Below are 55113 nucleotides of genomic sequence, written 5' to 3' on the forward strand. Positions count from 1 at the left end.
CCTGCATGAAGGCATGAAAGTGAACCCGGCGTTTGGCAGGGATATCCAAACTGTCCACGAAAAGGTCCATTAACATGGATTTGCCACGCCCCACACCACCCCACAGATAAAGCCCCTGCGGCACTTCTTCAGGTTTGGCATGAAACAGGCCGCCCAATATCCCACGCTTGCGAACAGGCGCGGTATCCAAATGAGCACGGATGTCTTCCAGCGCGGGCAAACAAGCCTGTTGCGCCGGGTCGCGGGTGATATCGCCCTTCTGGGCTAAGTTTTCGTAGATCTCGATCAGGTTTGCCATGGCCGAGGAATAAATCGCTTCCACACATAAAGAAAGGTGAAGTGGCAGATCAGAAACGAAGAATTGACCCATCGGTCGAATTCACGGAACGTACGTGAATGAGTGAGACACGCGCGCCTCTTGTCACACCTGTCCTTGTGGCCGGTTGTTTGATCATCCTTGTCAGCTTCGCGATCCGCGCGAGCTTTGGCGTGTTTCAAATTCCAATTGCGACTGAGTTCAACTGGCCACGCGCCGAGTTTTCGCTGGCCATTGCCATCCAAAACCTGGCGTGGGGGATCGGGCAGCCCATTTTTGGGGCCATCGCCGAAAAAATCGGTGATCGCAAGGCAATCATCATGGGCGCATTGATCTATGCGGTGGGGCTTGTAGCGTCCTCAAATGCCGTGACGCCTGGCGCGCACCAACTTCTAGAAATCGCTGTCGGCTTCGGTATCGCTGGAACTGGGTTTGGCGTTATTCTTGCGGTCGTGGGGCGCGCAGCCAGCGATGAAAACCGATCTATGTCGCTGGCCATAACAACGGCTGCCGGATCGGCAGGTCAGGTGTTCGGCGCACCACTTGCGGAATACCTGCTGGGCTTCATGTCGTGGCAAAACGTGTTCATCGTGTTTGCCGCTGCGATCCTTGCGACGCTGGCACTGTTGCCGCTTATGAAGACAGAAGCCGTCGCTACCCGGTCCGAGCTTGAGGACAGCATGGGCCAGATCCTGACCAAAGCGATGCGTGATCCGAGCTTCGCGCTGATCTTTCTGGGCTTCTTTTCATGTGGCTATCAGTTGGCCTTCATCACGGCACACTTTCCCGCGTTCGTGACCGAGATGTGCGGCGCGATTGACCCCTCAGGCACATTGGCAACCATCGGTGTTTCAACCACCTCGGCGCTTGGAGCGATCTCGATATCTTTGATCGGTTTGGCCAACATCGCGGGCACGCTTTTGGCTGGCTATCTTGGTAAGACCTATTCCAAGAAATACCTGCTGGCAGGCATCTATGCCGCACGGACCATAGTGGCCGCACTGTTCATCCTGATGCCCATCACACCCACATCGGTTATCATTTTCTCTATCGCGATGGGGTCTCTGTGGCTCGCCACAGTGCCGCTGACCTCGGGACTCGTCGCGCACATCTATGGGCTTCGCTACATGGGCACCCTTTACGGGATTGTCTTCTTCTCGCACCAATTGGGCAGCTTTCTGGGGGTCTGGCTGGGTGGGCGGATGTATGATGCGTTTGGCGACTACACAATGGTTTGGTGGATCGGCGTCGGTGTCGGTGCCTTTTCGGCTATTGTCCACCTGCCGGTGAAAGAACAACCGCTGGCCGCACGCGCCGCCTAAACGGGCAGCGCTGTGGTTTTGAAGACAGTCCGCAGCGCGAACGAGCTTTGCATCCCCTGCACGCCCGGCAAGCGCGACAGATGTTGGCGGTGGATGCGGGCAAAATCCTCGGTATCGGCGGCGACGACCTTCAAGATGTAATCTGCCGTTCCCGCCATCAAGTGGCATTCCAAGACATCGGGAATCAGTGCCACCTCACGCTCGAACGCGTCCAACAGTTCGTCGGCTTGGCCGGACAATGTGATCTCGACAAATATTGTTGAAGGGCAGCCCATCTTGCGCGCGTCCAGAAGGGCAACATAATCGCGGATGTAACCTTCAGCCTCCAGTCGTTGCACCCTGCGATGACAGGCGGAGGGTGACAGATTGATCTTCTCGGACAGGTCCGAATTGGACATGCGCCCGGTGCGCTGCAACACCCCAAGAATACGACGGTCTATGCTGTCCAGTTCCATAATCTCACAAGTTTCTTGCGCACTTGGCGCATTCATTGATAATTTCTTCGATACTCTCTAGCAGTAGCAACACTTATTTTCAAAGCAATTGCACGATAAGAGGCGCAAACTTCCCCCCTGAAAGATCGAATTAACCGACGACAGGGAATGAGGAGGACACCCCATGCTGATCGGATGCCCGAAAGAAATCAAACCGCAGGAGTTTCGCGTTGGTCTGACGCCCGCTGCTGCAGGCGAAGCGATTGCACGCGGTCACAGCGTCATCGTCGAGACCAACGCTGGCGTCGGCGCCGGGTTCATGGACGACGACTATGTCGCGGTTGGCGCCACCGTTCTGGATACCGCGAAAGAAGTGTTCGCCAAGGCCGACATGATCGTGAAGGTGAAGGAACCGCAAGCCGTTGAGCGCAAGATGCTGCGCGAAGGGCAGCTTCTGTTCACCTATCTGCACCTGGCCCCGGACCCCGAACAGACCAAAGACCTGCTGGACAGCGGGTGCACCGCGATTGCCTATGAAACCGTGACGGACCGCAGTGGCGGCCTGCCCCTGCTGGCCCCGATGTCCGAGGTTGCCGGTCGCCTGGCGCCGCAAAGCGGGTCTTGGGCGCTGCAAAAGGCCAATGGCGGCAGCGGCGTGCTGATGGGTGGCGTGCCCGGCGTGCGCCCGGCCAACGTGGCCATCATCGGCGGCGGCGTGGTGGGCGCAGCTGCAGCACGTGTCGCTGTCGGCATGGGCGCGAATGTCACGGTTCTGGATCGTTCGGTGCCGCGTCTGTCATATCTGGATGATGTGTTCATGGGGCGGCTGACCACGCAGTATTCGGACATGGCGGCGGTGGCCGAGTTGCTGCCGCGCGTTGATATGGTGGTAGGTGCCGTATTGATCCCCGGCGCAGCAGCGCCCAAGCTGATCAGCCGCGAGCAATTGTCGCTGATGAAACCCGGCTCGGTTCTGGTGGACGTTGCCATCGACCAAGGCGGGTGCTTTGAAACGTCAAAAGCCACCACCCATGCCGAACCGATCTACGACGTGGACGGCATTGTGCATTACTGCGTGGCCAACATGCCGGGTGCGGTTGCCCGCACCTCGACCATCGCGCTTGGCAACGCCACGATGCCCTTCATGTTGGCACTGGCTGGCAAAGGCTGGAAACAAGCTTGCAAGGATGACGAACACCTGCTGAACGGCTTGAACGTGCATGCAGGCAAGCTGACCTATGCCGCTGTTGGCGAAGCGCTTGGGCTTGATTACATCTCGGCAGAAGACGCCTTGAAAATCTAATCGGCCCACACGAAACGGTAAAAGTCCTGCCATCTGGCGGGGCTTTTTCTTTGACAGCGGCGTCTGTGCACAGCACGCTACCACCATGCCTGACACGTCACCTCCCTTCCCGAATACAGCCGTTGCCGACGTGTTTGCCAGCTTTCCAGAAGATGCGCATTCAGGCCTTCTGACTTTTCGCAATCTGATCTTCGCCACCGCAAATGAAACCTCCGGTGTTGGTCGCATTGAAGAAACTTTGAAATGGGGTCAGCCAGCTTATCTGACGCCCGACAGCAAGTCTGGCACAACAATCCGGCTTGGCGTGCCCAAATCCGGTGGTTTTGCGGTTTATGTCCACTGCCAAACCACCCTGATATCCGAGTTTCGCAGCCTCTTCCCCGATGACTTTGCGTATGATGGAAATCGTGCGATCTTGTTTGAGGAGGGGCAGGCTTTGCCAGTCGACCCTCTGCGGTTATTTATCAAAAACGCCCTAACCTATCATCTGAAATAAACCAGAAACGAAAGAAGCCCCACACATGGCAGGGCTTTTCTTCATGGTCATTCGTGACCGTTTGGATGTGGTAGCGTGGGGCGGACTTGAACCGCCGACCCCAGCATTATGAGTGCTGTGCTCTAACCAGCTGAGCTACCACGCCATCTCACATCGGAGGTCCAGATATTCCGGCCCGCCCCCGGTGTCAAACGAAAAACATAGAAATTTCGCGCCCGAGTTGGAAAAAGGCCAAAGAAAAAGGGTGCCCGCTTTGGGGCACCCTTCAAACCTTGTCGCTGGCGCGTTTACTTCTTCAACGCGTCGCGGATCTCGACCAGCAGATCGACTTCGGACGGCCCTGCGGGTTCTTCCGCTGCTGCTTCCTCTTCTTTTGCGGCCGCATCTTTGGCTTTATTGACAAAACGCACCAGCATGAACACCACAAACGCAATGATCAGGAAGTTGATAATCGCCATGATGAACGAACCATAGGCGAAGACCGCTGCGCCGCTCTCACGAGCAGCTTCGAGCGATGCACCTTCCGGCACGGTGCCGGACAGGGTTGCATACATGTTGGTGAAATCAATCCCACCCATGAACAAGCCGATAATCGGATTGATAAGATCAGCCACCAACGAGCTGACAATGGCGGTGAACGCTGCACCGATGATGATACCAACAGCCATGTCCATGACATTGCCCTTGGCGATGAAATCCTTAAATTCTTGAAGCATACTGTCCTCACTACACGCTTGTGCTGATGTGTTCCCACCAGCCTGAACAAAGCGTAGCGCAAAAAATTCACATTTGCATATTGTTTCGTGGGGAAAAACAGTCGCAAAATACCCGTAGATTGTTCACTTGAGACTAGCGGCTGAGGCTGCCTGTCAGGACATAGCGCAGGATCTCGACCACCTGATGAGGTTCGCGCGCGACGGCAAGGGCTGCAGCGTCGACCTCTTTCAGCGGATGGTCGTGTTCTGGCTGTTGCAACACGATCAGCGACTTGCCTTTTGCAGCAGCATAGCCTGCATCGAACGCCGCGTTCCACTGGCGATATTTCTCGCCGAAGCGCACGACAACCACATCGGCGTCCTCAATGGCCTTGCGGGTGCGGATGGCGTTCACCATCGCGCCTTTGTGGTCGTGCCAATACTTGTTATCCTCGGCGCCCAGAATGGCAACGCCGCAATCGTCCGAGGCATCGTGATCGGTGACGGGCGATGAAAACGTGACATCCAGCCCCTTCGCGCCGTCGATGATCTGTTCGCGCCAATCGGTATGGATTTCGCCGGACAGGTATACATTCAGGGTCATGTCATTCCTCCAGTTTGGGCGCGGCCTCTAAAGGCCGCGCGTATCGGATCAGCCGCGCAATGTGCCGCCAGTGGCCTTGCCCACCTTCTCGACGATCTTGGCGCTGACCGCTTCGATGTCCTTGTCAGTCAGGGTCGCGTCACGCGGTTGCAGGCGCACGGTGATGGCGAGCGATTTCTTGCCCTCACCCAAGCTGCCGCCGATGAATTCGTCAAACACATTCACATCGACGATCAACGCCTTGTCCGCCCCGGCGGCTGCGTTCACCAAGTTGATCGCTTCCACGTCGGCATCCACCACGAAGGCTAAGTCGCGCTCGACGGGTTGCAAATCACTGGCCCCCAGCGCGCCGCGCCCTGTGCCTTTGGCTTTCGGGAACGGCACCTTCGCCAGATGCACGGCGAAGGCCACAACGGGGCCTTTTACGTCCATGTCGGCGATGGCTTTCGGATGCAATTCGCCAAATGCGCCAAGGATGTTCTTCGGCCCCAGCCCCAGCTTGGCAGAGCGTCCGGGGTGCCACCACGCATTCATGTCGCGCACATAGGTCAGCTTGGTAGGTGCGCCGATGGCATTCAGAACCGCCTCGACATCCGCTTTGGCGTCATAGGCATCGACCGGGCGGCGGGCGCCGAAGCGGTCGCGCGGGCCGGTATGGCCGACCAGAATGCCGGTGACCATTTGCTCGTATTCCTCCGGCTCACCACCATGGAAGACGGGGCCAACCTCGAACAGCGCCAGATCCATGAAACCGCGCGCCTGGTTGCGGGCGGCGGCTTGCAGCAGACCGGGCAGCAGGGATGGGCGCATATGGCTCATCTCGGACGAGATCGGGTTTTGCAGGCGCGTCACATTTGCCCCACCACCGAACCGCTTGGCGCTGCCCTCATCAATGAAGCTGTAGGTCACGCATTCGTTGTATCCCAGCGCCGCCACGGTGCGCCGCGCCATGCCTTCGCGCTTCTGCATCGGGGTCAGGATCGCCTTGGGCACACCCACATGGGCACGCGCCATCGGTTTACCGACCAGCTTGGTCAGGGACGCCACCCGCGCGACCTCCTCGACCAGATCGGCCGAACCTTGCACGTCCGGGCGCCAGCTTGGCACATGGGCCATGCCGTCCTTGATTGTGAAGCCCAGCGCGGTCAGGGTCTTGCGCTGTTCATCCGCCGGAATGTCCATGCCGACCAGCGACTGCACCCGGTCGGTGTCCAGCTTGTAGGCCCGGCGTGTATCCGGCACCTCACCGGCCACGACGACGTCCGACGGCTCGCCGCCGCACAGATCGAGGATCATCTGTGTCGCGGCTTCAATTGCTTGCGCGTTGTATTCCGGATCAATGCCGCGTTCGTTGCGATAACGCGCGTCGGAGTTGATTTTCAGCGCGCGGCCCGTGCGGGCGATCTGGGTGGTTTCCCAGAACGCAGCCTCAAGGAAGACATTGGTGGTCGCTTCCGTGCAGCCGGTGGGCAGGCCGCCCATGATGCCGCCGATGGACTCGATGCCTTCATCATCGGAAATCACAACCATGCCGGGGGCGAAGGTGTATTCCTTCTCGTCCAGCCCCATCAGGGTCTCGCCACCCTTGGCGCGATGCACGCGCAGATCGCCCTTGACCTTGTCGGCGTCAAACACGTGCAGCGGGCGGTTCATGTCATAGGTGAAGAAGTTGGTGATATCGACAAGGGCCGAGATCGGGCGCAGCCCAATCGCACGCAGGCGCGCTTGCAGCCACGCGGGGGAAGGTCCGTTTTTCACGCCCTTGATCAGACGGCCCATGAACAGCGGGTTTGCGTCTTTGGTGCCGTCGTCAATGGTCACATTGATCGGGCTGGGGCCGTTGCCGGGCACCTTGTGTTCCTTGAGCGGCTTCAATGTTCCCAAACCACGGGCGGCCAAGTCACGCGCAACACCTCGCACGCCCAGTGCATCGGGGCGGTTGGGGGTGATCGCAATCTCGATCACCGGGTCGACCTTGGTCGGGTCATTGGCGGCCAGCCAGTCGACGAATTTCTCGCCCACCTCGCCCGAGGGCAGCTCGATGATGCCGTCATGTTCTTCCGACAGCTCCAGCTCACGCTCGGACGCCATCATGCCGTGGCTTTCGACGCCGCGGATTTTGCCAACCGACAGGGTCACGTCGATGCCGGGCACGTAGTCGCCGGGCTTGGCAAGGACCACGGTGATGCCTTCGCGCGCATTGGGTGCGCCGCAGACGATGGTCTTGTCACCTTCGTTGGTTTCCACCGTGCAGACGCGCAGACGGTCGGCGTCTGGGTGTTTTTCGGCAGACTTGACCTTGGCGAGCGTGAACGCGCCCAGACGGTCGAGAGGGTTGAAGATCCCCTCAACCTCCAGCCCCAGATCGGTGCAGGCCTCGGCAATTTCATCGACGCTCGCGTCGGTGTCGAGGTGGTCTTTCAGCCAGGAGATGGTGAATTTCATTGCATATTCTCCCGATCAATCGAGCGACCGTATGGGGTCACAATGATCAATTCTTGATTTGTTAGTTTAGATTTGCCGATGTTCTCAGCTCTAACTTCGCGCATAAACTCTGCCAGAGTTCCATCAAACACATCATGCGGGACAGGTTTTCCACTTGTAATGCGCTTATCGAACTCTACAAAACGGCGCATTGCTCCATCCGAAGCCACAATTGCAAACTTCATTTTCGCAGTCGCATAGTTTGATAGTGCGTCCTCTTTGCCGATACCATCGCGATTGTGGGCATTCGCAAGTTCACAAATCGCTTCTACCATTTCGACATAGGCCGAATAGTTTCGTGACCTCACCAACTCACGACGATCAAACAGCTTTTGCACTGCATAGGTTATGATAGCCACACCTAGACCAATTATCGCAGTGGCTAGAAGGTCCTGCGTCACCTACTCAACCCCCCACGCATGGTCGGCACATCCAGAGCCGCAAACCCGTAATGCCGCAGCCAGCGCAGGTCTGAATCAAAGAAGGCGCGCAAATCCGGGATGCCGTATTTCAGCATGGCCAGACGGTCGATGCCCATGCCGAAGGCGAAGCCTTGCCATTCGTCGGGGTCTACGCCTGCCGATTTCAGCACATGCGGGTGCACCATGCCGGAACCCAGGATTTCCATCCAGTCGTCGCCCTCGCCCAGCCTCAAAGTGCCGCCTTCCCACGAACAGCGGATGTCAACCTCGGCCGACGGTTCGGTGAAGGGGAAGTGCGAGGCGCGGAAGCGCAGTTCGATGCCGTCGATTTCAAAGAAGGCGCGGCAGAACTCCTCCAGCACCCATTTCAGGTTCGCCATCGAGATGTCTTTGTCGATCGCCAGCCCTTCGACCTGATGGAACATCGGGGTGTGGGTCTGGTCGTAATCGGCGCGGTACACGCGGCCCGGCGCGATCACGCGAATGGGGGCGCCCTGATCCATCATCGCGCGGATTTGCACGGGGCTGGTATGGGTGCGCAGCACATGCGGCGGGCGGTTGTCGCCCTCTGGCATGGTCATATAGAACGTGTCCATCTCGGTCCGGGTCGGGTGCTCGGCGGGGATGTTCAGCGCGTCGAAATTATACCAGTCGCTTTCGACCTGCGGCCCTTCGGAGACGGCAAAGCCCATGTCGCCGAAAATCGCGGAAATCTCTTCCGTGACCTGTGAAATCGGGTGAATGCTGCCTTGGCGCTGGGGTCGGCCCGGCAGGGACACGTCCAGCCATTCGGTGCGCAGGCGTTCGTCCAACGCGGCATCGGCCAGCGCAGATTTCTTGGCGGAAATGGCCGAATTGATCTCGTCCTTCAGTGCGTTCAGCTTGGGGCCAGCGACTTGGCGTTCTTCCGGCGTCATCTTGCCCAGCTCGCGCATTTTCAAGGCCACTTCGCCCTTCTTGCCGACGGCTTGCACGCGGATATCTTCCAGTGTCGCTTCGTCCGCAGCACCGCCGATTGCATCAAGGTATTTTGTTCTAAGGTCGTCCATGTCAGCCCCTTTGCGTCGCACCGCTTCCAGCTAGCGAATGCAGGGCAAAATGGCAAGCGGGCGCGGGTGCTCAGGGGGCGGTCAAGGCGCGAAGGCGGTTTGAAAGAAACGCTTTGTCTTCCGGCGCGACGGCAAGGGATATCGCGGTGCGGTAGCTTGCAGCGGCGTCCTGCCTGCGCCCCAGCCGCGCCAGAAGATCGGCGCGACAGGCGTGATAGGGTTGATACCCGTTCAGTTTGTCATCGACGCACAGCGTGTCCAGCAGGCTTAACCCAGCCTGTGGCCCCTTGGCATAAGACAGGGCAGCGGCCTGATTGATCCGCACAATCGGGTTGGGTTGGCGTTGGGCCAGCACCTCATAAAGTGCCACGATCTGTGGCCAATCGGTGGCGGTGAAGCTGGCAGCATTGGCGTGAAGTGCGCTGATTGCCGCCTGTATCGCATAGGGGCCAGCCGGTCCCATAGACAGCGCCGTTTCGACCAGCGCGCCGCCTTCGCGGATCTTGGCGCGATCCCAACGGGCGCGGTTCTGCGCCTCTAGCGGCAAGAAGGCACCATCGTCGCCCTTGCGTGCCAGGCGGCGGCTGTCACCCAGCAGCATCAGGGCCAGCAGCCCCTTTGCCTCGGCATGGTCCGGCAATAGCCCGGTCAGGATACGGCCCAGCCGGATCGCCTCGTTCACCAGATCGGTGCGCGACATTTGCCCGTCCGAAGACCAATGGCCTTCGGTAAAGATCAGGTAAATCACCCGCAGCACCGCATCCGTGCGGTCATGCAAGTCCTCTGGTTCGGGTAGTTTGAAGGCGATACCTGCCGCGCGCAGCTTTTTCTTGGCCCGCGTCAGGCGGGCCGCCATGGTTTCGGTTTTGTCCAGAAATGCCCCGGCAATCTCGGCGGTGGTCAGCCCGCCAAGCGCGCGCAGGGTCAGGGCGACACGCGACTTTTCTTCAAGCGCTGGGTGGCAGCATGTGTAAATCATCTCTAGCCGGTGGTCGGGGATCATCATTGGACGGTCCTCGGGATCATTGCGGTGCTGTTCAAGCCAAAGGGTCAGTTCGCCCGACTTGCGCATGGCCGTCTGGTTTCGCCTGATCCGGTCCAGCGCTTTACGGCGCGCCACAGTGATCATCCATGCATCCGGGTGACGGGGCACGCCCTTGCGCGGCCATTCTTCCAACGCCGACACAACCGCATCCTGCAAGCTGTCTTCTGCCAGCCCATAATCCCCGATCGAGGAGACGAGCGACGACAGAATGCGCCCCCAGTCTTCGCGGATCAATCGCGTGACAAGCGTGGGAACCTCAACCGGGGGCAGCATGTGGAATCAGTCCCAGATAACCACAGGGCGCACCTCAACACGGCCAAACGCGGCTGACGGGATCTGCTCGGCACATTTCAACGCATCATCAAGATCTTCGCAGTCCAACAGGTAATAGCCGCCAAGTTGCTCCTTGGTTTCGGCAAACGGGCCGTCCACGGTTTCCGCCTTGCCACCACGCACAGACACCGTAGTCGAGGTTGCGGTGGGTTGCAGCGCATCGCCTGAAACGAGTTTACCAGACTCTTTCATACGTTGGGTGAAATCCATGTAGCCCTGCATGAAGGGGCCGAATTCATCAGTGCCAGGTTGCGGTTCTTTTCCTTCTTGGGCGTAAATCAAACACATATATTGCATGGTCTTTCCTTTCATCTGTTGGGAAAGGCTTCAGGCCTTTCTGTGTACCAGACGATTGAAGATCGGCAAAATCGACATACGGGGCGAAAGTTATTAGATAGACAGGTTTGAGCCCAACCCGTACCTTGGATTTTTTCGCTGCATGCGCTCGCAGCACGGATATTTCTGCGCACGCGCAAAATCAGATGCTACCACGCAGCGGAAAAACCGGCCATTCGCGCAGAGCGCAGCGAGAGCTATGGGTCGAATTCAGAGCCCAAAGCGTATAGGGTTACTATTGGCGAGGGTGTCTGCCTAAGATGGCTTTTGCCATTTCGGTGCGCGGCCTACGTGTTCGATCAGGAAGTCTATGAGTGCGCGAACCTTGGCGGACACCACGTTGCTTTTGGGATAGATCAGCCAAAGCGCAGGGCTTTCCTCCATCCGGAAATTCGGCAGTACACGCTGAAGGGTGCTGTCACGCAAGGCATCATGGACCAACCATAGTGAATTAACCGAAATCCCTCCCCCATCAAGCGTCAGCTTCTTTTGGGTCGAGCCGTCGTTTAGGAGAAGACGATATTCGGCCTTTCGTGGATCAAATATGTCGATGGTCCCGTCCGTCGCAACAATGCTACGTGGCTCAAGATCACGAAAGGCAATCAACCGATGGGAATGTAGATCGGCGGGCTCGACCGGAGTGCCATACTTCTCCAGATAGTCCGGTGAAGCGCAAAGGATGCGAATGTCGTCCGCTAGTTTTCGCGCGGTTAAACTGCTGTCTTCAAGAACGGAATTGCGCAGGGCAAGGTCGTAGCTGCCCTCGATCAGATCAAACTGAGCGTCCGAGAGGTGCAGATCCAAGATCAGGTCCGGATATTTGTCCATGAACTTCGGTAACAGTGGCGCGATATATAGCTGCGCAAATGTGCTGGGGGCCGCAAAGCGCAGCGTTCCGCTGATCTTGGTCTGTCCTTTGCCAAGGGCTGCGAGCGCGGCCTCCTCTTGGGCGATCATCTCTTTGGCGTAGGGCAAAAAGTCTTGACCCTCCTGCGAGAGGGACAGTTTGCGGGTCGAGCGGTGCATTAGGTCCGCCCCGACAAAACGCTCCAACTTCGCGATCCGCGCGCTGGCGACGGCTGGCGCCATACCAAGTGCGCGCCCCGCCGCACTGATGTTGTGCGTCTCGCAGGTCAGGACAAATAGGCGAAGGCTTTGGGCGTCCACATTATATCCATTTTCAAAAAACTGAAATCACTTCCGTCTCCTTTTTATATTTTTTGAGAGTGATAAGTCAAATGCACAGACGCAAACGGAGGCTCTTATGACCCAACTCGCCACAGTAAATTACCACGTGCACAAACCAGAGCGGCAGGCATTTGAACTGGACGCAGGCGGTATCGTTGGGAACCTTATATCACCAGAGCTGGCCCCGACTGAGGTGCAGGTCTTTGACGAACGCGCCGTGGGCGTCTCCACCACCTTTGAAAAGGCCTCTGTCGGGTTCGCGACCGTCCCGACGCAGGTGAGGTCTTACGACAACGACAATGGTTGGCAACCGACCTATGATGCTGAGCTAACCAAACTTCTGGCAGATGAAATCGACGTCAAAGAAGTCATCATTTTCGATCACACGGTTCGCATTGATGATCCAGATGCGGCGCGAAAGCCCGCCCGCAACGTCCATAGCGACTACAGCAAACATGGTGCGGAGCAGCGGCTAATCGACATTCTGGGCGTAGAAAAAGCCGCGGAATGGGCCAAAGGCCACTACGCTTTCATCAACGTCTGGCGCCCAGTTGCCGCGCCAATCAACTCCGCCCCTTTGGGCTTTATCCTTCCCGAAAGCGTCGCCGACGAAGACTGGATCCTGCTCGACCTGATATATCCGGATCGCAAGGGCCAGATCATGGGCTTGGCCGCGAACGCGGATCACGAATGGGTCTATATGTCCAAAATGACACCAGACGACGTCGCATATTTTAACATCTTCGACAATAAGGGCCGCGCGTCCATCGGACACAGCGCGCTTGATATGATCGAGGATCCGAACATTCACACAGTGCGCCAAAGCATCGAGAGCCGAACGCTCGTGCGGTACTGACCCCCTGAACACGCTGAAACACATCGAAAGAATATCACATGACCAAGACAATTCTCATCACAGGTTCCACTGACGGCATCGGCCTTTTGACTGCAGAAAAGCTGGCCGCCGAAGGGCACACAATTTTGCTGCATGGCCGCAGCGAAGCCAAGCTAGACGCCGCTGCAAAGCAGGTCAGCGGCAAGACAGAAACCTACATCGCCGATCTGACAAAGATGGCCGATGTTCACGCCATGGCCGCCGAAATCCGCAAGAACCACACGCAGCTTGATGCCGTGATCAATAACGCGGGCATCCTCAAAGCTCCGAAGACGGTCACTGCCGACGGATATGACATCCGTTTCATGGTCAACACCTTCGCCCCCTATGTGCTGACCCGCGAGTTGCTGTCGGTCATCGCCAAGGACGGGCGCATCGTGAACCTGTCGTCGGCTGCGCAGGCGCCAATCGATCTGAAAGCGCTGAACGGAAACATGCCGCTTGATGACATGAGCGCCTATGCCCAAAGCAAGCTAGCCATCACGATCTGGTCGAAGGAAATGGCGCGCGAATTGCCGGAAGGCCCCGCCGTCATCGCGGTGAACCCCGGGTCTTTGCTGGCCTCCAAGATGGTCAAAGAAGGCTTTGGCGTTTCGGGCAACGATCTGAGCATCGGCGCCGACATCCTGATCGAGGCCGCCCTCGGAGAGACCTTTGCCAACGCGTCGGGCAAATACTTCGATAATGACAGCCGCCGCTTCGCCCAACCCCAAGCCGCCGCCCAAGACGCGGGCCACGTTGCAGCCGTGATGCAAGGCATCACCGATGCCGTCGCCAAGCTGGGCTAACACCTTCGCGCCAATTTGTACCACACACTGAAAAGAGAGATACATCATGCAAACCACATCATTAGACCGCGCCCGCGCGGTTGAACGCCCCACGCGTGACGAAATGCTTCAGCGGACCTATTCCGTGCAACAGTTCTGGGATCAAAACCGGGACTTGTTCAAGGACGCTTGGAAAAACTGGGAAGGCGACAACAGCAATGCGCCTGCTCTGGACAGCAGCCTTTACGATCCCAAATTGCGCGCAGCCGTCGAGCAGGCTTGGGAAGATCCAACCAAGGAGACCGCGGTGAAAGACCTTTGGGAAGAAGTGTTCCCGGGTGTGTACAAAACACAGTTCTTCGACCCCGAGCGCCTGTCTGTTTTGCGCGACTACATGGAAAACGTCGCGGATGCGGAAATCCCGCTGCGCCCGCCATACGGGATCTCGCTCAACCGTGGCGGGGCGATGCTTGACGAACGCTCCGAAGGCTTTCTCGCGGCACCGAATTTCCAGACGTTCTATCGCAGCTTGATGGACGCCTACATGCGCCCGATCTCGCGTCTGTTGTTCCCCGATATCGTGGGTTTTGACACCCAGACATTCGGGTTCTCGATCCAGTGGCAGGCGGATGCCGATACGTCTTTGCGCGCTCATACGGACGCCTCTTCGGTCACGTTGAACATCAACCTGAACCTTCCCGGTGAAGAGTTCTCTGGCTCTGGCGTTCGGTTCTTTGATCCAAAAACACGTCAGGTGGAAGAACTGACATTCGCACCGGGCACAGCCCTGATCCACCACGGCAGCGTACCGCACGAATCCATGCCAATCACCGAAGGCGAGCGTTCAAACTTCGTGCTTTGGCTTTACGGCGATCACGGTCAGGTGCCACGTTTTGGCGTCGCCGAGAAGAACCTCAACCCACGTGAGCGCTGGAGCGTGCCGACGGCCCAAAGCGACGGCTTTGCGCCCTTCTAAGGGGTAAAGAACCTCAACCGATAACAAACGTAAGGGCGGGGAATCCTGCCCTTACGCTTGGCCTCAAAGGTCCCAACATCATCCAGCGAGACTCGCTTAGAAAAAACCAGTATCTTAGGGGCACATCGCGCAACGAAGTCTTTGGGAGGGGATTTTGATGACCGATCTACAAACAAGGCTCGGCAAACAGACCGCGATCAACGCATCTTGGGAAAGATGCGAACGCGACTACAATCTTGAGCGCAACGCGGCCCACCCCATCTTAAGGCTACAGTCCTCTGAAGTCGCGCCGCGCCTTGAAGAAATGACCGAACGCACCGGTGGCAAGCAGGGCATCTTTCGCCAGCTTGCGACACTCGCCGCAGATGCGGGCCATTGCCTGGTGATCACCGACAAAGACGGCATTTTGGTGCGGCTGGAAAGCAAAAACGCGGGCGAGCCGTGGAACGGCATTGCGCTTGGCTCTGTGTGGGACGAACGCATCGCAGGGACAAACGGGGTGTCCATGGCCTTGGCGGAAGGTCGCGACATCACCGTGCGAGGAACAGACCACTATTACGCGCAACTCAAATCCTTTGCCTGTTGCGCCGTTCCGTTGCGCGACGCGGCAAACAAGGTTATCGGCGTCGCAAACGTGGTCTCGATCGACAACGGTAACCCTGCCAATTCCCTGTTCGCGCAGCAACTTCTGGGGGCCGCCGCAAGCCGCATCCAACACACCTTATTTGAACGCGCCTTTAAGGATCAATCCATCGTGTCCGTCGCCATGCCCGGGCGTAGAGACCTGATAAAGGGCTCTGAGCTGATCGCTGTAGATGAAAGCGGGGCAATCCTTGGCGCGACCGCCGCCGCGCATCGTTTGGCGGGCTTCGACACCCACGATCTGCTGGCTGGCCTGCGGTTTGAAGACGCCTTTGGCACAGACGTGCCGAGCCTCGATCACGTCCCGGATAGGGTTCTGAGTGTGCGCAGGGACCAAGGCCCGATGCTTGATCTCTGGGCGCGTGAGCCGTTGCAAAGCAAACGCTCGGTCGCTGGCTGGCGGCCCGTTCCTACCCGCGCGATTGGGCAAAGGCCTGACAGGCCGCTCTTGAAAGAATTGGCCATCGGAAGCCCCGCCTTGCGCGAATTATGCGAGCGGGCAAAGGTCACGCTTGAGCACGCCTTACCGCTTTTGCTTGAGGGGGAAACGGGAACCGGAAAGACCGCTTTGATCGCGGCCTTGCTCGGCGAAGACACGCACTCTGTAACCGTCGATTGCGCCGCACTGGACGCGTCAGACAAAAACCACGCCTATGTTCAATCCTTGATCGAACAAGCGCGCATCGCCGGTGCCTTAAGGGAGCCAACGCGGAAAAAGGAAGTGTTGGTTTTCGACAATATCGACGAAATGCCCTCATTCGCTCAGGCCGCTCTCAGGAACGCATTGGATGCTGCAGACGCGAGCCCGTCTGCTCAAAATGTCCAAATGCAGATTATCGCATCCAGCCGTCGACCACTAAAAGAAGCTGTTACAGCAGGGACTTTCCGCGATGATCTCTATTTCATGCTATCAGGCGCTGCCCAGGTACTTCCTCCCCTGCGCAATCGTAATACAAAGCAACTGGCCAAATCCGTCGCCGCGCGCCTGTCAGGCAAACAGATCGAGCTCAGCCAAGAAGCCTGCGATGCGATCAACAATTACTCTTGGCCCGGAAACTTGCGAGAGCTGCAAAGCGTCCTGCGGCAGGCGCTGATCCAAGGGGACGGCGCGCGCATTACGCGCCTTGATTTGGGCCTGCCCAATATGGGCGAGCCCGTTCCGGCACGCCCTGCAATCGCGCAGCCGATCTACAACGAAGAACAGATGCTGGTGGATGCCCTCAACGGGGCGCGTTGGAACATTTCAAAGGCCGCCAGAACACTAGGCATCGGGCGGGCAACGATCCATCGAAAAATGAAGGCCTATGGCATCTCCCGCCCCGCATAACGATGCAGAGGCGAGAGGCGGTGGCGATATCAGAACCGGTTCAACCCGCCCTTTTGCGTGATATAAAGTGGTGAAATACCTTCAAGCACGCCTTTGATGTAGGGCGTCGCGTTATCTGAAACGATGCCCGTGCAGCTATCGACCAAGTCAAAGAAGCGACCGGCGTAGTTTTCCGCAAAGCCCTTCACGTGAAGATCGCCGTTTTCGGCATCGGCGTAGCGTTCAAGGATGTGCCACGTGCCGGTGTCACCAACCTCGTACCATTCGTAAACAAGGGTCCCGGCTTCTTTGCCCGCTTGTTCAACAAGTTCGGACATTAACCCGTGAAAGCCGCCTCGGTTTGGCTCCGGTACGGTGACTTCTAGATGGACGTGGATTGTTTCGTTGGACATGGTTTCCTCCCAGTGATTGTGCCCTTGGTTGTGGTAATCGTGCCCAGTGACCTCAGCGCAGAGGTGGCGGCATTTCGAATTATGGTGTCGGGGAGCGCAGGCAGGCCAAATGCTGCCTCAAGGCTCGTGTGTGCGTTTGCATCGACGGGGGCAAGGCCGAGGTCGTTGTGAAAGGCGCTCACCGCATCAGCTCCGACGTCGTGCGTGTCGTGCACCAAGATCAAGGCATGCGCCAAGACCCGCGTTAGCCCGCCGGGCACGGGGCGCCACCTTTGGGCCGTGCCGACAATTTTCTGGCTGCCAACAGACAGATTCCACGTGCCATTGCAAAAACTGCGCGGCGTTTCCCCCGTTTCAAGGGCCACGCCGTGCCCCCCCAAGCCCGCCTTGATCACGCCGACCAACAGGCGATAGCCGTCCTCGATCTTGAAGGTTTTGGGCGCATCGAACGCCAAGGCCAGATTGGAGACCATCGGGCCTTGCGGCACAACCCCGCCACCTGTGGGCCGCTGAAACACAGGCCAACCGCGCGCGGCAGAGGCCTCGCAAGCCCGATCAAACCCGTCGCGGCGGCGATACGCGCGCGGACAAACCAATGCATTATCCGTCGCCGTCCATATCCCGACTTGTGGGCCTTTCGCGGTGAACAGGTCATACTCATAGGCAAGACCCTCCGCCGCAGACCGGACAAGGCGAAGGGCGGTTGTCACACCGCCATCCCTTCGATTTCCTCACAGATCGTAGTCAGTAGATCGCCCGCTGGCGCACCATCCAAGGCGCGGTGATCGAACGTCAGAGACAGGCCCATATGCGGCCTGAGCTCGATCCCCCCATCGTCAGAGCGTACGGCCCGATCCGTCATGCGACCAATGCCAAGGATACAAATCTGACCCGCATTCAAGATCGGCGTGAAATGCTCAACCCGCGTGAGCCCAAGGTTGGTGACGGTGAACGTCCCACCCGTCGTCTCGGTCACCGACAGTTTGTTGATCTTTGCGCGCGCCGCCAAGTCCTGACGCGCGGCGCGCAGCTCTGTGACGTCCATATCCCCGGCCCCGAAAAGGGCAGGCGCGACAAGCAGATTTCCTGGAAGGGCGATGGCCACGGACAGATCAATCGCGTCATGCAACTTGACCTCTTTACCCTCCACACGGCCATTCGCGTCAGGGTTTTTCTTAAGTGCGCGCGCAACGGACAGCATCAGCAGGTCTTCGACAGAAACCTTGGTGCCAGCCTCTGTCAGACGCGCCTTTTCGGCCAGGAGCGCGGATGCGTCCGCACTGCCATGGTGCGTCAGTTGCGCCGCTGTGGCGAGGCTTTTGACCATGGCGTCCGCGATCATGCCGCGCACGCCTTTCAATGGAACTGTGCGCACCCCGTCGCTCATGAGATCGTACCAATAACGGCCCCTTTGGGCACAACGGCATCTGCCTCTTCGGTAATGCTCACGGTTCCCGATGCGGGCGCGTTGATTTCGTATTGCACCTTAGCGGTCATGATCTCGGCCAGCAGTGCTCCTTCTTCGACGGCTGCGCCATCGCTGACCAGCCAAGTGGTGATCACTGTCTCTTCGTCTTCTTCCCAAAGGTCAGTCGGGATAATGATATTCGTTGTCATGTCTTTTCCTCGTGATGTTTGGGGCCGCAACCCTGTGCGGCCCCGTTGATCTTTGCCCTAGGCAGCTTTCATGCTGTCAAAGGCCGTGACGATTTTGTCGACGTTGGGCAGGCAGAACTGCTCCATCACCCGTGCGAAGGGGATTGGAACGTCCGGATAAGCCACCCGCTTGGGCGCGGCTTTCAGCACAGAAATGTCATGCTCGGTTACGCTGGCGATGATTTCGCCCGAAACGCCGTAGGACATGTAATCCTCGTCGACAACAATCAGCCGTCCCGTCTTGGCGACAGACGCACGGATCGTATCGCGGTCCAGCGGCACGAGGCTCACCAGATCAATGACTTCGGCGCTCACGCCTTGTCCTTCCAATTGCTCGGCTGCCTTGATCGCGTTGTGCACCCCAAGGCCAAGGCTCACGATGGTGACGTCTTCGCCTTGGCGCGCAACCTTTGCTTTGCCGATCTCAAGCGTGTAGCTCTCTTCGGGAACATGCACTGTTGCGCCGGGTTCAGTTGCCAGCCAACCCATGCCCTGAAGGCTCTTGTGGTACATATATACCACGGGGCTGTCGTCGCGCATGGCGGCGGTCATCAGCCCCTTGGCATCATAGGCGTTGGAGGGGCATACCACCTTCATCCCCGGCAAGTGCGCGAAGGTGCCATAGAGACATTGCGAGTGCTGCCCACCGTCAGAATAGCCGCCCCCCGTGGACGTCATCAACACCATCGGCACCTTAACATTCCCACCCGAGAAGTAGGTGTTCTTGGCCATCAGGTTATAGATCGCATCAAAGCACACGCCGAAGAAATCGACGAACATCAGCTCGGCGACAGGGCGCATCCCGTCTTGTGCAGCCCCAACAGCTGCCCCGATAAAGGCGGTCTCGGAAATCGGCGTGTCGCGAATGCGCTCTGGCCCGAATTCCTCTAGCAAACCACGTGTGTTGCCATAAACGCCGCCAAGAGCGCCGATGTCTTCGCCCATCACAAAGACCGACGGATCAACCTGCATTTCCTGCTGCACGGCTTCCGCCATGGCGCGGGCAATGGTGAGTTTTCTTTCGTTTGATTTAGTCATGATATCCTCCGTCAGCTTAAGCAAAAACAGCCGTCAGCGCGTCTTCGGGCGCCGGGTCTGCGCTCTCGCGGGCAAATTTGATTGCGGCTTTGACACGGGCAGCACTTTCTGCCTCGATAGCATCCAGTTCGGCCTCAGTTGCGACGCCATCAGCGATCATCTTGCCGCGCATCTTTGGAATGGGATCCTTGGCAAAGAGCGCGTCTTTCTCGCCCTCTGGGCGGTAGCCCTCTGCGTCACCCATAAAGTGGCCCGCCAAACGATAGGTCTCGATCTCAATGAGCGACGGACCTTCACCAGCACGCGCCCTTGCAATGGCTTCACCAGCGGCCTCGTAGATCGCATAAGGGTCATTGTCGGCCACGCGTTTGCCCGGAATGCCATAGGCCGCCGCACGGTCCGCGTTGTTGGCGATGGCGGTCGAATCTTCCTTCGAAACGGAAATGCCCCAGTCGTTGTCTTCGATGATGCACACGAATGGCAGGTTCCACGTCGCCGCGAGGTTCATCGCCTCGTGCCACGCGCCTTGATTCACCGCACCTTCGCCAAGGAAGGCCACCGCGACACCGGGTTTGTTCTGCATCTTGCGCGACAGCGCTGCGCCAACGGCTGGCCCCATGCCCTGTGCAATGATGCCCGAACAGGCAAAGTTCACGTCCGCATCAAACAGATGCATATGCCCGCCGCGCCCGCCCGAAAGGCCGGTCGCCTTACCGAAAATCTCGGCGGCCATTTTGTCCAGATCGACGCCCTTGGCGATCGCTTGGTGGTGAGGCCTATGCGTGGCCGTCACAATATCGTCTGCGTTAAGGTGTGCGCAGACACCCACTGCAACAGGCTCTTGTCCGTCGCTCAGGTGCATCTCACCTGGGATCGGGCCATCGGCCATGCTGAAAACAGGTGTCTTCCCCTCAAAATAGATGCTCGCAATGGTCTCCTCGAACTTTCGGCTCGTGACCATGTTGCGATACATCCAGTGTTGTTCATCGCGTGTAGGTGCCATGTGTTCCTCCCGTAACTGCAGCGGCAATGCTGCGTGGCTTCTGAGCGGAAACTGCGGTCTCGGGGCTCTTTTCCGCAAGACGCAAGATCAGCGGCGGGTTGGCGAAGTCGTAAACTGTCTCAGGTTGAGACGCTTTGAGACAGTTTTGCGGATACAAATCAGGGTTGATAATGCGCGGCCAATTCCACAGAGGTTTGTCCGTCCCGTCATTCTATTCAAATCAAAGAAACTGAGCTCATGTTTGGCGCAATTTACCCCGCTACAGAATAATATAGTTCATGGCCATCAAACACTCTCAAGGAACGATGCAATGAAAGCTACGACCATCACAGCCTACGGCGAAAACGCCACATTCGAGGCTGCCGACCTGCCAAAGCCCGAAGCAAAACCCGGCCACGTTGTTGTCCGCGTAGCGGCAAGCAGCGTGAACACGGTTGATACAATGATCCGCAGCATGGGCGCTGATCTGCCACTCTCGCCTGCGCTACCAGCGGTTCTTGGCATGGACTTCGCCGGCGTTATTGACGCGGTGGGCGAAGGCGTTACCGGTTTCGCCGTGGGCGACGAGGTTTATGGCTGCGCAGGTGGCTTGGCCGATCTGCAAGGCGCTTTGGCCGAATTCATGCTGGCCGATGCGAAGCTGATCGCACACAAGCCGAAGTCTCTCTCCATGCGCGAAGCGGCTGCCATTCCTTTGGTTGGCATCACGGCCTTTGAGGGCCTTCAGCGCTCTGGCATCGCGGCGGGCCAAAAGGTTCTCGTGCAGGGTGGTGCGGGCGGCGTTGGCTACCTTGCCGTTCAGTTGGCCAAACATTTCGGCGCTGACGTTTATGCAACCGGCACGGGCGACGCACAGATGAACGTGATCGCTGGCTACGGCGCGACACCTATCGATTTTGCCGCCGAAAAAATCGCCAACTACGTTGCGAAACACACCGATGGTGCTGGTTTTGATGTTATCTTTGACACCGTTGGCGGTGCCAACATGACCAATTCGTTCGAGGCAGCAGCCCTGAACGCCAATATCGCCTCCACTGTTGCCCTGCTGGAAATCGATCTGTCGCCCGCGCACTTCAAGGGGCTGTCGCTGCACATCATCTTTATGTTGCTGCCCATGCTTACCAACCAGAACCGTGAAGCCCACGGCGCGATCCTCGCGAGACTCGCCGAGATCGTCGATGCTGGCGCGATGAAACCTCTGCTGGACGAGCAGATCTTCGACCTAAGCACAGTTGGTGCCGCCTATGACCACCTGACGAGCGGACAAGCCATCGGCAAAGTCGTCGTAGACGTCTAAGTTACGTTGGCTTTTGGGCCGATGGTTGTTGAGCTAAATGCGACAGCAACCATCGGTTCAATCCTAGAACCGAGAACTCCACCCGAAACACCATGGGGCCGCGATAACCGCCTGCAGCTGCACCTCACTTAACGCAATTTCAATAAAGCGACCGGCCAATGGCGCAGTCACAGCGAAGCGCAGGTTTGTCGGTGACTCGATTGTTGGACCGGCTCGCAGCGAAAGGTCAGATTGAAATTGCCGTGCATTGGCCCGCTGAATGGCCGGTTTGATGAAGTTTGCTGCACTGCTAAGGGGTCTCTTCTGCAAGTGCGAAAAATGCTGCGTCAGCAAAGTCAAAAAGTAGAAGGTCGGCTTGGTCCCGCATACCCGCCATCCGCCCCTCACCCAATGAAAAAAGCCGCCGGGTTTCCCCAGCGGCTTTCCCGAATTCAATTGCAACTCGGCTTACGCAGCCAAAGCGGCTTTCGCTTTTTCCACGATCGCACCGAAAGCATCGGGCTCGTGCACGGCCAGATCGGCCAGAACTTTGCGGTCCACTTCAACGCCAGCCAGGTTCAGGCCATTGATGAAGCGCGAGTATGTCAGAGCCTCGTCATGCGAGCGCACGGCTGCGTTGATCCGCTGGATCCACAGCGCGCGGAAATTGCGCTTGCGGTTCTTGCGGTCGCGGGTTGCGTACTGGTTCGCCTTGTCGACGGCCTGACGTGCCACCTTGAAGGTGTTTTTGCGGCGACCGTAGTAGCCTTTTGCGGCCTTGACGACTTTCTTGTGACGGGCGTGGGTTGTGGTTCCACCTTTAACGCGGGACATATGCGTATCTCCTCTTAGCGGTCGTAGGGCATGAAGCCCTTGACGATCTTGGCGTCGGGGGCGGATAGGGTCGTGGTGCCACGGGCATCACGAATGAATTTCTTGTGACGTTTGATCATGCCGTGGCGTTTGCCGGCCTGACCTGCCAGGACTTTGCCTGTCGCAGTCACCTTAAAGCGTTTTTTGGCGCTCGATTTGGTCTTCATCTTGGGCATTTCCGTCTCCTTCGTAGGTTCGGTATTATGTGCACGACTCGGCATGCCACTTGAGCCGGTCGCGCATGAAGTGCGGCGTATAGGCGGAATCGTTCAGGCTGGCAAGTGGTTTTTGCCTTGTGCAGCGGGCAAATTCGTTAAGCGGCCAGCATCACCTTCAAACGGCCAAAAACCGTACGAAACGCGGTGAAGATGTCTTCGATCTGATAACCGCCGGGGCGGTTCATCATCGCAAGCGCGATAAGCGCTCCTCCAATCATGAACATGATCGCCGGCACGCGTGGCGCCCGGCCTTCCCGGATTGCGGACAAGAACGACGGGATCGACAGCGCAAGCACTATGATCCCGACAACCAGAAACGTGTCTTCCCTCATAACTCTCTCCTCCACACCCACCCTGGTGCGATGAAGATAGGTTACTCCTGATCTGTGGCAAAAATTTGCCGTTCATCGCAAGGGGCAACGCGAAGGATATTCGTTGTGCCCGGCACATTGAAGGGCACACCGGCTGTGACGACGATTTGATCGGTCTCTGTTGCGAAGCCAGCACTACGTGCCGCACGTGCGGCTGAAACAACGGCGGCCTTGAACCGCAAAACCTCATCCGGTGTCACAAAGCAATTGGTACCCCAGGACAAGCACAACCGCCGCGCGGTGCCTCGAAGCGGGGTCAGCGCAATGATCGGCACACTGGGCCGTTCGCGCGAAGTCAGCAGAGCGGTTGTTCCCGACTGTGTAAAACAGCAGATCGCCTTGATATCCGTCGTTTCTGCAATCTCGCGTGCGGCAGCAACGATCCCGTCGGCAACCCCACTTCTGGTCGCGACCCGCTGCGCATCGACCTGATCCAGATAGGTCTGATCATGTTCAACTTCGATCGCGACGGCGTTCATCGTTGCCACAGCCTCTATGGGATACTGTCCCGCAGCACTTTCCGCCGATAGCATAACCGCATCTGTGCCGTCATAGATGGCATTGGCGACGTCCGACACCTCGGCCCGGGTCGGCATCGGGCTTTCGATCATGCTTTCCAGCATTTGCGTGGCGACGATCACCGGCTTACCCGCACGGCGGCACAGTTGAATTAGGCGTTTTTGGATCGGTGGAACGGCGTGAACGGGCAGTTCAACGCCAAGATCACCGCGCGCAACCATGATCCCATCGGACGCTTCCAGAATGGCTTCAAATGCGTCCACGGCAGCCGGCTTTTCGATTTTCGACAGGATCGCCGCACGACCCTGTGCCAGATCACGGGCTTCTTCAACATCAGCAGCTCGTTGCACAAAGCTAAGAGCCAGCCAATCAACGCCCAATTGGCACGCGAATTCCAGATCTGCGCGATCCTTATCCGACAGGGCAGCCAGCGGCAGCACCACATCCGGCACATTCACACCCTTGCGGTCAGATATCGTGCCGCCAACTTCGACAACACAATCGGCGAAATCTTCGCCGCAATCCTTGACCTTCAGGCGCAGCTTACCGTCATTCACAAGCAGTGTTGATCCGGGCTTCAGGGCGGCAAAAATCTCGGGATGCGGCAGACAGACTCGGTGGCTCTCGCCGGGCGTGTCATCCAGATCAAATCGGAAATCCTGACCTTCTTCGATTTCAGTCGCTCCGGCAGAAAAGACACCACAGCGCAGCTTCGGCCCCTGCAAATCCGCAAGGATCGCAATCGGGCGCTCCATATCCTTTTCAACCCGACGTACAAGTGCGTGACGGGCTCGTTGTTCATCATGGGTGCCGTGCGACATGTTCATGCGGAACACATCCGCACCAGCTTCAAACAGCGCGCGAATCGTATCGTAATCACTCGAGGCGGGGCCGAGAGTGGCGACAATCTTTACGTTCCGATGGCGTCTCACGGAGCACCTCTCCTTGTTATTGGTCTTTTTAGCGGGTTGATTGCTCTATGCCCGATAATGTTAGCGCTGACAACTGGCGCTTGCCTGACGCCTCGCATAAACGGGTCTGGCAAACATGAATGACACACATATGACATATCACCCCTACTCTATCCTTGGCGAGGATCGACCTTCGCGTTGGCTGATCACATGCGACCATGCGGCCAATACTGTGCCACCCTGCGTGGGCAATGGCGATCTGGGCCTCGCACCCGGCGATATGGCCCGCCACATCGCCTATGATGTCGGCGCTGCCGGCGTTTCGCGCCATTTGTCCGAACTTTTAGACGCCCCCGCCATTCTGTCAAATTTCTCTCGGCTCGTGATCGACCCCAACCGGGGCGAGGACGATCCGACGCTTGTGATGAAGCTCTATGATGGCACCGTCATCCCGGCAAACCGCAATGTCGATCAGGCCGAACGTGACCGCAGGCTGAACGCATTTCACCGCCCCTATCACCGGGCGGTCGCGCGCCTAGCCGCCCGGCAGAACAACAGCGTAATCCTTGCTATGCATTCCTATACGCCGCAACTGCAAGGTCGCGAAAAACGTCCGTGGCACATCGCGATCCTGCATGATCGCGACAGTCGTCTAGCCACCCCCCTGATTGCACGACTCAGAGAGGAGCCTGACATTTGCGTTGGCGAAAATGAACCCTATGGCGGGCATCTGGATGGTGACAGTATTGATCGCCACGCGGTGCTGACGGGGCGGGTCAATGTGCTGATCGAAATTCGAAACGATTTGATTAAAACAGAAGACCAGCAGCGAAGCTGGGCAGAGCGTTTGGCCCCGATCCTGACCGAGACATTGGCAAAGACCGGGCTTTGATTGCAAAAGACTCTTAGTCGGCGCTTCGCTTGACCTTGCAGGATTCGCCCCCACCTGATGAAGTATCCCAATCGACCGAAAGGATCCGCCATGGATGACCAGACCCGCATCGAAATTGAAGCCGCTGCCTTCCGTCGGTTGCAAAAACACCTGATGGAAGACCGGCAGGACGTTCAAAATATCGACATGATGAACTTGGCTGGTTTTTGCCGGAACTGTTTGTCCCGTTGGTATCAAGAGGCCGCAAATGCGCGCGGCATCGACATGACCAAAGACGACGGGCGCGAAGCATTCTATGGCATGCCGTATGACGCCTGGAAAACCAAGTTCCAAACAGAGACCAGCCCTGAAAAGCAGGCGGCGTTCGAGGTGGCGTTCAAGGAAAACGTGCTGGACGAGAAAAGCTGATGCGTCCGTCCGACCAACTTGCGGAGTTTACCCGTGACGCATTGGCGGCGGGCAAAAACCGGGATGACATTCGCACGGCGCTGATCCAGTCGGGCTGGGCCCCAAACGAGGTGTCCGAAGCGCTGGACGCCTGGGCCGACATCGACTTTCCGACACCCGTGCCACGCCCTCGCCCCTATGTCTCGGCGCGCGAGGCGTTCTTTTATGGCATCATGTTCGTCGCGCTGGCGATGACGGCATGGCATTTGGTTGCGCTGTTTCACAATCTGATTGACCATTGGATTACCGACCCTCTTGACGAAAATACAGGTCGTTACGCGCTCAGTTCGACTCGGTGGTCCATCGCAGCACTGATCGTGTTTACCCCGACCTTTCTGTTGCTGAACCGACGAACCGTTCAGGCGACCAAGGCGGACCCGGGAAAGCGTCGGTCAGGCGTGCGAAAGTGGTTCGGCTATGTCACCCTGTTTCTGGCCTCAATCTCGCTGCTCGGTGATCTGATGGCAGTGATCTATGCGCTGCTGAGCGGTGATCTTACGCTGCGTTTTATCCTGAAAGCACTGGTCGTGGCCGGGGTTGCAGGGGCAATCTTCGCCTATTTCCGGCAGGAAGCAGACGAGGCGCGGGATGGAGCGTGACGCCCTTGCCCCTATGGCGATTGGCGCATTTGTGGTCGCGGCGATTGCTGCCGGTCTGACAATCACCGGCGGCCCATTGTCTGCGCGCGCTGAAAAACGCGACATGGCACGACTGGCTGATCTTCGGAAGCTTCAGGCCGCCGTTACCTGCCGCACTGATCAGGATAAAGGGCTGCCAGATGACCTGACCGCTGCTTCCCTTTGCGACGATGCGGCTCCCTTAAGCAATCCGGTTACAGGCGAATCATATAAATACGAGAAGCTTTCGGAAACGACCTATCGATTATGTGCCGAATTTGAGCGGCCAGAGCTTATGACCGACTTTGATCTGGGTTCAGCACAATGGCAATCTGCCGATCGCTGTTTTGTTGTGATTCGGAAGTAGAAGAAGGCCGATCCCTCGGCCTTCTTCTGGTTGCTTTGACGCGGTCAAATCATATCGCCGTTTTCAGGCTTTCATCCAAATAGATTTCGCGCAGGCGCAGCGCCACCCGTCCCGGCGCACCATCCCCCAGCACCTTGTCGTCAATCTGCACCACCGGCATCACGAAAGCCGACGCCGACGTGAAGAAGGCTTCATCCGCATTCTGGGCTTCTTCGATGGTGAAATTGCGCTCCTCAACCTCCATTTGCGCCTCTTCGGCATAGCGCAACACAGCGGCGCGGGTGATCCCGTGCAGGATGTCATTCGACAAAGCGCGCGTGATAATCTTTCCGTCCTTCACGATATAGACGTTGTTTGACGTGCCCTCGGTCACATAGCCATCTTCGACCATCCAGGCATCATCTGCCCCGGCAGCCTTTGCCATCATTTTTCCCATTGATGGATAAAGCAGTTGTACTGTCTTGATGTCGCGACGACCCCAGCGGATGTCGTCGATCGAAATGACTTTCATCGGCTTCACGGTTTCAGCCAGCCCGGGTTTGGCCTGCGTAAACAAAACCACCGTCGGCTTCACTTCGTCCGGGTCAGGAAACGCAAAGTCACGATCCGATGCTGCCCCGCGCGAAATTTGCAGATAGATCAACCCTTCGTCGATATCGTTTAACCGTACCAACTCGCGATGCACCACTAGCAAGTCCTCGGTCGAGATCGGGTTCTGCATATCAAGCTCGCTCAGCGAGCGCTTTAGTCGCTCGGCATGACCGTCAAAAGCGATCAACTTGCCGCCCAGAACGCTGGTCACCTCGTACACCGCATCGGCAAACAGGAAGCCACGGTCAAAGATCGAGATTTTGGCCTCGGTTTCAGGCAAATACTCTCCGTTCACGTAAACGGTGCGGGTCATGTCATATCTCCTTGGTGTGACGCGCAGCGGGCGCATTGACCCGTGCGACGTTTCCTGTTCTGGCTGTTGATACTCGGGTCTTCGAAAGAGTCAAAAAGGAATTCCAATGCCATCTGCGACACAATCCGCTGCCATCATGTTGACCGCAGGGATTGGCATTCCCATATTGGCCGCTCTGAACGCAGCACTGGGGCAGCGGATGGGGTCGCCTATCGCGGCGGGCGTAATCCTGTTTCTGGTGGCGCTTCTGACCACGTTGGTTGTGTTCCTCTTCTCTGGTGGTTCTCTGAAAGGTGCCATTGGGTCGCCACCGCATCTGTTCTTAGCGGGCTGTCTTGTCGCCTTCTACGTGCTGACTATCACATGGGTGGCCCCCAGTTTCGGCGTTGGCAACGCGGTGTTTTTCGTGCTGCTGGGTCAATTGATCTCAGCTGCGGCCATTGACCATTTTGGCTTATTTGGCGCACAAGCCAGCCCTCTTTCCTTGTGGCGCGGTGCTGGGATCACAGTCATGGGTCTGGGCGTATTCCTGACGCAGATTGCGGGGCGAAGCTAACGGTTACCCCCACAATGCTGCCTCGGGCGGATGAACCCCCTTTTCATCAAACAAGAGCGGCATGTCCCGATCTTCCGCCAGCAAGAGTGGCCCATCCAAATCTGTGACCAGCGCGCCCTGTGCAACCAGCGTTGCAGGCGCCATCGCCAGCGAGGATCCAACCATACAACCGACCATGACCTTATAACCTTCGGCCAACGCTGCGTCGTGCAAGGCCAAGGCTTCAGTCAGGCCGCCGGTTTTATCCAGCTTGATATTCACCACATCATATTTGCCTTTGAGCTTTGGCAGGCTGGCGCGGTCATGGCAGCTTTCATCAGCACAGACCGGCACCGGTCGGTTCATCCCAATCAGGGCTTCGTCCTCGCCTGCAGGCAGGGGCTGCTCGACAAGGCTGACGCCCAGACGCACCAGATGCGGAGCAAGATCAGCATAAGCTTCCGCTGACCAACCTTCATTGGCGTCCACAATAATGCGCGCGTTTGGTGCACCTTTGCGCACGGCCTCAAGCCGCGCCATGTCGTCCGCGGTGCCCAGTTTGATTTTTAGCAGTGGGCGGTGGGCGTGTTTTTCGGCCTGCGCCCGCATCTCGGCGGGTTCGGCCAGCGACAGGGTGTAGGCGGTGATCTCCGGCCTTGGTTCGGTCAGGCCTGCCAGTTCCCAGACACGTTTGCCCGCGCGCTTGGCCTCAAGATCCCACAAGGCGCAATCCACGGCGTTGCGCGCGGCGCCTGCTGGCAGAATGTCCAACAGCGCCTGACGCGTCACATTAGCGGGCAGATCCCTGATCTGATCCGTGACACTTTCCAGAGTTTCGCCGTAGCGCGCATAGGGCACACATTCGCCCCAGCCGTGATAATCGCCGTCCGTGATCCGAACTGTGAGCACTTTCGCCTCGGTCCGTGACCCGCGCGAGATGGTGAAAACCTGCGCCAGCTTGAACACATCTGCCGTGACCGAAATTTTCATGTCCGCCCCCTGTTTAGCCTGAACGGCAACTTAGACCGCCGCCAGCGCATCCACCAGCTTGTCGGCCCCGAACCGGAACGGATCGGTGGCCGGCAGGCTCATCTTGGCTTCAAGTTCTGCCAGATAGGCCGTGGCGGCATCTTCAGCCATATGTTGTGTGTTGACCGAAATACCGATCACCTGACATGCCGGATTGACCACCTTTGCCAAGGTCAAGGCAACATCGCGAAGGTCTTCCAACGTTGGAAGCTGATAATCGGGCAGCCCGCGCATATGTTCGCGCGTGGGTTCGTGACACAGGATCAGTGCATCGGGCTGACCGCCATGGATCAGGGCCATCGTCACCCCGGAATACGAGGCATGGAACAGCGACCCCTGCCCCTCGATCAAATCCCAGTGGTCAGGGTCGTTGTCGGGCGAGATATATTCGACCGATCCCGCCATGAAATCCGCGACCACCGCATCCAAGGGCACACCATCCCCGGTGATCAGGATGCCGGTTTGCCCGGTGGCGCGGAAGGTCGATTTCATCTCGCGTTCGCGCATCACCTTGTCCATCGCCAGCGCGGTGTACATCTTGCCGACCGAACAATCCGTGCCCACTGCCAGACACCGCTTGCCGGTGCGCTTAACACCATTGGCGATGGGATATTTGACTTCCGGAAGGCGCACGTCGTGCAGCGCACGCCCGGTGGCTTCGGCCACGGCAGCCAGATCGGGTTCATCGCGCATCAGGTTGTGCAGACCAGAGGCCAAGTCAAACCCTTCCTCAAGCGCCATCACCAGCACCTTTTTCCACGCCTGCGAGATCACGCCGCCACGGTTGGCCACGCCGATGACCAGCGTCTTGGCGCCCGCCGCCTTGGCTTCACGCAGGGTCATATCCGTCAGACCCAGATCCGCCTTGCAGCCGTCCATACGATACTGCCCAACGGCGTTTTCAGGCCGCCAGTCTTTGATGCCCTGTGCAACTTTTGCCGCCAGTTGATCGGGCGCATCGCCCAGAAACAGAAGATATGGTGTCTTGATCATGATCGCGCCCTCGTGGAATCTTGTCCGAGGGATAATCCACTAGGATTGCATCAAATTTCTTGCGAACTTAGCGGAACGACAAAAATATTTCGGACGTTCTTGCATGAAAAATTATATTTGCCGGATAATCTTTCACCCATGCTTGCAAAGCGCTTGTTCCCCCGCGTTTCCGCGCCGCCGCAGAGCAACTATTCTGCGACTGCAAAATGAACTTGCGAACTGTTCGGTAATTTAATAACGATTGCGCTCAAGAAATCGCAACTTCATTACCGAAAGGCGACATATGTCCTTCCGCATCCAACCCGCCGCCCCTGCCCGCCCGAACCGCTGTCAACTGTTTGGCCCAGCCTCCAACACCAAACTTTTCGCCAAAATGGCCACCTCGGCCGCCGATGTGATCAACATCGACCTGGAAGACAGCGTAGCCCCGTCGGACAAGGATGTGGCACGCGCCAACGCGATCGAGGCGATCAATACCGTCGATTGGGGCAACAAACATCTTTCTGTTCGCATCAACGGACTGGATACGCCTTATTGGTATCGCGACGTTGTGGACCTGCTGGAGCAAGCAGGCGACCGGCTTGACCAGATCATGATCCCGAAAGTGGGCTGCGCCGAGGACATCTATGCTGTGGACGCGTTGGTCACTGCGATCGAGCGCGCGAAAGGTCGCACCAAACCGATCAGTTTTGAAGTGATTATCGAAAGCGCCGCCGGCATCGCCCATGTCGAAGCCATCGCCGCCGCCAGCCCTCGCCTGCAAGCCATGTCACTGGGCGCGGCAGATTTCGCGGCGTCAATGGGAATGCAAACCACGGGTATCGGCGGAACGCAGGAGAATTACTACATGCTGCGCGAGGGCGAAAAGCACTGGTCCGATCCGTGGCACTGGGCGCAGGCCGCGATTGTCGCCGCCTGCCGCACCCATGGAATACTGCCCGTTGATGGCCCGTTTGGCGACTTCTCGGATGACGAGGGTTACGTTGCGCAGGCCAAACGCTCGGCCACGCTGGGCATGGTGGGCAAATGGGCGATCCATCCCAACCAGATTGCATTGGCGAATGAAGTGTTTACCCCATCAGACGCAGCCGTGTCGGAAGCCCGCGAAATCCTTGCAGCAATGGAGCAAGCCAAAGCCAATGGTGAAGGGGCGACGGTCTACAAAGGGCGCCTGGTCGATATCGCGTCGATCAAGCAGGCCGAAGTCATCGTGGCGCAAGCTGAACTGATCGCGAACTGCTGATTCACGTCTGGCAAGTGTGGCGGGGATCACCCCGCCACCCATGATCGCTTTATGCCAGTGGCATGCAAAGGTCCGTCAACAATTCTTCTGGCGTGGTGTCGCGCGGGTCGTTCAGATTAACCTCGTAACATGGCGCATCCGCTGGTATTTCCCCCGGCTTGGGCAACCAAACGCCATAAAGCGCATCATATCCCGACTTCAGCGTCGCATAAGGCCCCTTGTAGGTCATCACTGCCGTGCGGCCACCGCTGATGTCGACGCTTTCGAACCCGTCCGGCACCTCGCCCCCGCGCCACTCCGCCCCCGCGAAACTGCGCAGGGCTTTCTCGTCGACCGCATCGGGATCGTCGAAATAGACCCCGATCATGGGCCCACACTGCCCCCACAGGTTGCGTGCGGCGATCATCGCCGCCACGGCCTCGAACTTCTCTCCGATCTCCATGTATGCACCTTTGTGCGGCAAGCCGATGACGCGCCGGGTGTCGTGATTGCGTATCTCTACGGGATGCATGGTTATATCTCCTTTTCGTTGCAAAAGCACCGAGGCGTCCAACCGACCCTTCTGACGAAACGCATTCGGGGTCATGCCATACGATGCACGAAACGCCTGCGCAAAGCTGCGCGGGTTGGGATAGCCGCAACCCTGCGCGATCACGTCCACTGCTGTCTTCTCACGAACCAGTCGCCCCGCAGCGCGATGCAGACGCATCCGGCGCACCACCTGTGCGCGGGTTTCCCCGGTCATCGCGTGAAACACGCGGTGCCAGTGAAACCGCGACATGGCGGCGACATCGGCCAACCGATCCAGTGACAGATTCCCATCCGGATTGTCGTGAATATAGGTTAGCACCCGCAACAATCGATCTTCGTAGCGCATGACATATCCCTCTGGCTTCGTCCTGCCTGTCTTAGCTTGACTATCGTGCATAAATCTTGCCGATTTAACCTCCGCATGAAACGAGCAACAGTTGTATTGCCGCGCGGCAAGCGGCATATAGGCATGAACATTGTGCAACTGGGCAGGGTCATGACCAACTATCTTGAGTTCGAAAAACCGCTGGCTGAAATCGAAGGCAAGGCCGAGGAGCTTCGCGCCCTTGCCCGCTCAAACGACGAGATGGACGTGGAAGGAGAGGCCAAGGCGTTGGACGCCAAGGCAGACACCCTTCTAAAAGAACTATACAAAGACCTGACACCGTGGAGGAAATGCCTGGTTGCGCGACATCCAGAGCGTCCGCACTGCAAAGACTATATCGAGGCTTTGTTTACCGAATACACGCCTCTTGCCGGAGATCGCAACTTCGCAGACGACCACGCCGTAATGGGCGGACTTGCCCGCCTAGGTGACATTCCGGTCGTCGTGATGGGGCAGGAAAAAGGCAACGACACGAAATCGCGGATCGAACGAAACTTCGGCATGGCGCGACCCGAGGGGTATCGAAAAGCGATCCGCCTGATGGATTTGGCCGACCGTTTTGGTCTGCCAATCGTGATGCTGGTGGACACCCCCGGTGCTTATCCCGGCAAGGGTGCAGAAGAACGTGGCCAGTCCGAAGCGATTGCACGGTCGACCGAACGTAGCTTGAATGTAAAATCGCCAGTAATTTCCGTGATCATTGGCGAAGGTGGCTCGGGCGGCGCTGTTGCTCTGGCGACCGCCAACACCGTGATGATGCTAGAACATTCGATCTATTCAGTGATCAGCCCGGAAGGCTGCGCTTCAATTCTGTGGAAAGATGCCGAGAAGATGCGCGAAGCCGCCGAGGCCCTGCGCCTGACCGCGCAAGACCTGAAACAATTGGGGGTAATTGACCAGATCATCCCCGAGCCTTTGGGCGGCGCACAACGCGGGCGCAGCGAAGCAATCGCAGCAGTCGGGAAAGCCATCGAAGCTGAGTTGAAGGCACTTAAGAAACGCCAGAAAGGCGACGCACTACTGAAGGAACGCCGCGAGAAATTCCTGAAAATGGGATCGAAAGGTTTGGCAGCCTAAGCGTTTCCGAAAGGAAGGATCCGATGGACTGGAAAGCATTTCTTGCCGAGACTGAAGGCCACATAAATCAATTTGCCAAGGATGTGCCTGCCACGATGAAAGGCTTTGCCCAGATGGGCACAGCGGCCAAGACGAACGGCGCACTGAGCGAAAAAACCAAAGAGTTCATCGCGCTTGGCATCGCCACTTCGACCCGCTGCGACAGTTGCATCGGCTTTCATGTGCGGTCGCTCGTGCGGCTGGGCGCAACGCTGGACGAGTTGAACGAGGTGCTGGCGATGACATCTTACATGGGCGGCGGTCCGTCGATCACCTATAGTGCCAAGGCACGCGAGGCGTTTGAGCAGTTCAGCGCAGGATAAGCGCACCGCTGGCCTTCACCACATCGTCGACTTGGCTCGATCTGGCCATTCTTTATCATAGGCTTCGCCGCCAAATTCCCCCGCACTCATTTCTTTCAACATATCTCCAATACTAGGAAGATCTGCGCTTTCATCACCAGCGGTCCAAAGCCGTGATCGCATGACCGCTTTTGCACATTGAACATAGATCTCGTGTATTCGGATCACGGTAACTGTTTGGGGCTGCTTGTCCTCTTTAACGAACAGCGCGCGCATAGCGTCGTCTGCGGTCACTCGGGCTTCACCATTTACCCGCACCACATTCGTCGATCCCGGCACCATGAACATAATTGATACACGGGGGTCACGAACGATGTTGTGCAGGCTATCAATACGATTGTTCCCGCGCCAATCCGGAAGGGCAAGCGTCTGTGGGTCTAGGATAGCGACTACGGGGCCGTCATCGCCTCTCGGTGTGCCATCCGTGCCTTCGGGTCCAACAGTCGACAGTACGCAGAAACGAGATGCCTCGATCCATTTGCGATAGGTTGGCGTCAAGTGATCTGCGACCTTGATCAACGATCCTTTGCTGGGGGCACCATAGAGCTCTTCAAGGTCCTCGACCGAGTTTAGATAATCTACCATAGCTCCACCTTAAGACCCGCCTCTTGCATCAGGTCATTCGATCCGTTTTCCACCACGTCCTCAAGGCGTTCCATGAACTCGGCCAGTTCCAGACCAGGCTCGATCCGGGGATGAAATTCGACCACTGCAAGACCCGGATAACGCATGATACCATGCCGCTTCCAGAACACCCCGACATTGGTCGAGGCTGGCACACAAGGCTGCCCGGTTTCGCGATAAAGCACCCCGGTTCCTACCTTATAAGGTTTCTTGGCCCCCGCAGCGACGCGTGTGCCTTGAGGGAAAATCACCAACTGCCCGGGCGTGGGGCTAGAGCGGACGGCCTCAACCATCTGTTTGATCGCCTGCCCGCGTTTGCCGCGATCAACCGGAATACTATTGGTATACTTGGCGTAGATACCGATCACGGGCGCCCAGACAAGCTGCTTTTTCATGATGTATTTGGGTGCGGGAAGCGCGCTGGCGATCAGGATGATATCAAAGAAGCTTTGATGCTTTGCGCCGATGATGACTTCGTCGGTGGGTGGTTCGCCACGAATCTCGGAGCGTAGCCCGATCATCCACGATGCCGTCCAGCGCACCCAACGGCAATAAGCGTGAATGGCAACCATCGCGTATTTTTTGTTGAACCAGATCAAGGGGACGAAACCGAAACCGATGAGTGCCAACATGACATACATCTGAAAAATAAACACAAGTGAACGAAGCCATTGGATTGCGTGGCGCATCATCGTTTCTCCTGCAGCACGGTCTGAGCGGTTTGACGTGTTGCCCCGAAAGCAACCAGCGCGGCAAGGGGCGGGATCAGCAATGGCCACAACCATTGCCACCCATCAAAGCCAAGCCCCGTCAGAAAACTCCCTTGATCGCCTGCCGAAGGCATCAAAAAGATTGCCAACATGCCCAACATTGTGCCTACCGAAGCACCGCCCAGCGCCCTGAGTGTATAACGACGGACGAAGGCGTGTGCGATATATCTGTCGCGCGCACCAACAAGGCGCAAAACACGGATCACCTGTTCGTTTGCCGCCAGCGCTGCCGACGCTGCCAACGTGATTACCACAGCCGACAAGGCCGCGATCAGAACGATGGCCACAATGCCCAGCGCTCGCAGGCGTTTGGCCGCCCGCACCAGCGGTTCGCGCCAGCGCGTATGATCGTCAAGGATGGCGCCCGGTGCTTCTCCGGCCAGCCGCGCGCGCAACCCTTCTGCGTCAAAACCATCAGCATCTTCGATCACTTCGATGAGCTTTGGAATGGGCAGTTGGTCCAGCGGCAGGTCAGGGCCGAACCATGGTTCTAGCAAAGCACGTTGCTCGTCATCGCCCAATGGTCGGGCGTTCTTGATCCCCGGAGTCGTCGCCAGAATCTCCATGACGGCCAACACCTGTGCGTCCATCTGGTCAACTGGCGCATTGATCCGGATGGTCGAGCTTTTCGCAAGCGCCTCGCCCCACCGATCTGCCACGCGGCCTGTCGCCAGAGACAACGCAAGCGCGAACACCGCCAGAAACGCCATCGACGCCGCCGCAAAGACCGTCAAACGGGCGGTATAGCCGGTTGGCGGCACCACGCGGTCTGCCTGTGCGTCGCCGGCAACAAAATGCATAAAGGTGCTTAGTCGGGCGTTCATAAGTCTGCACCTGCTTGCTGTACCTGCTTGTTCGAAATGCGCAAGACACGTGCCTGAATCTGCGCCTTGGCAGATCGGATCAGGTTCATGTCATGGGTGGCAATCAGCACCGTCTTACCCATCTTGTTCAACTCGACCAGAAGCCTAAGCAACCGAAGCGACATATCCCAATCGACGTTCCCGGTGGGTTCATCCGCCAGAATGACATCTGGTGACATCACCACTGCACGTGCCAGCGCGGCCCGCTGCCTTTCACCGCCGGACAATTCCGGAGGCTTCGCGTTTTTCTGGTCTGTCAATCCCACCCAAGCCAGCAGATCGTCAAGCTCAGACGGGTTTTCAAGGCTGCGCCCAGACACAGTCAGGGGCAGCGACACGTTTTCGGCGACGCTCAGATGGTCCAGAAACTGACAGTCCTGATGCACCACACCGATGCGCCTGCGCGCCTTTGCTACATCATCCCGAGTCATCCGCTGCGTGTCCTGTTCAAACAGCGAAACACGACCCCGAGTCGCAATCAACTCTGCGTAGCACAGTTTAATCAGCGTCGTTTTCCCGGCTCCCGAAGGACCGGTCAGAAAGTGAAACGAACCCGGCGAAAGCTTCATGGATATCTCGGATAAAAGAGTACTGTCCCCATATCCGTAGGACACTTGTTCCAGCTCGATCACTTGATGCCCTCACCATTGTTTGGCGACAGTTTTGCCTCAGCTATGCATTTGTTTCAATGCACAGCTTGCAAAGGTTTGATTTTCGCCGTGAAACTGGCATATTGAAGCGGAAATGGCAGGGAAAACCCGGGTCTAATGCCGGGGATCGAGGAAAGCATATGCGTCTTGTTTGCCCAAGTTGCGGCGCGCAGTACGAAGTAGATGACCGTGTAATGCCCGAAAGCGGGCGTGACGTTCAGTGTTCCAATTGTGGACATGGGTGGTTTCAGTTACCGCCCAGCGCAGAGGCGAGCACAACGCAATCACCCTTCGACAACATCGATGATCTTGACGATGAGGTGATGCCGGACACCGAAGAGGTCGTGGACGATGCGCCAAGCCAAACTGCCTCCGAAGAGACTCCAGCAGGCGATGACGCCGAAGAAGTAACGCCTGCACGTCAACTGGACGATGGTGTCCGGAGCATCCTGCAAGAAGAAGCCGAGCGTGAACGCAAAGCCCGCGAAAGCGAACGGGAAGGTCTGGAAACTCAGCCAGACCTTGGCTTGGATGATGCCCCAGCTTCAACCGCCGATAACATCAGCAAAACGATGGCGGATGAGCATAATGAAGCGCAGGATGAAGCCGCACCGACATCCGACGACATAAAAGCACGCAATGTTCTTCCTGATATAGAAGAGATCAACTCGACACTTGATGCGCCTGCAGACGAGCCGGGTGAAACCGTCATCGACCCTGCAGATGGTGCTGAAGTGGCGGCAGGCGGATTCCGCCGAGGATTCATTCTTGTCGTGGTTCTGGCATGCTTGCTGGCCATTCTTTATATCTTCGCGCCGACCATCGGTGAGCGCTTCCCCGCCGTCCAACCCGCGATGGAGCAATTCGTTGCATTGGCGGATAAAGTGCGGGTCGGGCTGGAAGACGTCATGCGGTCTGCAATTGGCAAGATGCAGGGACTGATCGACAAGCCTGAAGCAAATTGATTCATGGCCATAACATGACCTAAACGCCGGTAGGGCGTCAGTTGCTGCGGAATATCCGAGACTCGCCAATCATGTCTTCCAAGGCTGCGATGCGGTCTGCACTGTCGCTTCTGCTTTGGATTTCGGCCACCAAAGCCTCGATCAGGAAATTGATGGCTAGCGTGGAATCCCAGCTTGATGGCACCTCGACCATGCTGCGGAAACAGAACGTTGCATAGCGTTCGATCGGCGACCCCCATTGATCTGTGAACAGCACTATGTTCGCGCCTTGACCAACGACAAGCTTGGCCAAACGCTCCAGTTCTTTTTCGTATCGACGGATATCAAACACGATCAGGGTCGAGTTTTCGTCCATATCCAGCAGCGATTGCGGCCAGACACTGGGCGAGAAATCAAGCTGAGTGACGCCGGGGCGAATAATCTGAAGGTGGTTGAAGAAATAATGCGCATTGGACCGGGTAATTCTCCCACCCAACAGATACAGACGCCGATTCAGGTCGGATAGAAGCGCTGCCGCCTTGTCGAATTCCTCCAGATCCAACCGTTCAAGGCTACGGTTGATGTTGCGTGATACGGCTTCGGCAAACCGGCTGACGATGTGATCCCTGCCCGCTGACAACTCTGCCGTTTCCAACTTCGCCAGCGGCTCTTTCATTTGGGCGGCAATCTCTTCCCGGATGGCATCTTGCAAGTCTGGGAAGCCCTGATAGCCCAACTTGCGGGCCAGCCGGATAACTGTCGGGGTCGAAACCTCGGCGCTTTCAGCCAGTTTGGTAATCGACTGCAAACCCGCGACTAGAGAATCGTCCAGAAGCGTAGCGGTTAGCCGCCGCTCGGCCGCCGTCAGTTCGTCCTGCTTCTCGCGGATCTGATCTTTGACCAGAGGCTTCTTTCCCATTTGTCACTATTCCAATCAGCAATAACTGCACTGTAACAATAGCTACAGAATACTTCTTGACACAAGCGGACCTGTTGTAGTGATAATTACACATCGCGAAACGGGGGGGCAAGAAATATGCTCGGGAATGCTTGGCCAGCGGCTGCGCTGATAGGGGCTGCGGGGACGGCCCCCGTTGTGCTGGTTTGCGAACACGCATCCCATTTTATCCCACCTAGCTATGATGGCCTCGGGGTGGCCGATGATGCCCTGCGTTCTCACGCCGCTTGGGATATCGGGGCTTTGGATGTCGCCAAATGCCTGAGCACCCTGCTTGGTGCCCCCTTGGTTGCAGGTCAGGTCTCGCGGTTGGTTTACGATTGCAATCGCCCTTTGGAGGCACCCGACTGCATCCCGTCTCGCAGCGAGGTGTTCGACATTCCCGGCAATGCAGACCTGAGTACTGCCGCGAAACAACATCGATTCAATACGGTCCATACGCCTTTTCACACCGCCGTCGATCAGGTGATTGATCAGCAAATCTCGCGCACGGGCACGCCAGTTCTGCTGGTCACGGTTCACAGCTTCACGCCCATCTATCACGGTCAACGCCGGACTTTGGACATCGGATATTTGCACGATAGAAACAGCGACATCGCCACTGCCGCCGTTGAAGTCGAGCAGGCTAACGGCACCTATAGCACTGCGATCAACGAGCCTTATGCCGCCCGCGATGGTGTGACCTATACGCTGGCCAAACATGCCGAGGCGCGCGGTCTGAACAATGTCATGATCGAAATCCGAAATGACCTGATTGACACGCCCGCAACCGCCGAAGCAATGGCCGGCCACCTCGCCAGCACGCTGACAAGTGTCATGGCAAAAAACACCACATCGGAAACCGCCAAAACATGACCGCACTTCGTAAATTCATCAGTTTTGTTGACCAGATCAATTATCGCATCGGACGGGTGACCATGTATGGCATCTTCGTCATGATGGCGATCCTGCTGTGGTCATCGATCTCGAAAACCTTCCTCAACCCATCGCTTTGGACGTTGGAAATGGCCCAATTCGCGATGGTCGCCTATTACATTCTGGGCGGCCCATACTCGATCCAGATGGGATCAAACGTGCGGATGGACCTTCTGTATGGCGGGTGGAGCACGCGCCGCAAAGCCGCGATAGACATCATCACGGTGATGTTCTTGATCTTCTATCTGGGTGTGCTGCTTTGGGGAGGTATCGACAGCACGATCTATTCCTTCAGCTACGGGGGGGAGCGTAGTCCAACCGCATGGCGTCCCTATCTGTGGCCAATCAAGGTGATCATGTGCACCGGCATCACCCTGATGCTGCTTCAGGCGATCTCTGAGCTTTTCAAAGACATTCTGCGCCTGCGCGGCGAGGAGATCGACAATGTCGTATGAGTTGATTGCGATCTTCATGTTCGCGACCATGATGGCGATGCTTCTGACCGGGCAACGTGTCTTTGGCGCCATTGGATTTGTTGCGGTGATTGCAGCCCTTGTTCTTTGGGGCGATCGGGGCGGTTATGACATTGCATTTTCATCCGCGATGAAACTGATGAAATGGTATCCGCTGTTGACGCTGCCAATGTTTATTTTCATGGGCTATGTGCTGTCGGAATCGAAGATTGCCGATGATCTTTATAAGATGTTCCACGTTTGGATGGGCGGGTTGAAAGGCGGGCTGGCCATCGGAACGATTGGTTTAATGGTTTTGATTTCGGCGATGAACGGGCTGAGCGTCGCTGGCATGGCGATCGGCGCGACGATTGCATTGCCCGAGCTACTGAAACGAAACTACGACAAGAAGATGGTGACGGGGGTCATTCAGGCGGGATCGTCCTTGGGGATCCTTGTGCCGCCATCGGTGGTTCTGGTTCTGTATGCGATGATTGCTCGCCAGCCAGTGGGGCAACTATGGCTGGCCGGCGTTGTCCCCGGCCTGATGATGGCGACCATGTTCATAATCTATATTGCCGTTCGCTGCCACCTGAACCCCGCCCTTGGCCCCGCGCTTCCTAAAGAGGAGCGCGACATCCCAATGTCAGAAAAACTGGCACTTTTACGAGCAGGAATGCTGCCTTTGGTGATTTTTGCGGCGATGATGGTGCCCTTCGTCAATGGCTGGACCTCGCTGGTTGAAAGCTCGGCCATCGGAGCGCTGACGGCCTTTCTGGCTGCGGTCCTGAAAGGGCGCATGACGAAAGAGGTGTTTGAGACATCGATCAAAATGACTCTCGGCATCAGTTGCATGTTCATGTGGATCATTCTGGCCGCTCTCGCGTTCGGTGCTGTGTTTGACGGGCTGGGCGCAGTGAAGGCCATCGAAACACTGTTCACCGAGCGTTTGGGCCTGAACCCCTGGGTCATCCTGATCCTGATGCAGCTCAGCTTTATCCTGATGGGAACATTTCTGGACGACACCGCGATGCTGGTCATCGTCGCTCCGCTTTACGTGCCGCTCGTTTCGGCACTTGGGTTCGATCTGATCTGGTATGGTGTGCTTTATACAATCACGACTCAGATTGCCTATATGACGCCGCCCTTCGGCTACAACCTGTTCCTGATGCGCGCGATGGCGCCGCCCGAAATCACCCTGCGCGACATCTATGGCTCGATCCTGCCGTTCGTGCTGGTGATGGTGCTGGCCCTGACGCTGGTCATCCTGTTCCCGGAAATTGCCCTTTGGCTGCCGGGTTGGGTCTATGGAAACTAAAATCAGAGAGCTCGGCAAAACGAGCCGAAATCAACTTGCAACAAGGAGAACGACAAATGACAACGAGACGTAAGTTTATCGCCGGCGCTGGTGTTGGCGCATTGACCGCACCACTTGCTACTCCGGCACTTGCTCAATCCACGATCAAATGGCGGATGCAGACCTATGCAGGGCCCGCACTGGCCGAGCATGTGATCAAGCCTGCCATCGACATGTTCAACAAGATCGCGGACGACCGGATGCAGATCGAACTGTTCTTTGCTGACCAGTTGGTCCCGACCGGAGAGCTGTTTCAGGCCATGCAACGCGGTACGATTGATGCGGTGCAGTCGGATGATGACTCGATGGCGTCGCCGACCGAGGTCACCGTTTTCGGCGGCTATTTTCCATTCGCTTCACGCTATTCACTGGATGTCCCGGTTCTGTTCAACCAATACGGCCTAAACGAGATTTGGGACGCGGAATATTCTAAGGTCGGCGTGAAACACATCAGCGCAGGTGCATGGGACCCGTGCCACTTTGCCACCAAGGATCCGATCAACTCGCTTGAGGATCTGAAAGGCAAGCGTGTCTTTACCTTCCCGACCGCTGGTCGCTTCTTGGCACAGTTCGGAGTCGTACCCGTCACGCTGCCGTGGGAGGACATCGAAGTCGCCGTACAAACCGGCGAACTTGATGGCATCGCGTGGTCTGGCATCACTGAAGACTACACCGTTGGTTGGGCCGATGTGACCAACTATTTCCTGACCAACAACATCTCGGGCGCATGGGCCGGGTCGTTCTTTGCAAATATGGATCGCTGGAACGAGTTGCCAGAAGACCTGCAAACGCTGTTCCGTGTCTGCTGCGACCAGTCACACTATTATCGCCAGTGGTGGTATTGGGGCGGTGAAGCCAGCCTGCGCGTGAACGGACCAAAGATGGAGTTGACCACCATCCCAGATGCCGAATGGTCACAAGTTGAAGAAGCCGCTGTGAAGTTTTGGGACGAGATCGCTGCGGAAAGCGAAACCAAGGCGAAGGTCGTGGACATTATCAAGAAATACAACGCAGATATGCAGAAGGCTGGACGTCCGTATCGCTACGGATAAGCATTGCATTACGCATTTTGCCGGGCAGTTCACTGCCCGGCACCGTCTCAAAAGGTTTATACAAGATGTCGCCCACACTTTCGTTTGATGATCTGAAATCTCACGTCGCCGCCGGCGAAGTCGACACCGTTCTGGTGTGTTTTGTCGACATGCAGGGCCGACTGATGGGCAAGAGATTCCATGCGGGTCACTTTGTTGCCGGCGCATGGGAGGAAACCCATTGCTGCAACTACCTTCTGGCCACGGATCTGGAGATGGGAACGCCTGACGGATACGCCTCGACCAGTTGGGAGCGTGGCTATGGGGACTATGTCATGAAGCCCGATCTGGACACACTGCGCCCGGTACCGTGGCTGGACGGCACGGTGATGGTGTTGTGCGATGTTCTGGACCACCATACCCACGAAGACGTGCCCCATTCACCGCGCGCCATTCTGAAACGTCAGGTTGCCCGGCTGGAAGCGATGGGCTTTGACGCGATGTGTGCGACCGAACTGGAGTTTTTCCTGTTCGAAAAAAGATTCGAGGAAATCAGCAAGGGGGGATTTCGCGATCTGACCCCGATCTCGGGCTATAACGAGGACTACCATATATTGCAGACCACCAAGGAAGAACACGTGATGCGGCCGATCCGCAATCACCTTTGGAACGCCGGTTTGCCGATTGAGAACTCCAAGGGTGAAGCCGAGACCGGCCAAGAAGAATTGAACATCAAATACGCCCAAGCGATGGACACCGCCGCCTATCACACGATTGCAAAGCACGCGGTCAAAGAGATCGCATGGCAGCAGGGGCATGCGGCCAGTTTCCTGCCGAAATGGCACCACGAAAAGGTCGGTTCATCCAGCCATGTGCACCAGTCACTGTGGAAAGATGGCAAGCCCGCCTTTGCCGATCCGAACGACAAGTTGGGCATGTCGACGCTGATGAAGAACTATATGGCGGGGCTTTTGAAATACGCGCCGGACTACACGTATTTCATGGCGCCTTACATCAACAGCTACAAGCGGTTCATGAAAGGCACGTTTGCGCCGACGCGGATCATCTGGTCGGTGGACAACCGCACCGCTGGGTTCCGGTTGTGTGGTGAAAGCACCAAGGCGATCCGGGTGGAATGCCGCATCCCCGGCTCGGATATGAACCCCTATCTGGCGATTGCTGGCATGCTGGCTGCCGGGATTGCGGGGATCGAAGAAGGATTGGAGCTTCAGCCCCCGACCACAGGCGATGTCTATAAGGGCGATACCGGAATGATCCCGGGCAATCTTCAGGCGGCACGCGACGCGCTGTATGAGTCCACTATGTTGCGGGCGGCGATGGGCGATGACGTCGTGGATCACTACACCCGCGCTGCAGAAGTGGAGATTGAAGAGTTTGAACGCGTGGTGACCGATTGGGAAATCGCGCGTGGGTTTGAGCGGGCATAGGCAAAGATTTCTTGCCTCCGGCGGGGAATATTTAAGGCCAGAAGAAACATAAAGGATTGGCGTATGGGCCAGGGTTTGAAATGTGTGTCACCGATTGATGGATCGGTCTTTGAAACTCGCGAGACGCTGTCGCAGGACGATGCATTTGCGGCGGCTCAGCGCGCCCGCGTAGCGCAGGTGGCGTGGGCTGCACGTCCGTTGCAGGAACGGATCGACCTTGTGATGGCAGGTGTCGCCGCCGTGGGGGCAATGAATGACGAGATCGTGCCGGAACTTGCCCATATGATGGGCCGCCCGGTGCGCTATGGTGGAGAGTTCGGCGGATTCAATGAACGTGCGTCTCATATGGCCGGCATCGCGGCTGATGCGCTGGCGGATATTGAAGTTGGCGAGGATGCGAGCTTCAAACGCTACATCAAGCGAGTGCCGCATGGCGTCGTGTTTGTCGTGGCGCCGTGGAACTACCCCTACATGACTGCGATCAACACGGTCGCACCAGCACTGATCGCGGGCAACTCAGTTGTGTTGAAACACGCCACCCAAACGCTTTTGGTCGGCGAGCGAATGGCAACGGCATTTCATTCCGCTGGCATTCCCGACGATGTGTTTCAAAACGTGTTTCTATCGCATGTCGTGACCAACGACCTGATTGCGGGCAACGCGTTCGATTTTGTGAACTTCACCGGATCTGTTGGCGGTGGGCAGGCGATGGAACGCGCCGCGGCAGGCACGTTCACTGGTGTCGGCACCGAGCTTGGGGGCAAAGATCCCGGCTATGTCATGGATGATGCCGATCTGGATGCGGCGGTTGAAACCCTGATCGACGGGGCAATGTTCAATGCTGGTCAGTGCTGCTGCGGGATCGAGCGTATCTATGTGCACGAAAGCCTGTTCGACGAATTTGTCGCGAAGGCCGTTAAGATCGTTAAGGGATACAAACTGGGCAATCCTCTGGATCCGGAGACCACGCTTGGACCGATGGCCAACGTAAGGTTTGCCTCCGAAGTGCGTGCACAGATTGAGGAGGCCTTGGCCAAAGGCGCGAAGGCCCATATCGACACGTTCCCGGAAGATGATGGCGGGGCGTATCTAACACCTCAGATTCTGACCAATGTCACCCACGACATGCGCGTGATGCGGGATGAGAGCTTTGGTCCAGTTGTCGGGATCATGGCCGTCAAGAACGACGAAGAGGCGATCCACCTGATGAATGACAGTGAGTTTGGCCTGACCGCTTCGCTTTGGACGCGTGATCTTGAACGCGCGCAAAGCGTTGGTGATCGGGTCGAAACCGGCACCGTCTTTTTGAACCGGGCGGACTATCTTGATCCGGGTCTGTGCTGGACTGGTTGCAAAAACACCGGGCGCGGCGGGGGCTTGTCGGTGATCGGTTATCAAAACCTGACCCGTCCGAAATCTTATCATCTTAAAAAGGTAACATCATGAGCCTTCAAGGAAACTGGTCCTATCCGACCGCGATCAAGTTTGGCGCTGGCCGCATAAAAGAGCTTCCCGAAGCCTGCGCGCAGGCGGGAATCAAGCGGCCCCTTCTGGTGACGGACAAGGGGCTGGCCGATCTGCCGATCACCAAAGACACGTTGGACATCATGGACGCGGCCCGGTTGGGTCGTGGTCTGTTCTCAGAGGTTGATCCAAACCCGAACGAAGGCAACTTGCTGGCCGGTGTCGAAGCCTACAAGGCGGGCGGGCATGATGGTGTGATCGCTTTTGGCGGCGGGTCGGGGCTGGATCTGGGCAAGATGGTGGCCTTCATGGCTGGTCACACCCGCCCGATTTGGGATTTTGAAGATATCGGCGATTGGTGGACCCGCGCCGATGCGGATGCCATCGCGCCCATCGTCGCCGTGCCGACAACGGCTGGCACCGGTTCCGAAGTGGGGCGCGCCAGCGTCATCACCAACTCCGAGACGCACGAGAAGAAGATTATCTTCCACCCGAAGGTGTTGCCCAGCGTTGTGATCTGCGACCCGGAACTGACCGTCGGCATGCCAAAGTTTATCACCGCAGGCACCGGGCTGGATGCCTTCGCCCATTGCGTGGAAGCCTATTCAAGCCCGCATTACCATCCGATGAGCCAGGGCATTGCTCTTGAGGGTATGAAGCTGGTCATCGACAACCTGCCCCGCGCCTATGCGGATGGCACAGATATCGACGCCCGCGCCAACATGATGAGCGCCGCAGCCATGGGTGCGACTGCCTTCCAAAAAGGTCTGGGCGCGATCCATGCGTTGAGCCACCCGATTGGCGCGATGCATCACACCCACCACGGCACAACGAACGCGATCTGTATGCCCGCCGTGCTGCGCTTCAACGCGCCCGCGATCAAGGATCGGTTCGATCTGGCCGCCGGCTATCTGGGGATCAAGGGTGGGTTCGAAGGGTTCCAGTCCTTCGTTCAGAGTTTCAACGACAGCATGGCGATCCCGAAACGCGTCAGCGACCTTGGCATCAACGACCCCGATATCGACACGCTGGTGAAAGGCGCGCTGATTGATCCGTCCTGCGGCGGCAATCCGATCGAACTGACCAAAGCAAATCTGACCCGGCTCTTTAACGAGGTGCTCTAACGACCTCTCCCTGAACAGCCCGGTGGCTGGTCCGCCGGGCAGTCAGAGTATCAGTCACGCGTGCGCTGGACGTGCACGGCACATCGGCAATGGCGAACCACCCGCGCCGCCGTCGATCCCAGAAAGAAATCGCTAAGACCCGGTTTGTGCGATCCAATCACGACGCAATCAAAACCATGCTCATGCGCATAGTCGATGATTGTGCGCGCCGTGTGTCCGGTCAGAAGGACGGGCGCAACCCCCTCCAATCCCTTGGTCTTTTTCATCAGCGTGTCGTGGGCATGATCGCGCGCCGCCTTCACGACATCTTCATTCAAATAGGCACTGACCGAGGCTTGCGGAGCTTCATGGACATGCAGTGCGGTTATGTCGCCACCATCTGCCAGAAGGTTTCTGGCAATCTCCAGCGTCTCGGGCGAGATACCGTGATCCAGTGCCATCGGGACAAGAATTTTTTTATACATATGATCCTCTTTCAGGCGAATCTGGGCGTTCAATTACAGCCCAGTCAGGCTCGACCCATTGCCCTGAATTGTATAAGTTGCGCCATGACACATATCATGTTCGTCAGGTTTCTCAGACCACTATTGAAGAGTGCCACCCAGATTAACAGCCATACGCGACAAGTGCGGCGTCAGGGGAAACAGACAAGCCTGGACCGCATGATAAATGTCGGGTTTTCCGTTGAACTGTGTGACCGTTGGATGATCTGCCTCATCAATTTCGGGATACCAACCACCGCGCTCATGGTCGATGAAATGGATATCCGCAAACTGCCACAGACGCGCATACCAATCGCTTTGCATCTTGGAGCCCCCGAGCTTCAGGAAACTGGCAAGCACACCAATGGCTTCCGTCACTGGCCACCAATAACGGTCGCGGATCGCGGGCGCGCCGTTAAAATCCAACGTGTAGAACAGTCCGCCTTTTTCAGCATCCCACGCATCAGTCAAAGCGCGTTCCGTCAATGCCCATGCGACGTCAGGTGACCCATCGTCGGGACGACCGCGCAGATCCCAATGCTGCAACAGTAGACGAGCCAACTCGAAAGAATGACCGGGCGTCGTTCCTGCCGGCCGGAACATCGAATTGCCGGAATAACTGCGGTCGATCTGCCATGTTTGGGAATAGTGCTCGGGCAATCTCCAATTTTCAGCTGGGCCAATGTTGCCCGTGAAAAACTGGAGTACGCCCGCCGCCTGTTCCAGATACCGATCCCGCCCGGTTGCTTCGTAGGCTGTCAACAAAGCCTCTACCCCGTGCATGTTTGCATTCATGCCACGGTATGTCGAAAAGGGTGACCAATCGCGGTTCCATTCATCCGCGAACAACCCCGCATCATCTTCCCAAAACTTTTGGTCAAGAACTGCAGTCACATCGTCGATCAACCGATCTGCATCCGGGTGGCCGGCTAGTTTGGCGCTGGCCCCGGCTAGAAGTACGAACATATGTCCGTATGCCAGCTTGCGATCATCATGCTCGACGTTGCCGTCCAGTGCCCACATATATCCGCCATGATCTGTGTCGCGGTGATATTCCCAAAGGTAGTCCATCCCGCCATCAATCACTGCATCGCACCCTTCCAACCCCGCCATTTTCCCCAGCGCAAAGGAGTGCGTCATTCTCGTGGTGGTGTGAAGTTCTTGCACAGTATCCGCAAGTGGAGCCCCGTCATGGCCAAGCACGTAAAAGCCTCCACCAGGACGCAGACTAGTCTTGAAGAATGCAAACTGCCTCTGCGCATCAGTGATCAGAAAATCGCGATGCTCCTTCATGCGGAATTGGTGCCGGGACCCGGCTGCAGGAGAGTGATCTGATGTCATGAAAGCCTCTGCGAATTGAAAACGTGAGCCGTTGCTGCCTGGTCAACGGCACTTGGCGTTTGAATCGGCAAGGTCATCGATGGGAGAACGCATTGAAGATCTGTCACAGGTACTCCGTTGATCCGATCCACCATCATTTTGGCTAACGACCGCCCCGCCGCCGACAGGTCTTCATACAGACTGTCCACACGCGGCCGAACATGGTCAAACACACCAGAAGTCTGCTTGACCATGACGTGCACATCGCGCCCCACAATCAGACCGTTATCCTGAATGGCCGCAAGTCCGGCCAAACCCGAAACATCACCCGGAAAAATAAACCCATCTGGCGGATTCTTGGTGCGCAACCGCTTGCCCAACTGTTCCGAGATCACATGACTTTCGCTGTCCAGTATTATCCCGTCGAGAACTTCATGATTGACGCCTGCTGTCCGTACCGCGGCCATAAATCCATGCAAAATGTGATGATGAAACATGTAACGATCATCTGGCAAAAGGATCGCCAGCCGCCTTGCCCCACGTGCAATCAGTTTTTCGGCAGCCCGTTCGCCGAAAGCATTGTTGTCATAGTCGACATACGCGTGCGGCAAGGCAGATTCAGACCGCCCATGTGTGACAAAGGGAAACCCTGTTTCAGACAGAAATCGGATGCGGCTGTCATCGACAAAGGTGCGCGAGAAAATGATCCCATCCGCCAAATTGTTGCCAACGATCTGTGCCATCCGATCCACTGATTGATCGTTCCCATGATCGGGCCAAACCAGCAAGTCAAATGGCGTGCCGGACAAACCCGCGGTGATGCCGCCAACGAGAAGATTTCCAAATCCAAGAATTTCGCTATGCGGTGGAAGAATTAGATTGATCGCGAAGGTACGCCCGGTACGCAGTCGCTGTGCCGCCCGATCCGGTGCATATCCCAACTCATCAGCCGCTTTACGAACCAAGACGCGGGTCTGTTCAGCCATCTGTGCGTCGTTTGCCAATGCACGCGAAACCGCACTTACTGATATACCCAGCAGGTCGGCGATTGTGCGTTGTGTGGGTCGATTATTTTGCGCTGACATTGATTTGTTTGAATAGGGCGCCGTCACAATACGAATTACAACGTTTTAATCAACGTACCCGTTGATGCAAATTTGCCGTCTGTCGCCATCGCGGAGATAAGAGCCTGATTGCCCGAGTTGAAGCGGTACATAGACTTGATACATCGTCGATCATTCAGTTGGATATGATCATCGGTATCGTTGGCGCGGACGAGGCTGCAGAACAGAGTTCATCATGCCGTTGCTAGACAAATACGCTAACACATAGACGGTCCGACAATTCTGGTTTAGTGCTGTGATTTATGTGGTTGAACGTGGCTTAATTGACCTTAGCCTATGGTGGGCATCCACATTCCGCCTTGGACCACAATTCGAGAAATACACCACCCGCGTTTAGGGATCTGACTTTGAAATTCTTCAAACATGCGCTGAGCTTGTATCGACGGGCCCTACGTCCGCAGAATCCAAGCCAGATAGGCCGCCGTAGCGCGCGCGTTCAACAAACTTGAAGCAAGGCATGCGCAGACTCACCCGTTCACTTCACAAATAGGAAAAGTCGTCAGCCGTGCCAGTAACTATCAACCTGATCATTGACCGATGCGTCTTTAAGCATCCCCTGTTTACTGAAACGCCCTCTTTCTACACGAAAGTGCAAACGGGTAGCTTGCTCAGAAATCAAGAATAGAAAGATTTTGTTCCTATGCCTCTGTTTATGACTCTGCTTGTCCGAGACGAAGAAGACATTCTTGATGCCAATTTGAGCTATCACCTTGCACAAGGTGTTGATCATATAATTGTTACAGACAACCTCAGCGTCGACGGTTCGCCGGACATCATTCAGACTTATGTCAATCAAGGTGTCGCTACGTACATCCGCGAGACTGACAACACCTATTCGCAATCGAAATGGGTTAGCCGAATGGCTGACATAGCCCATGATGCCGGTGCCAGTTGGGTGATGCACTGTGATGCCGACGAGTTCTGGGTAGCCCCTAAGACAGACCTTAAAGGTTGGTTCTCAGGGCAGAGGTGGCACAATGTGGTTTCAGCACACCGGCACGATTTTGTTTGCCTGGAGAATGACGACTCACCATTTTGGCAGCGTATGATCTATCGCAAGTCACTTTCCACAAACCCACTAGGTCAACCGCTACCCCCAAAGGTAGCCCATCGCGCCAAATCTGGGCTAACGGTAGCACAGGGCAACCACGCAGTTTCCGGGTTTCTCTGGCCTCGTATCCTTATGTCAGACTTGGAAATACTGCATTTCCCTTTACGTTCACGCGAACAGTACATTCGGAAAATTGAAAATGGCGGTCAGGCGTATGCCAACAACACTGAACTCGCGCTCTCTGTTGGTAATACTTGGCGCATGCAATACACCGAGTTAATGGAAACTGGCACACTTGCATTCGTGGATACGAACACCGTTTCTGCTGAAATGCTGCAAGACCAGTTGGCAGACGGCACTATCCAAGTTGACACGCGACTTGCCGATTTCCTAGATAATAGAGGATAAAGCATTGCCGGCAGCAATACTAAATGCTCACAAACTGGCCTTCTTTAGCGTCCCGAAGGCGGGAAGCACCTCCATGAAGATGGTCCTTTACGAACTTGAGCATGGCAAGCCTTGGACAGGCGATCCTGACCGAGTGCACCCCCAGTTTCCCACACATCAAATACGAGAAGAAGATTTCGAAGCGACTGAAGGGTTCTGGCGTTACGCTATCATACGCGATCCCATTTCACGGCTTCTTTCTGCTTACGGAAACCGAGTTCACCACCATCACGACATCCGCAAATATGCAGCACCGCGCCTGCTCGAACGTCTACTCTTTCCTATTCGTCACCCTGGTCTTTCGCTCTATCCAGATCGGGATTCCTTTTACTGCAAACTCCAGTGTTACCAGACGCTATCTTTCTCTATTTGGCATCATACTGCACCAATCAGTACATTCATTGGTGACAATCTGGATCGGTTTGACGCGATCTACAGGATTGAGGACATTCCTTTACTAGAAGCGCAACTAAGCAATCATACCGGGCGCCGGATCACCTTGCCGCGTGAACAAACAGCAGGCGAAAAGATCAAACTAGATATGCTGTCCGATGCCGCAAGAGCTTCCGTTCTTTCGTACACCGAGCCGGACTATGAGCTTTTGAAAGACTACTATCAAACTCCGTCCTAGTCCCGATCCGAGAACATAACTGACCGTCCCCGAACTTTTGGATCAAAGCAAGAATCTGCAAATTCTGTTCTTGCCACAGGCCTACGTGATATGGCTGGTTTCTTAGAACTATGGATCGGTGATGTGCGATGACGTTCTACGCACAACTGAGCGCAGGAACTGTGGTCAAACTGGCTGCCGTGAGCCGATTTCTCGGCTTACTGCTTTGAGAGTACGCTACACACCATCTGTTCGGTTAGATCTCAATCATGATCAGTCCCTACATCTGGCGACCAAATACACCTATACCCCTAGACACTGCCCCAAACGGGAAGGGTTTGCCAAAGCGTTCCCAGTTCACGCTCCAACTGTTCGGCGACATCCAGCACAAACCAATCATCATGCATTGGTCCCACAAGTTGCACGCCCAAAGGAACACCGTTCTCCAAATGAGTTGGCAATGCGGCGGACGGTAGGCCAAGCAGGTTGATTGCATGAAGCGGGAGTTGCGCGTCAAAAATCGCGGGGATCTCGTCTGGCGATTTGAAATCAAGATCATTTTCAAAGGGGCGCATCAAGGATGTTGGCATCAGGAACAAGTCGATATCGTCAAACATCAACGACCATGCCCTTTGCAGCTGTATTCTGCGGGTCATCGCCTGAAACAAGTCCGCGATATCAAGCACCGGGTACCTGTCAAAACTCATCGAGACCATGCGGTTAATCTCTGCTGACCCATGCTCTTCAATCGCCTTGCGGAAGGTGTGGTTCACTTCGGTGTACAGGATATCACCCCAGACACGTGCCGTTTCGTCAGCGAAAGGCGGTGTAACTTCGCGAACGGCGATACCGGCGGCGCGCAGACCTTCCACAGCGCGTTCCATTGCGCTTTGCACAGCCGGATCAAGCGGTGCGTCAAACGGGTTCACGCTATATCCGACCGTGACAGTCTTGGCCCGTTCACGGCCGCTATCGGCTGCCATAACCTGCAACGGGTCACGGCTATCCTTCATCGACATCACTTGAAGCGCGGCGCGCACATCTGCAACGTTGCGTCCGAGAGGACCCTGAACCGACATGGTCTGAGTAAGGGGAGGTCGCTCGTTCGGTTGATTTGGGTTCATCGCAGGCACGCGACCAAACGATGGGCGAATGGTCGTCACGCCGCAGCAAAACGCGGGATAACGCAATGAGCCGCCCAGATCATTACCGTGCGCAATCGCTCCGATACCACTGGCGACGGCTGCTGCGGCAGCGCCGCTTGACCCTCCGGGTGTGACACTAGCATCCCAAGGATTGAGCGAGACACCGTGCAAAGGATTGGAGGTGCACCAACGCATCGAAAATTCCGGCGTATTGGTGCGACCAATAATGACAGCACCGCCTTTCTTCAGGTTGGAAACTACTGGCGCGTCGTCTGGGCCAGACATGTCTTTGAAGGCTGGAACGCCGTTGGAGTTTGCGTAACCCGCCTGATCAACATTGATTTTAGTGGTGACCGGCACACCATAAAGTGGGCTTGGGTTGTCCGGGATGCCTGCGTCGTCCATAGCGCGGGCCATATCCAATGCCTCGGCGACCGGCTCTGTTATTGCATTTATGGCAGGGTTCAGCGCTTCCATGCGATCGATATGCGCCTGTGCCACTTCAACAACCGAAACGTCCTTGGACCTGATTTTTTCGGCGGTCTTGATGGCAGACCAGAATGTAATTTCGCTCACGGCAATGCTCTCCTACGGGGTGGGCAGCAGGACAACAGCGTATCCTATTGCGTAGATTTGGTCCTCTAGCAGAGGGTCGTCGGGTCTTGCGGGACCTGAACCGAACACAACCGAATGGGTGAGAACGCCAAGAACCGTCTGTGTCATGCGATGGATGGCAGCCTTTGGGTCTGATACGCCGTGCTGTCTCAACCCGTCTGAAAGTTCGTCACTCATGCGCGCTTCGAATGCAGAGCGCAGTGCGCGCAAGGGAACCCAAATGTTCGGTGTCGATTTCACACGCTCCGCCATCGATCGGTAAAGTTCGGGATTGTCACGAAACTGTGCACAGGTAAGGTCCAGCAGGCGCCGCAGCCGCTCTTCGAAGGGCAAGCCGGTCAGATCCAAATTCGCAAGATCCGTCATAGCACGGGCATTAAACTCGTCAACAAGACGCGTGATGATGCCCTCTTTCGATCCGAAATGATGATAGAGGCTACCAATTGATACGCCCGATTCTTTGGAAATGTGCGATAACTGGACGGCGTCAAAGCCGCCATCGGCCATCAGAATATGCGCGGCATCCAGAACGCGGCGAACGGTTTTTACCCCCCGTTTCTGTGGCTTACGAATTTCTACGGCTTGCTCTGTCACAATCGCTCCCTTACTCATTTACAAAATACTAGAATTAGAGTTCTAATTCAAGTATTGTCTCTGGCACGCCCTGGAGGAGGGCCAGCTTTAGGGAGGCTTTAATGAATAAGAAAACTATGATTGCGGCTGCAATCACCTCGATGATTGTTGTGGGTGCGGCGCAGGCCGAGACACTGAAAGTGTCGACCGCAGCACCTAACGGAACACCTTGGGTCAAGCACCTTGAGACGAGCGCTGCAAATCTTGCAGAAATCTCTGGTGGTGCGATGACGATGGAAGTCTTTCCGGCAAGCCAGTTGGGCGCGGAAACTGACACCATCAAACAGACGGCACGCGGGCGTTTGGCCGCAGGGAACTTCTCAATCACAGCCGTGGCCAGCGTGGTGCCTGAAGTGTCAATGCTGGTGACTCCGTTTTTCTGGGACAGCTTCGAGCAAGCAGATTGCGCGTTGGACAACCATCTTTCCGGCCTCTTCGACGAGCTGTTTCAGACGCGCGGTCTGCGATTGGTCCAATGGCAAGAGCTTGGTTGGCAGAACCTATTCACGAACGAGCCGGTGAGTGGCCCCGCCGATGTCGTGGGCCTGAAAATGCGCGTTGGAACGTCGGACAACCACGATATGTACTGGCGTGCTGCTGGCGTATCGGGCGTGCCAATGCCTTTCTCGGATATTGCAACAAACCTTCAGACCGGCTTGGTCGAAGGTGGCGAGCTGCCCACCATTTCTTATGTAGCAGGTGGCGTCGGGAAAATTTCACCGCACATGACACGGACCCGCCACATCTACCAGCCCTCTGTTCTGCTGATGTCCA

62 protein-coding genes and 1 tRNA gene (2 of these 63 only partly in view) are annotated in these 55113 nt (G+C 56.8%); 27 read left to right on the forward strand and 36 right to left on the reverse strand.

Annotated elements, in window-relative coordinates; translation table 11 throughout:
* On the reverse strand, positions 1–298 hold the 5' end (the start) of the coding sequence (zapE, locus tag MWU51_RS12150) for a cell division protein ZapE (RefSeq protein WP_247037496.1). It extends 785 nt beyond the left edge of the window; only the first 298 of its 1083 coding nucleotides appear in the window; the start codon lies at positions 296–298; its stop codon lies off the left edge, out of view.
* Between the two features lie 98 nt (positions 299–396).
* On the opposite strand from zapE, the gene MWU51_RS12155 reads away from it, so the two are divergent.
* Positions 397–1638 carry an MFS transporter gene (locus tag MWU51_RS12155; RefSeq protein ID WP_247037498.1) on the forward strand — a complete coding sequence of 414 codons (1242 nt, stop codon included), beginning with the start codon at positions 397–399 and terminating at the stop codon, positions 1636–1638.
* On the opposite strand, the gene MWU51_RS12160 is transcribed toward MWU51_RS12155, so the two are convergent.
* Positions 1635–2093, reverse strand: coding sequence for an Lrp/AsnC family transcriptional regulator (locus MWU51_RS12160; RefSeq protein ID WP_247038846.1), 459 nt, complete (start codon positions 2091–2093; stop codon positions 1635–1637). The two genes, MWU51_RS12155 and MWU51_RS12160, sit on opposite strands and share 4 nt — an antisense overlap.
* Positions 2094–2256: 163 nt before the next feature.
* Between MWU51_RS12160 and ald the strand changes: the two genes are divergently transcribed.
* Positions 2257–3375, forward strand: coding sequence for an alanine dehydrogenase (gene ald, locus MWU51_RS12165; RefSeq protein ID WP_247037500.1), 1119 nt, complete (start codon positions 2257–2259; stop codon positions 3373–3375).
* An 85-nt stretch (positions 3376–3460) separates the two neighbouring features.
* On the forward strand, positions 3461–3871 hold the full coding sequence (locus MWU51_RS12170; protein ID WP_247037502.1) for a DUF1801 domain-containing protein: 411 nt from the start codon (positions 3461–3463) through the stop codon (positions 3869–3871).
* A gap of 68 nt (positions 3872–3939) precedes the next feature.
* Here MWU51_RS12170 and MWU51_RS12175 read toward each other — a convergent pair.
* From MWU51_RS12175 to MWU51_RS12215, 9 genes are all read right to left on the reverse strand, one after another.
* Positions 3940–4016: transfer RNA gene (locus MWU51_RS12175), tRNA-Met, on the reverse strand.
* 142 nt (positions 4017–4158) lie between these two features.
* The gene (gene mscL / locus MWU51_RS12180) at positions 4159–4587 is read right to left on the reverse strand and encodes a large conductance mechanosensitive channel protein MscL (RefSeq protein ID WP_247037504.1); all 429 of its coding nucleotides are present in this window, start codon (positions 4585–4587) and stop codon (positions 4159–4161) included.
* A 133-nt stretch (positions 4588–4720) separates the two neighbouring features.
* Complete coding sequence (locus tag MWU51_RS12185) at positions 4721–5170, reverse strand: YtoQ family protein (protein WP_247037506.1); 450 nt, start codon at positions 5168–5170, stop codon at positions 4721–4723.
* Positions 5171–5218: 48 nt separating this feature from the next.
* Positions 5219–7615, reverse strand: a complete 2397-nt coding sequence (gene pheT, locus MWU51_RS12190; RefSeq protein WP_247037508.1) for a phenylalanine--tRNA ligase subunit beta — start codon at positions 7613–7615, stop codon at positions 5219–5221.
* Entirely contained in the window at positions 7612–8055 is a 444-nt protein-coding gene (locus tag MWU51_RS12195; protein WP_247037509.1) for a hypothetical protein, read from the reverse strand. The genes pheT and MWU51_RS12195 overlap by 4 nt, the downstream gene beginning before the upstream one ends.
* Positions 8052–9125, reverse strand: coding sequence for a phenylalanine--tRNA ligase subunit alpha (gene pheS / locus MWU51_RS12200; protein WP_247037510.1), 1074 nt, complete (start codon positions 9123–9125; stop codon positions 8052–8054). The genes MWU51_RS12195 and pheS overlap by 4 nt, the downstream gene beginning before the upstream one ends.
* A gap of 70 nt (positions 9126–9195) precedes the next feature.
* Positions 9196–10443 (reverse strand): DUF6596 domain-containing protein, encoded by a 1248-nt coding sequence (locus MWU51_RS12205; protein ID WP_247037511.1) that lies wholly within the window; start codon positions 10441–10443, stop codon positions 9196–9198.
* Positions 10444–10449: 6 nt separating this feature from the next.
* Complete coding sequence (locus MWU51_RS12210; protein ID WP_247037512.1) at positions 10450–10800, reverse strand: YciI family protein; 351 nt, start codon at positions 10798–10800, stop codon at positions 10450–10452.
* Positions 10801–11094: 294 nt separating this feature from the next.
* A complete protein-coding gene (locus MWU51_RS12215; RefSeq protein ID WP_247037513.1) occupies positions 11095–12006 on the reverse strand; it encodes a LysR family transcriptional regulator in 912 nt (303 codons plus the stop codon).
* Positions 12007–12103: 97 nt separating this feature from the next.
* Between MWU51_RS12215 and MWU51_RS12220 the strand changes: the two genes are divergently transcribed.
* The 4 genes from MWU51_RS12220 to MWU51_RS12235 all read left to right on the forward strand — a co-directional run bounded on the left by MWU51_RS12220 (position 12104) and on the right by MWU51_RS12235 (position 16634).
* The gene (locus tag MWU51_RS12220; protein WP_247037514.1) at positions 12104–12883 is read left to right on the forward strand and encodes a CmcJ/NvfI family oxidoreductase; all 780 of its coding nucleotides are present in this window, start codon (positions 12104–12106) and stop codon (positions 12881–12883) included.
* 38 nt (positions 12884–12921) lie between these two features.
* Positions 12922–13710, forward strand: a complete 789-nt coding sequence (locus tag MWU51_RS12225) for an SDR family NAD(P)-dependent oxidoreductase (protein WP_247037517.1) — start codon at positions 12922–12924, stop codon at positions 13708–13710.
* Positions 13711–13756: 46 nt separating this feature from the next.
* Positions 13757–14665 carry a 2OG-Fe(II) oxygenase gene (locus MWU51_RS12230; protein WP_247037518.1) on the forward strand — a complete coding sequence of 303 codons (909 nt, stop codon included), beginning with the start codon at positions 13757–13759 and terminating at the stop codon, positions 14663–14665.
* 157 nt (positions 14666–14822) lie between these two features.
* On the forward strand, positions 14823–16634 hold the full coding sequence (locus tag MWU51_RS12235; RefSeq protein WP_247037519.1) for a sigma 54-interacting transcriptional regulator: 1812 nt from the start codon (positions 14823–14825) through the stop codon (positions 16632–16634).
* A 29-nt stretch (positions 16635–16663) separates the two neighbouring features.
* On the opposite strand, the gene MWU51_RS12240 is transcribed toward MWU51_RS12235, so the two are convergent.
* From MWU51_RS12240 to MWU51_RS12265, 6 genes are read right to left on the reverse strand one after another with little or no spacing between them, the layout of a single operon-like run.
* Positions 16664–17026: an antibiotic biosynthesis monooxygenase gene (locus MWU51_RS12240; protein WP_247037520.1), complete on the reverse strand. Its 363-nt coding sequence runs from the start codon at positions 17024–17026 to the stop codon at positions 16664–16666.
* Positions 16996–17736 (reverse strand): hypothetical protein, encoded by a 741-nt coding sequence (locus MWU51_RS12245; RefSeq protein WP_247037521.1) that lies wholly within the window; start codon positions 17734–17736, stop codon positions 16996–16998. Before MWU51_RS12245 ends, MWU51_RS12240 begins: the two co-directional genes overlap by 31 nt.
* The gene (locus tag MWU51_RS12250) at positions 17733–18413 is read right to left on the reverse strand and encodes a 2-oxo acid dehydrogenase subunit E2 (RefSeq protein WP_247037522.1); all 681 of its coding nucleotides are present in this window, start codon (positions 18411–18413) and stop codon (positions 17733–17735) included. The genes MWU51_RS12245 and MWU51_RS12250 overlap by 4 nt, the downstream gene beginning before the upstream one ends.
* Positions 18410–18643 carry a lipoyl domain-containing protein gene (locus MWU51_RS12255; protein ID WP_247037523.1) on the reverse strand — a complete coding sequence of 78 codons (234 nt, stop codon included), beginning with the start codon at positions 18641–18643 and terminating at the stop codon, positions 18410–18412. The genes MWU51_RS12250 and MWU51_RS12255 overlap by 4 nt, the downstream gene beginning before the upstream one ends.
* 57 nt (positions 18644–18700) lie before the next feature.
* Positions 18701–19720 carry an alpha-ketoacid dehydrogenase subunit beta gene (locus tag MWU51_RS12260; protein ID WP_247037524.1) on the reverse strand — a complete coding sequence of 340 codons (1020 nt, stop codon included), beginning with the start codon at positions 19718–19720 and terminating at the stop codon, positions 18701–18703.
* A 16-nt stretch (positions 19721–19736) separates the two neighbouring features.
* Positions 19737–20723, reverse strand: coding sequence for a thiamine pyrophosphate-dependent dehydrogenase E1 component subunit alpha (locus MWU51_RS12265; RefSeq protein ID WP_247037526.1), 987 nt, complete (start codon positions 20721–20723; stop codon positions 19737–19739).
* A gap of 310 nt (positions 20724–21033) precedes the next feature.
* Here MWU51_RS12265 and MWU51_RS12270 point away from each other — a divergent pair, with 310 nt between their 5' ends.
* Positions 21034–22020, forward strand: coding sequence for a zinc-dependent alcohol dehydrogenase family protein (locus tag MWU51_RS12270; RefSeq protein ID WP_247037527.1), 987 nt, complete (start codon positions 21034–21036; stop codon positions 22018–22020).
* Positions 22021–22467: 447 nt separating this feature from the next.
* On the opposite strand, the gene rplT is transcribed toward MWU51_RS12270, so the two are convergent.
* From rplT to pyk, 4 genes are all read right to left on the reverse strand, one after another.
* Positions 22468–22833, reverse strand: coding sequence for a 50S ribosomal protein L20 (gene rplT / locus MWU51_RS12275; protein ID WP_247037528.1), 366 nt, complete (start codon positions 22831–22833; stop codon positions 22468–22470).
* Between the two features lie 14 nt (positions 22834–22847).
* A complete protein-coding gene (rpmI, locus tag MWU51_RS12280) occupies positions 22848–23048 on the reverse strand; it encodes a 50S ribosomal protein L35 (RefSeq protein ID WP_008560811.1) in 201 nt (66 codons plus the stop codon).
* A 137-nt stretch (positions 23049–23185) separates the two neighbouring features.
* Positions 23186–23422 (reverse strand): hypothetical protein, encoded by a 237-nt coding sequence (locus MWU51_RS12285; protein ID WP_091431782.1) that lies wholly within the window; start codon positions 23420–23422, stop codon positions 23186–23188.
* Positions 23423–23463: 41 nt separating this feature from the next.
* Complete coding sequence (gene pyk / locus MWU51_RS12290; protein WP_247037529.1) at positions 23464–24912, reverse strand: pyruvate kinase; 1449 nt, start codon at positions 24910–24912, stop codon at positions 23464–23466.
* A 130-nt stretch (positions 24913–25042) separates the two neighbouring features.
* Here pyk and MWU51_RS12295 point away from each other — a divergent pair, with 130 nt between their 5' ends.
* From MWU51_RS12295 to MWU51_RS12310, 4 genes are all read left to right on the forward strand, one after another.
* Positions 25043–25783, forward strand: coding sequence for an N-formylglutamate amidohydrolase (locus MWU51_RS12295; RefSeq protein ID WP_247037530.1), 741 nt, complete (start codon positions 25043–25045; stop codon positions 25781–25783).
* 90 nt (positions 25784–25873) lie between these two features.
* A complete protein-coding gene (locus MWU51_RS12300; protein WP_247037531.1) occupies positions 25874–26191 on the forward strand; it encodes a DUF1244 domain-containing protein in 318 nt (105 codons plus the stop codon).
* A complete protein-coding gene (locus MWU51_RS12305) occupies positions 26191–26829 on the forward strand; it encodes a DUF5671 domain-containing protein (RefSeq protein WP_247037532.1) in 639 nt (212 codons plus the stop codon). The genes MWU51_RS12300 and MWU51_RS12305 overlap by 1 nt, the downstream gene beginning before the upstream one ends.
* Positions 26819–27214: a hypothetical protein gene (locus MWU51_RS12310; RefSeq protein WP_247037533.1), complete on the forward strand. Its 396-nt coding sequence runs from the start codon at positions 26819–26821 to the stop codon at positions 27212–27214. The genes MWU51_RS12305 and MWU51_RS12310 overlap by 11 nt, the downstream gene beginning before the upstream one ends.
* Positions 27215–27263: 49 nt before the next feature.
* Here the strand turns inward: MWU51_RS12310 and MWU51_RS12315 are convergent, their stop codons facing one another.
* Positions 27264–28118, reverse strand: a complete 855-nt coding sequence (locus tag MWU51_RS12315) for a D-amino-acid transaminase (protein ID WP_247037534.1) — start codon at positions 28116–28118, stop codon at positions 27264–27266.
* 106 nt (positions 28119–28224) lie between these two features.
* Here MWU51_RS12315 and MWU51_RS12320 point away from each other — a divergent pair, with 106 nt between their 5' ends.
* Positions 28225–28674, forward strand: a complete 450-nt coding sequence (locus MWU51_RS12320; protein WP_247037536.1) for a DMT family transporter — start codon at positions 28225–28227, stop codon at positions 28672–28674.
* Between the two features lie 3 nt (positions 28675–28677).
* On the opposite strand, the gene dgcA is transcribed toward MWU51_RS12320, so the two are convergent.
* Positions 28678–29643 (reverse strand): N-acetyl-D-Glu racemase DgcA, encoded by a 966-nt coding sequence (gene dgcA / locus MWU51_RS12325; RefSeq protein WP_247037537.1) that lies wholly within the window; start codon positions 29641–29643, stop codon positions 28678–28680.
* A gap of 30 nt (positions 29644–29673) precedes the next feature.
* Positions 29674–30675 (reverse strand): N-acetyltransferase DgcN, encoded by a 1002-nt coding sequence (gene dgcN / locus MWU51_RS12330; protein WP_247037538.1) that lies wholly within the window; start codon positions 30673–30675, stop codon positions 29674–29676.
* 283 nt (positions 30676–30958) lie between these two features.
* Here dgcN and MWU51_RS12335 point away from each other — a divergent pair, with 283 nt between their 5' ends.
* On the forward strand, positions 30959–31918 hold the full coding sequence (locus tag MWU51_RS12335) for an L-malyl-CoA/beta-methylmalyl-CoA lyase (RefSeq protein WP_247037539.1): 960 nt from the start codon (positions 30959–30961) through the stop codon (positions 31916–31918).
* A 49-nt stretch (positions 31919–31967) separates the two neighbouring features.
* Here MWU51_RS12335 and MWU51_RS12340 read toward each other — a convergent pair whose 3' ends face one another.
* A complete protein-coding gene (locus tag MWU51_RS12340) occupies positions 31968–32795 on the reverse strand; it encodes an AraC family transcriptional regulator (RefSeq protein WP_247037540.1) in 828 nt (275 codons plus the stop codon).
* 150 nt (positions 32796–32945) lie between these two features.
* Here MWU51_RS12340 and MWU51_RS12345 point away from each other — a divergent pair, with 150 nt between their 5' ends.
* Both MWU51_RS12345 and MWU51_RS12350 read left to right on the forward strand, forming a co-directional pair.
* The gene (locus MWU51_RS12345) at positions 32946–33911 is read left to right on the forward strand and encodes an acetyl-CoA carboxylase carboxyltransferase subunit alpha (RefSeq protein WP_247037541.1); all 966 of its coding nucleotides are present in this window, start codon (positions 32946–32948) and stop codon (positions 33909–33911) included.
* A gap of 23 nt (positions 33912–33934) precedes the next feature.
* Positions 33935–34273, forward strand: a complete 339-nt coding sequence (locus tag MWU51_RS12350; protein ID WP_247037542.1) for a carboxymuconolactone decarboxylase family protein — start codon at positions 33935–33937, stop codon at positions 34271–34273.
* A gap of 15 nt (positions 34274–34288) precedes the next feature.
* On the opposite strand, the gene MWU51_RS12355 is transcribed toward MWU51_RS12350, so the two are convergent.
* The 5 genes from MWU51_RS12355 to MWU51_RS12375 are packed head-to-tail and all read right to left on the reverse strand — an operon-like array spanning position 34289 to position 37458.
* The gene (locus tag MWU51_RS12355; RefSeq protein WP_247037544.1) at positions 34289–34897 is read right to left on the reverse strand and encodes a pyridoxamine 5'-phosphate oxidase family protein; all 609 of its coding nucleotides are present in this window, start codon (positions 34895–34897) and stop codon (positions 34289–34291) included.
* On the reverse strand, positions 34891–35628 hold the full coding sequence (locus tag MWU51_RS12360) for a lysophospholipid acyltransferase family protein (protein ID WP_348646739.1): 738 nt from the start codon (positions 35626–35628) through the stop codon (positions 34891–34893). The genes MWU51_RS12355 and MWU51_RS12360 overlap by 7 nt, the downstream gene beginning before the upstream one ends.
* Positions 35625–36530, reverse strand: a complete 906-nt coding sequence (locus tag MWU51_RS12365; RefSeq protein WP_247037546.1) for an FtsX-like permease family protein — start codon at positions 36528–36530, stop codon at positions 35625–35627. Before MWU51_RS12365 ends, MWU51_RS12360 begins: the two co-directional genes overlap by 4 nt.
* The gene (locus tag MWU51_RS12370) at positions 36527–37201 is read right to left on the reverse strand and encodes an ATP-binding cassette domain-containing protein (RefSeq protein WP_247037548.1); all 675 of its coding nucleotides are present in this window, start codon (positions 37199–37201) and stop codon (positions 36527–36529) included. Before MWU51_RS12370 ends, MWU51_RS12365 begins: the two co-directional genes overlap by 4 nt.
* A gap of 53 nt (positions 37202–37254) precedes the next feature.
* Positions 37255–37458: a hypothetical protein gene (locus MWU51_RS12375; RefSeq protein WP_247037549.1), complete on the reverse strand. Its 204-nt coding sequence runs from the start codon at positions 37456–37458 to the stop codon at positions 37255–37257.
* 84 nt (positions 37459–37542) lie between these two features.
* Here MWU51_RS12375 and MWU51_RS12380 point away from each other — a divergent pair, with 84 nt between their 5' ends.
* Positions 37543–38184, forward strand: coding sequence for a hypothetical protein (locus tag MWU51_RS12380; RefSeq protein WP_247037551.1), 642 nt, complete (start codon positions 37543–37545; stop codon positions 38182–38184).
* A 37-nt stretch (positions 38185–38221) separates the two neighbouring features.
* On the opposite strand, the gene MWU51_RS12385 is transcribed toward MWU51_RS12380, so the two are convergent.
* Positions 38222–39082, reverse strand: coding sequence for a MurR/RpiR family transcriptional regulator (locus MWU51_RS12385; protein WP_247037552.1), 861 nt, complete (start codon positions 39080–39082; stop codon positions 38222–38224).
* Positions 39083–39199: 117 nt separating this feature from the next.
* Between MWU51_RS12385 and MWU51_RS12390 the strand changes: the two genes are divergently transcribed.
* The 7 genes from MWU51_RS12390 (at position 39200) to MWU51_RS12420 (ending at position 46912) form a co-directional block, all read left to right on the forward strand.
* Positions 39200–39976, forward strand: coding sequence for an N-formylglutamate amidohydrolase (locus MWU51_RS12390; RefSeq protein ID WP_247037555.1), 777 nt, complete (start codon positions 39200–39202; stop codon positions 39974–39976).
* Entirely contained in the window at positions 39973–40491 is a 519-nt protein-coding gene (locus MWU51_RS12395) for a TRAP transporter small permease subunit (protein WP_247037556.1), read from the forward strand. The genes MWU51_RS12390 and MWU51_RS12395 overlap by 4 nt, the downstream gene beginning before the upstream one ends.
* Complete coding sequence (locus MWU51_RS12400) at positions 40481–41806, forward strand: TRAP transporter large permease subunit (RefSeq protein WP_247037557.1); 1326 nt, start codon at positions 40481–40483, stop codon at positions 41804–41806. Before MWU51_RS12395 ends, MWU51_RS12400 begins: the two co-directional genes overlap by 11 nt.
* A 56-nt stretch (positions 41807–41862) precedes the next feature.
* Positions 41863–42897: a TRAP transporter substrate-binding protein gene (locus tag MWU51_RS12405; protein ID WP_247037558.1), complete on the forward strand. Its 1035-nt coding sequence runs from the start codon at positions 41863–41865 to the stop codon at positions 42895–42897.
* A gap of 65 nt (positions 42898–42962) precedes the next feature.
* Positions 42963–44324 carry a glutamine synthetase family protein gene (locus MWU51_RS12410; protein WP_247037559.1) on the forward strand — a complete coding sequence of 454 codons (1362 nt, stop codon included), beginning with the start codon at positions 42963–42965 and terminating at the stop codon, positions 44322–44324.
* A gap of 63 nt (positions 44325–44387) precedes the next feature.
* Positions 44388–45770 carry an aldehyde dehydrogenase family protein gene (locus tag MWU51_RS12415; protein ID WP_247037560.1) on the forward strand — a complete coding sequence of 461 codons (1383 nt, stop codon included), beginning with the start codon at positions 44388–44390 and terminating at the stop codon, positions 45768–45770.
* Positions 45767–46912, forward strand: coding sequence for an iron-containing alcohol dehydrogenase (locus MWU51_RS12420; RefSeq protein ID WP_247037561.1), 1146 nt, complete (start codon positions 45767–45769; stop codon positions 46910–46912). The genes MWU51_RS12415 and MWU51_RS12420 overlap by 4 nt, the downstream gene beginning before the upstream one ends.
* Positions 46913–46962: 50 nt before the next feature.
* On the opposite strand, the gene MWU51_RS12425 is transcribed toward MWU51_RS12420, so the two are convergent.
* The 3 genes from MWU51_RS12425 to MWU51_RS12435 form a co-directional block, all read right to left on the reverse strand.
* Positions 46963–47376 (reverse strand): universal stress protein, encoded by a 414-nt coding sequence (locus tag MWU51_RS12425; protein WP_247037563.1) that lies wholly within the window; start codon positions 47374–47376, stop codon positions 46963–46965.
* Positions 47377–47496: 120 nt separating this feature from the next.
* Positions 47497–48735, reverse strand: coding sequence for an AGE family epimerase/isomerase (locus MWU51_RS12430; RefSeq protein ID WP_247037565.1), 1239 nt, complete (start codon positions 48733–48735; stop codon positions 47497–47499).
* A complete protein-coding gene (locus tag MWU51_RS12435) occupies positions 48732–49799 on the reverse strand; it encodes a LacI family transcriptional regulator (protein WP_247037567.1) in 1068 nt (355 codons plus the stop codon). The genes MWU51_RS12430 and MWU51_RS12435 overlap by 4 nt, the downstream gene beginning before the upstream one ends.
* A gap of 679 nt (positions 49800–50478) precedes the next feature.
* On the opposite strand from MWU51_RS12435, the gene MWU51_RS12440 reads away from it, so the two are divergent.
* Both MWU51_RS12440 and MWU51_RS12445 read left to right on the forward strand, forming a co-directional pair.
* Positions 50479–51297: a glycosyltransferase family 2 protein gene (locus MWU51_RS12440; RefSeq protein ID WP_247037568.1), complete on the forward strand. Its 819-nt coding sequence runs from the start codon at positions 50479–50481 to the stop codon at positions 51295–51297.
* Between the two features lie 4 nt (positions 51298–51301).
* Positions 51302–51967, forward strand: a complete 666-nt coding sequence (locus tag MWU51_RS12445) for a sulfotransferase family 2 domain-containing protein (protein WP_247037569.1) — start codon at positions 51302–51304, stop codon at positions 51965–51967.
* Between the two features lie 290 nt (positions 51968–52257).
* Here the strand turns inward: MWU51_RS12445 and MWU51_RS12450 are convergent, their stop codons facing one another.
* The gene (locus tag MWU51_RS12450; protein ID WP_247037570.1) at positions 52258–53667 is read right to left on the reverse strand and encodes an amidase; all 1410 of its coding nucleotides are present in this window, start codon (positions 53665–53667) and stop codon (positions 52258–52260) included.
* Between the two features lie 12 nt (positions 53668–53679).
* Positions 53680–54300 carry a TetR/AcrR family transcriptional regulator gene (locus tag MWU51_RS12455; RefSeq protein ID WP_247037571.1) on the reverse strand — a complete coding sequence of 207 codons (621 nt, stop codon included), beginning with the start codon at positions 54298–54300 and terminating at the stop codon, positions 53680–53682.
* Between the two features lie 101 nt (positions 54301–54401).
* On the opposite strand from MWU51_RS12455, the gene dctP reads away from it, so the two are divergent.
* Positions 54402–55113: the 5' portion of a TRAP transporter substrate-binding protein DctP gene (gene dctP, locus MWU51_RS12460; protein WP_247037572.1), read on the forward strand. It continues 287 nt past the right edge of the window; the window shows 712 of its 999 coding nt (coding positions 1–712); the start codon lies at positions 54402–54404; its stop codon lies off the right edge, out of view.

The organism is Aliiroseovarius sp. F47248L, assembly GCF_023016085.1.
In the GTDB taxonomy this organism is placed as follows: Bacteria; Pseudomonadota; Alphaproteobacteria; order Rhodobacterales; family Rhodobacteraceae; genus Aliiroseovarius.

Excerpts from the sequence above, each read along its gene's own strand:
- MWU51_RS12155 (WP_247037498.1), top strand. The coding sequence starts at position 397 with ATGAGTGAGACACGCGCGCCTCTTGTCACACCTGTCCTTGTGGCCGGT.
- MWU51_RS12160 (WP_247038846.1), bottom strand. The coding sequence starts at position 2,093 with ATGGAACTGGACAGCATAGACCGTCGTATTCTTGGGGTGTTGCAGCGC.
- ald (WP_247037500.1), top strand. The coding sequence starts at position 2,257 with ATGCTGATCGGATGCCCGAAAGAAATCAAACCGCAGGAGTTTCGCGTT.
- MWU51_RS12170 (WP_247037502.1), top strand. The coding sequence starts at position 3,461 with ATGCCTGACACGTCACCTCCCTTCCCGAATACAGCCGTTGCCGACGTG.
- mscL (WP_247037504.1), bottom strand. The coding sequence starts at position 4,587 with ATGCTTCAAGAATTTAAGGATTTCATCGCCAAGGGCAATGTCATGGAC.
- MWU51_RS12185 (WP_247037506.1), bottom strand. The coding sequence starts at position 5,170 with ATGACCCTGAATGTATACCTGTCCGGCGAAATCCATACCGATTGGCGC.
- pheT (WP_247037508.1), bottom strand. The coding sequence starts at position 7,615 with ATGAAATTCACCATCTCCTGGCTGAAAGACCACCTCGACACCGACGCG.
- pheS (WP_247037510.1), bottom strand. The coding sequence starts at position 9,125 with ATGGACGACCTTAGAACAAAATACCTTGATGCAATCGGCGGTGCTGCG.
- MWU51_RS12205 (WP_247037511.1), bottom strand. The coding sequence starts at position 10,443 with ATGCTGCCCCCGGTTGAGGTTCCCACGCTTGTCACGCGATTGATCCGC.
- MWU51_RS12210 (WP_247037512.1), bottom strand. The coding sequence starts at position 10,800 with ATGCAATATATGTGTTTGATTTACGCCCAAGAAGGAAAAGAACCGCAA.
- MWU51_RS12220 (WP_247037514.1), top strand. The coding sequence starts at position 12,104 with ATGACCCAACTCGCCACAGTAAATTACCACGTGCACAAACCAGAGCGG.
- MWU51_RS12225 (WP_247037517.1), top strand. The coding sequence starts at position 12,922 with ATGACCAAGACAATTCTCATCACAGGTTCCACTGACGGCATCGGCCTT.
- MWU51_RS12230 (WP_247037518.1), top strand. The coding sequence starts at position 13,757 with ATGCAAACCACATCATTAGACCGCGCCCGCGCGGTTGAACGCCCCACG.
- MWU51_RS12235 (WP_247037519.1), top strand. The coding sequence starts at position 14,823 with ATGACCGATCTACAAACAAGGCTCGGCAAACAGACCGCGATCAACGCA.
- MWU51_RS12240 (WP_247037520.1), bottom strand. The coding sequence starts at position 17,026 with ATGTCCAACGAAACAATCCACGTCCATCTAGAAGTCACCGTACCGGAG.
- MWU51_RS12250 (WP_247037522.1), bottom strand. The coding sequence starts at position 18,413 with ATGAGCGACGGGGTGCGCACAGTTCCATTGAAAGGCGTGCGCGGCATG.
- MWU51_RS12255 (WP_247037523.1), bottom strand. The coding sequence starts at position 18,643 with ATGACAACGAATATCATTATCCCGACTGACCTTTGGGAAGAAGACGAA.
- MWU51_RS12260 (WP_247037524.1), bottom strand. The coding sequence starts at position 19,720 with ATGACTAAATCAAACGAAAGAAAACTCACCATTGCCCGCGCCATGGCG.
- MWU51_RS12265 (WP_247037526.1), bottom strand. The coding sequence starts at position 20,723 with ATGGCACCTACACGCGATGAACAACACTGGATGTATCGCAACATGGTC.
- MWU51_RS12270 (WP_247037527.1), top strand. The coding sequence starts at position 21,034 with ATGAAAGCTACGACCATCACAGCCTACGGCGAAAACGCCACATTCGAG.
- rplT (WP_247037528.1), bottom strand. The coding sequence starts at position 22,833 with ATGTCCCGCGTTAAAGGTGGAACCACAACCCACGCCCGTCACAAGAAA.
- rpmI (WP_008560811.1), bottom strand. The coding sequence starts at position 23,048 with ATGCCCAAGATGAAGACCAAATCGAGCGCCAAAAAACGCTTTAAGGTG.
- MWU51_RS12285 (WP_091431782.1), bottom strand. The coding sequence starts at position 23,422 with ATGAGGGAAGACACGTTTCTGGTTGTCGGGATCATAGTGCTTGCGCTG.
- MWU51_RS12295 (WP_247037530.1), top strand. The coding sequence starts at position 25,043 with ATGACATATCACCCCTACTCTATCCTTGGCGAGGATCGACCTTCGCGT.
- MWU51_RS12300 (WP_247037531.1), top strand. The coding sequence starts at position 25,874 with ATGGATGACCAGACCCGCATCGAAATTGAAGCCGCTGCCTTCCGTCGG.
- MWU51_RS12305 (WP_247037532.1), top strand. The coding sequence starts at position 26,191 with ATGCGTCCGTCCGACCAACTTGCGGAGTTTACCCGTGACGCATTGGCG.
- MWU51_RS12310 (WP_247037533.1), top strand. The coding sequence starts at position 26,819 with ATGGAGCGTGACGCCCTTGCCCCTATGGCGATTGGCGCATTTGTGGTC.
- MWU51_RS12315 (WP_247037534.1), bottom strand. The coding sequence starts at position 28,118 with ATGACCCGCACCGTTTACGTGAACGGAGAGTATTTGCCTGAAACCGAG.
- MWU51_RS12320 (WP_247037536.1), top strand. The coding sequence starts at position 28,225 with ATGCCATCTGCGACACAATCCGCTGCCATCATGTTGACCGCAGGGATT.
- dgcA (WP_247037537.1), bottom strand. The coding sequence starts at position 29,643 with ATGAAAATTTCGGTCACGGCAGATGTGTTCAAGCTGGCGCAGGTTTTC.
- dgcN (WP_247037538.1), bottom strand. The coding sequence starts at position 30,675 with ATGATCAAGACACCATATCTTCTGTTTCTGGGCGATGCGCCCGATCAA.
- MWU51_RS12335 (WP_247037539.1), top strand. The coding sequence starts at position 30,959 with ATGTCCTTCCGCATCCAACCCGCCGCCCCTGCCCGCCCGAACCGCTGT.
- MWU51_RS12340 (WP_247037540.1), bottom strand. The coding sequence starts at position 32,795 with ATGCGCTACGAAGATCGATTGTTGCGGGTGCTAACCTATATTCACGAC.
- MWU51_RS12345 (WP_247037541.1), top strand. The coding sequence starts at position 32,946 with ATGACCAACTATCTTGAGTTCGAAAAACCGCTGGCTGAAATCGAAGGC.
- MWU51_RS12350 (WP_247037542.1), top strand. The coding sequence starts at position 33,935 with ATGGACTGGAAAGCATTTCTTGCCGAGACTGAAGGCCACATAAATCAA.
- MWU51_RS12355 (WP_247037544.1), bottom strand. The coding sequence starts at position 34,897 with ATGGTAGATTATCTAAACTCGGTCGAGGACCTTGAAGAGCTCTATGGT.
- MWU51_RS12360 (WP_348646739.1), bottom strand. The coding sequence starts at position 35,628 with ATGATGCGCCACGCAATCCAATGGCTTCGTTCACTTGTGTTTATTTTT.
- MWU51_RS12365 (WP_247037546.1), bottom strand. The coding sequence starts at position 36,530 with ATGAACGCCCGACTAAGCACCTTTATGCATTTTGTTGCCGGCGACGCA.
- MWU51_RS12375 (WP_247037549.1), bottom strand. The coding sequence starts at position 37,458 with ATGTCCACAATTGGAACACTGAACGTCACGCCCGCTTTCGGGCATTAC.
- MWU51_RS12380 (WP_247037551.1), top strand. The coding sequence starts at position 37,543 with ATGCCGGACACCGAAGAGGTCGTGGACGATGCGCCAAGCCAAACTGCC.
- MWU51_RS12385 (WP_247037552.1), bottom strand. The coding sequence starts at position 39,082 with ATGGGAAAGAAGCCTCTGGTCAAAGATCAGATCCGCGAGAAGCAGGAC.
- MWU51_RS12390 (WP_247037555.1), top strand. The coding sequence starts at position 39,200 with ATGCTCGGGAATGCTTGGCCAGCGGCTGCGCTGATAGGGGCTGCGGGG.
- MWU51_RS12395 (WP_247037556.1), top strand. The coding sequence starts at position 39,973 with ATGACCGCACTTCGTAAATTCATCAGTTTTGTTGACCAGATCAATTAT.
- MWU51_RS12400 (WP_247037557.1), top strand. The coding sequence starts at position 40,481 with ATGTCGTATGAGTTGATTGCGATCTTCATGTTCGCGACCATGATGGCG.
- MWU51_RS12405 (WP_247037558.1), top strand. The coding sequence starts at position 41,863 with ATGACAACGAGACGTAAGTTTATCGCCGGCGCTGGTGTTGGCGCATTG.
- MWU51_RS12410 (WP_247037559.1), top strand. The coding sequence starts at position 42,963 with ATGTCGCCCACACTTTCGTTTGATGATCTGAAATCTCACGTCGCCGCC.
- MWU51_RS12415 (WP_247037560.1), top strand. The coding sequence starts at position 44,388 with ATGGGCCAGGGTTTGAAATGTGTGTCACCGATTGATGGATCGGTCTTT.
- MWU51_RS12420 (WP_247037561.1), top strand. The coding sequence starts at position 45,767 with ATGAGCCTTCAAGGAAACTGGTCCTATCCGACCGCGATCAAGTTTGGC.
- MWU51_RS12425 (WP_247037563.1), bottom strand. The coding sequence starts at position 47,376 with ATGTATAAAAAAATTCTTGTCCCGATGGCACTGGATCACGGTATCTCG.
- MWU51_RS12430 (WP_247037565.1), bottom strand. The coding sequence starts at position 48,735 with ATGACATCAGATCACTCTCCTGCAGCCGGGTCCCGGCACCAATTCCGC.
- MWU51_RS12435 (WP_247037567.1), bottom strand. The coding sequence starts at position 49,799 with ATGTCAGCGCAAAATAATCGACCCACACAACGCACAATCGCCGACCTG.
- MWU51_RS12440 (WP_247037568.1), top strand. The coding sequence starts at position 50,479 with ATGCCTCTGTTTATGACTCTGCTTGTCCGAGACGAAGAAGACATTCTT.